Source organism: Nocardia sp. NPDC046763 (genome assembly GCF_040645495.1).
Lineage (GTDB): Bacteria > Actinomycetota > Actinomycetes > Mycobacteriales > Mycobacteriaceae > Nocardia.
In genome coordinates this window covers 173,015-228,870 of the sequence record NZ_JBEYYI010000011.1, presented here as the reverse complement: position 1 = coordinate 228,870, position 55,856 = coordinate 173,015, and the positions used below count along the sequence as shown (strand labels likewise).

Annotated in this window: 56 protein-coding genes (2 of these 56 running past the window's edge); 39 read left to right on the top strand and 17 right to left on the bottom strand. The window is 68.6% G+C overall.

Annotated elements, in window-relative coordinates; translation table 11 throughout:
- The 10 genes from clpS to ABZ909_RS20220 form a co-directional block, all read left to right on the top strand.
- Positions 1–212: the 3' portion of an ATP-dependent Clp protease adapter ClpS gene (clpS, locus tag ABZ909_RS20265; protein ID WP_357001788.1), read on the top strand. 82 nt of this gene lie to the left of the window's left edge; only the last 212 of its 294 coding nucleotides appear in the window; the start codon falls outside the window, past its left edge; the stop codon is at positions 210–212.
- 22 nt (positions 213–234) lie between these two features.
- Entirely contained in the window at positions 235–804 is a 570-nt protein-coding gene (locus ABZ909_RS20260) for a DUF2017 domain-containing protein (RefSeq protein ID WP_357001785.1), read from the top strand.
- Between the two features lie 33 nt (positions 805–837).
- Positions 838–1,905, top strand: coding sequence for a P1 family peptidase (locus ABZ909_RS20255; protein WP_357001710.1), 1,068 nt, complete (start codon positions 838–840; stop codon positions 1,903–1,905).
- 115 nt (positions 1,906–2,020) lie between these two features.
- Entirely contained in the window at positions 2,021–2,446 is a 426-nt protein-coding gene (locus ABZ909_RS20250; RefSeq protein ID WP_357001708.1) for a M67 family metallopeptidase, read from the top strand.
- 31 nt (positions 2,447–2,477) lie between these two features.
- Positions 2,478–2,756: a MoaD/ThiS family protein gene (locus tag ABZ909_RS20245; RefSeq protein WP_357001706.1), complete on the top strand. Its 279-nt coding sequence runs from the start codon at positions 2,478–2,480 to the stop codon at positions 2,754–2,756.
- A 2-nt stretch (positions 2,757–2,758) separates the two neighbouring features.
- Positions 2,759–3,721, top strand: coding sequence for a cysteine synthase (locus ABZ909_RS20240; protein ID WP_357001703.1), 963 nt, complete (start codon positions 2,759–2,761; stop codon positions 3,719–3,721).
- Positions 3,722–3,876: 155 nt separating this feature from the next.
- Positions 3,877–4,581 carry a rhomboid family intramembrane serine protease gene (locus tag ABZ909_RS20235; protein ID WP_357001701.1) on the top strand — a complete coding sequence of 235 codons (705 nt, stop codon included), beginning with the start codon at positions 3,877–3,879 and terminating at the stop codon, positions 4,579–4,581.
- A 68-nt stretch (positions 4,582–4,649) separates the two neighbouring features.
- Positions 4,650–5,414 (top strand): cyclic nucleotide-degrading phosphodiesterase, encoded by a 765-nt coding sequence (locus ABZ909_RS20230; RefSeq protein WP_357001783.1) that lies wholly within the window; start codon positions 4,650–4,652, stop codon positions 5,412–5,414.
- Between the two features lie 73 nt (positions 5,415–5,487).
- On the top strand, positions 5,488–6,258 hold the full coding sequence (gene rph, locus ABZ909_RS20225; protein WP_357001698.1) for a ribonuclease PH: 771 nt from the start codon (positions 5,488–5,490) through the stop codon (positions 6,256–6,258).
- On the top strand, positions 6,255–6,863 hold the full coding sequence (locus ABZ909_RS20220; protein ID WP_357001696.1) for a non-canonical purine NTP pyrophosphatase: 609 nt from the start codon (positions 6,255–6,257) through the stop codon (positions 6,861–6,863). The genes rph and ABZ909_RS20220 overlap by 4 nt, the downstream gene beginning before the upstream one ends.
- A gap of 189 nt (positions 6,864–7,052) precedes the next feature.
- Here ABZ909_RS20220 and ABZ909_RS20215 read toward each other — a convergent pair whose 3' ends face one another.
- The 3 genes from ABZ909_RS20215 to ABZ909_RS20205 form a co-directional block, all read right to left on the bottom strand.
- Positions 7,053–7,418: a DUF3817 domain-containing protein gene (locus ABZ909_RS20215; RefSeq protein WP_357001781.1), complete on the bottom strand. Its 366-nt coding sequence runs from the start codon at positions 7,416–7,418 to the stop codon at positions 7,053–7,055.
- Between the two features lie 47 nt (positions 7,419–7,465).
- Entirely contained in the window at positions 7,466–7,933 is a 468-nt protein-coding gene (locus tag ABZ909_RS20210; RefSeq protein WP_357001694.1) for a transcriptional regulator, read from the bottom strand.
- Positions 7,934–8,032: 99 nt separating this feature from the next.
- A complete protein-coding gene (locus ABZ909_RS20205) occupies positions 8,033–8,908 on the bottom strand; it encodes an oxidoreductase (protein ID WP_357001692.1) in 876 nt (291 codons plus the stop codon).
- A 120-nt stretch (positions 8,909–9,028) separates the two neighbouring features.
- On the opposite strand from ABZ909_RS20205, the gene ABZ909_RS20200 reads away from it, so the two are divergent.
- Positions 9,029–9,685, top strand: a complete 657-nt coding sequence (locus ABZ909_RS20200) for a TetR/AcrR family transcriptional regulator (protein WP_357001690.1) — start codon at positions 9,029–9,031, stop codon at positions 9,683–9,685.
- Positions 9,686–9,782: 97 nt separating this feature from the next.
- Positions 9,783–11,819 (top strand): MDR family MFS transporter, encoded by a 2,037-nt coding sequence (locus ABZ909_RS20195; RefSeq protein WP_357001688.1) that lies wholly within the window; start codon positions 9,783–9,785, stop codon positions 11,817–11,819.
- Positions 11,820–11,872: 53 nt separating this feature from the next.
- On the opposite strand, the gene ABZ909_RS20190 is transcribed toward ABZ909_RS20195, so the two are convergent.
- From ABZ909_RS20190 to ABZ909_RS20180, 3 genes are all read right to left on the bottom strand, one after another.
- On the bottom strand, positions 11,873–13,072 hold the full coding sequence (locus tag ABZ909_RS20190; protein WP_357001685.1) for an NAD(P)/FAD-dependent oxidoreductase: 1,200 nt from the start codon (positions 13,070–13,072) through the stop codon (positions 11,873–11,875).
- A gap of 189 nt (positions 13,073–13,261) precedes the next feature.
- On the bottom strand, positions 13,262–13,924 hold the full coding sequence (locus tag ABZ909_RS20185; protein WP_357001683.1) for a PadR family transcriptional regulator: 663 nt from the start codon (positions 13,922–13,924) through the stop codon (positions 13,262–13,264).
- 85 nt (positions 13,925–14,009) lie between these two features.
- Positions 14,010–14,807 carry a helix-turn-helix transcriptional regulator gene (locus tag ABZ909_RS20180; protein ID WP_357001681.1) on the bottom strand — a complete coding sequence of 266 codons (798 nt, stop codon included), beginning with the start codon at positions 14,805–14,807 and terminating at the stop codon, positions 14,010–14,012.
- A 132-nt stretch (positions 14,808–14,939) separates the two neighbouring features.
- On the opposite strand from ABZ909_RS20180, the gene ABZ909_RS20175 reads away from it, so the two are divergent.
- The 3 genes from ABZ909_RS20175 (at position 14,940) to ABZ909_RS20165 (ending at position 17,151) form a co-directional block, all read left to right on the top strand.
- Entirely contained in the window at positions 14,940–15,983 is a 1,044-nt protein-coding gene (locus ABZ909_RS20175; protein WP_357001679.1) for an NAD(P)-dependent alcohol dehydrogenase, read from the top strand.
- Between the two features lie 157 nt (positions 15,984–16,140).
- Positions 16,141–16,695, top strand: coding sequence for a hypothetical protein (locus tag ABZ909_RS20170; RefSeq protein WP_357001677.1), 555 nt, complete (start codon positions 16,141–16,143; stop codon positions 16,693–16,695).
- A gap of 33 nt (positions 16,696–16,728) precedes the next feature.
- A complete protein-coding gene (locus ABZ909_RS20165) occupies positions 16,729–17,151 on the top strand; it encodes a hypothetical protein (protein WP_357001675.1) in 423 nt (140 codons plus the stop codon).
- On the opposite strand, the gene ABZ909_RS20160 is transcribed toward ABZ909_RS20165, so the two are convergent.
- Entirely contained in the window at positions 17,148–17,888 is a 741-nt protein-coding gene (locus ABZ909_RS20160) for a VIT family protein (RefSeq protein ID WP_357001672.1), read from the bottom strand. The genes ABZ909_RS20165 and ABZ909_RS20160 overlap by 4 nt on opposite strands.
- Positions 17,889–17,993: 105 nt before the next feature.
- Between ABZ909_RS20160 and ABZ909_RS20155 the strand changes: the two genes are divergently transcribed.
- Positions 17,994–19,079: an ionic transporter y4hA gene (locus ABZ909_RS20155; RefSeq protein ID WP_357001669.1), complete on the top strand. Its 1,086-nt coding sequence runs from the start codon at positions 17,994–17,996 to the stop codon at positions 19,077–19,079.
- Here the strand turns inward: ABZ909_RS20155 and ABZ909_RS20150 are convergent, their stop codons facing one another.
- Positions 19,080–19,310: a nuclear transport factor 2 family protein gene (locus ABZ909_RS20150; RefSeq protein ID WP_357001666.1), complete on the bottom strand. Its 231-nt coding sequence runs from the start codon at positions 19,308–19,310 to the stop codon at positions 19,080–19,082.
- A gap of 383 nt (positions 19,311–19,693) precedes the next feature.
- On the opposite strand from ABZ909_RS20150, the gene ABZ909_RS20145 reads away from it, so the two are divergent.
- From ABZ909_RS20145 to ABZ909_RS20105, 9 genes are all read left to right on the top strand, one after another.
- On the top strand, positions 19,694–20,530 hold the full coding sequence (locus ABZ909_RS20145; protein ID WP_357001663.1) for an ABC transporter permease: 837 nt from the start codon (positions 19,694–19,696) through the stop codon (positions 20,528–20,530).
- Complete coding sequence (locus tag ABZ909_RS20140; protein ID WP_357001779.1) at positions 20,527–21,393, top strand: ABC transporter permease; 867 nt, start codon at positions 20,527–20,529, stop codon at positions 21,391–21,393. Before ABZ909_RS20145 ends, ABZ909_RS20140 begins: the two co-directional genes overlap by 4 nt.
- Positions 21,394–21,396: 3 nt before the next feature.
- The gene (locus ABZ909_RS20135) at positions 21,397–22,425 is read left to right on the top strand and encodes an MlaD family protein (protein WP_357001661.1); all 1,029 of its coding nucleotides are present in this window, start codon (positions 21,397–21,399) and stop codon (positions 22,423–22,425) included.
- Between the two features lie 56 nt (positions 22,426–22,481).
- Complete coding sequence (locus ABZ909_RS20130; RefSeq protein WP_357001659.1) at positions 22,482–23,474, top strand: MCE family protein; 993 nt, start codon at positions 22,482–22,484, stop codon at positions 23,472–23,474.
- A gap of 29 nt (positions 23,475–23,503) precedes the next feature.
- Positions 23,504–24,517 (top strand): MlaD family protein, encoded by a 1,014-nt coding sequence (locus ABZ909_RS20125; protein ID WP_357001656.1) that lies wholly within the window; start codon positions 23,504–23,506, stop codon positions 24,515–24,517.
- Entirely contained in the window at positions 24,517–25,599 is a 1,083-nt protein-coding gene (locus ABZ909_RS20120) for an MlaD family protein (protein WP_357001653.1), read from the top strand. Before ABZ909_RS20125 ends, ABZ909_RS20120 begins: the two co-directional genes overlap by 1 nt.
- A 125-nt stretch (positions 25,600–25,724) precedes the next feature.
- Positions 25,725–26,771 carry an MlaD family protein gene (locus tag ABZ909_RS20115; RefSeq protein WP_357001650.1) on the top strand — a complete coding sequence of 349 codons (1,047 nt, stop codon included), beginning with the start codon at positions 25,725–25,727 and terminating at the stop codon, positions 26,769–26,771.
- Positions 26,768–27,724, top strand: coding sequence for an MlaD family protein (locus ABZ909_RS20110; RefSeq protein ID WP_357001648.1), 957 nt, complete (start codon positions 26,768–26,770; stop codon positions 27,722–27,724). Before ABZ909_RS20115 ends, ABZ909_RS20110 begins: the two co-directional genes overlap by 4 nt.
- 23 nt (positions 27,725–27,747) lie before the next feature.
- Positions 27,748–28,335 carry a hypothetical protein gene (locus ABZ909_RS20105; protein WP_357001645.1) on the top strand — a complete coding sequence of 196 codons (588 nt, stop codon included), beginning with the start codon at positions 27,748–27,750 and terminating at the stop codon, positions 28,333–28,335.
- A 64-nt stretch (positions 28,336–28,399) separates the two neighbouring features.
- On the opposite strand, the gene ABZ909_RS20100 is transcribed toward ABZ909_RS20105, so the two are convergent.
- Both ABZ909_RS20100 and ABZ909_RS20095 read right to left on the bottom strand, forming a co-directional pair.
- Positions 28,400–29,995, bottom strand: a complete 1,596-nt coding sequence (locus ABZ909_RS20100) for a GMC family oxidoreductase (protein WP_357001642.1) — start codon at positions 29,993–29,995, stop codon at positions 28,400–28,402.
- Positions 29,996–30,100: 105 nt separating this feature from the next.
- Entirely contained in the window at positions 30,101–30,646 is a 546-nt protein-coding gene (locus ABZ909_RS20095) for a YdcF family protein (protein WP_357001640.1), read from the bottom strand.
- A gap of 124 nt (positions 30,647–30,770) precedes the next feature.
- Here ABZ909_RS20095 and ABZ909_RS20090 point away from each other — a divergent pair, with 124 nt between their 5' ends.
- Complete coding sequence (locus ABZ909_RS20090; protein WP_357001777.1) at positions 30,771–31,637, top strand: LLM class F420-dependent oxidoreductase; 867 nt, start codon at positions 30,771–30,773, stop codon at positions 31,635–31,637.
- A 57-nt stretch (positions 31,638–31,694) separates the two neighbouring features.
- Positions 31,695–32,501 (top strand): nuclear transport factor 2 family protein, encoded by an 807-nt coding sequence (locus tag ABZ909_RS20085; protein ID WP_357001637.1) that lies wholly within the window; start codon positions 31,695–31,697, stop codon positions 32,499–32,501.
- Here the strand turns inward: ABZ909_RS20085 and ABZ909_RS20080 are convergent.
- Entirely contained in the window at positions 32,498–32,725 is a 228-nt protein-coding gene (locus ABZ909_RS20080; RefSeq protein ID WP_357001634.1) for a hypothetical protein, read from the bottom strand. The genes ABZ909_RS20085 and ABZ909_RS20080 overlap by 4 nt on opposite strands.
- Positions 32,726–32,837: 112 nt before the next feature.
- Entirely contained in the window at positions 32,838–33,848 is a 1,011-nt protein-coding gene (locus ABZ909_RS20075) for an AraC family transcriptional regulator (protein ID WP_357001631.1), read from the bottom strand.
- A 70-nt stretch (positions 33,849–33,918) separates the two neighbouring features.
- Here ABZ909_RS20075 and ABZ909_RS20070 point away from each other — a divergent pair, with 70 nt between their 5' ends.
- The 4 genes from ABZ909_RS20070 to ABZ909_RS20055 all read left to right on the top strand — a co-directional run bounded on the left by ABZ909_RS20070 (position 33,919) and on the right by ABZ909_RS20055 (position 37,428).
- Complete coding sequence (locus ABZ909_RS20070) at positions 33,919–35,415, top strand: NAD(P)/FAD-dependent oxidoreductase (protein ID WP_357001628.1); 1,497 nt, start codon at positions 33,919–33,921, stop codon at positions 35,413–35,415.
- A 61-nt stretch (positions 35,416–35,476) separates the two neighbouring features.
- The gene (locus tag ABZ909_RS20065) at positions 35,477–36,175 is read left to right on the top strand and encodes a hypothetical protein (RefSeq protein WP_357001626.1); all 699 of its coding nucleotides are present in this window, start codon (positions 35,477–35,479) and stop codon (positions 36,173–36,175) included.
- Positions 36,176–36,540: 365 nt separating this feature from the next.
- Positions 36,541–36,945: an Rv3235 family protein gene (locus tag ABZ909_RS20060; RefSeq protein ID WP_357001623.1), complete on the top strand. Its 405-nt coding sequence runs from the start codon at positions 36,541–36,543 to the stop codon at positions 36,943–36,945.
- Positions 36,946–37,080: 135 nt separating this feature from the next.
- A complete protein-coding gene (locus tag ABZ909_RS20055; protein ID WP_357001620.1) occupies positions 37,081–37,428 on the top strand; it encodes an Lsr2 family protein in 348 nt (115 codons plus the stop codon).
- 120 nt (positions 37,429–37,548) lie between these two features.
- Here ABZ909_RS20055 and ABZ909_RS20050 read toward each other — a convergent pair whose 3' ends face one another.
- Positions 37,549–41,163 carry a BTAD domain-containing putative transcriptional regulator gene (locus ABZ909_RS20050; RefSeq protein ID WP_357001617.1) on the bottom strand — a complete coding sequence of 1,205 codons (3,615 nt, stop codon included), beginning with the start codon at positions 41,161–41,163 and terminating at the stop codon, positions 37,549–37,551.
- Between the two features lie 270 nt (positions 41,164–41,433).
- Here ABZ909_RS20050 and ABZ909_RS20045 point away from each other — a divergent pair, with 270 nt between their 5' ends.
- Entirely contained in the window at positions 41,434–41,661 is a 228-nt protein-coding gene (locus tag ABZ909_RS20045) for a hypothetical protein (protein WP_357001615.1), read from the top strand.
- A gap of 71 nt (positions 41,662–41,732) precedes the next feature.
- Here ABZ909_RS20045 and ABZ909_RS20040 read toward each other — a convergent pair whose 3' ends face one another.
- Complete coding sequence (locus ABZ909_RS20040; RefSeq protein WP_357001613.1) at positions 41,733–43,013, bottom strand: amidohydrolase; 1,281 nt, start codon at positions 43,011–43,013, stop codon at positions 41,733–41,735.
- Between the two features lie 196 nt (positions 43,014–43,209).
- Here ABZ909_RS20040 and ABZ909_RS20035 point away from each other — a divergent pair, with 196 nt between their 5' ends.
- Together ABZ909_RS20035 and ABZ909_RS20030 are read left to right on the top strand one after the other, a co-directional pair.
- Positions 43,210–45,819, top strand: coding sequence for an ATP-dependent Clp protease ATP-binding subunit (locus ABZ909_RS20035; protein WP_357001610.1), 2,610 nt, complete (start codon positions 43,210–43,212; stop codon positions 45,817–45,819).
- Positions 45,820–46,042: 223 nt separating this feature from the next.
- Positions 46,043–46,546, top strand: coding sequence for a PaaI family thioesterase (locus ABZ909_RS20030; protein WP_357001607.1), 504 nt, complete (start codon positions 46,043–46,045; stop codon positions 46,544–46,546).
- Positions 46,547–46,603: 57 nt separating this feature from the next.
- On the opposite strand, the gene glpD is transcribed toward ABZ909_RS20030, so the two are convergent.
- Entirely contained in the window at positions 46,604–48,280 is a 1,677-nt protein-coding gene (gene glpD / locus ABZ909_RS20025) for a glycerol-3-phosphate dehydrogenase (RefSeq protein WP_357001605.1), read from the bottom strand.
- A 54-nt stretch (positions 48,281–48,334) separates the two neighbouring features.
- Positions 48,335–49,861: a glycerol kinase GlpK gene (gene glpK / locus ABZ909_RS20020; protein ID WP_357001602.1), complete on the bottom strand. Its 1,527-nt coding sequence runs from the start codon at positions 49,859–49,861 to the stop codon at positions 48,335–48,337.
- Between the two features lie 172 nt (positions 49,862–50,033).
- Here glpK (ABZ909_RS20020) and ABZ909_RS20015 point away from each other — a divergent pair, with 172 nt between their 5' ends.
- The 5 genes from ABZ909_RS20015 (at position 50,034) to ABZ909_RS19995 (ending at position 55,693) form a co-directional block, all read left to right on the top strand.
- Positions 50,034–50,798 (top strand): IclR family transcriptional regulator, encoded by a 765-nt coding sequence (locus ABZ909_RS20015; protein WP_357001599.1) that lies wholly within the window; start codon positions 50,034–50,036, stop codon positions 50,796–50,798.
- Positions 50,799–50,823: 25 nt separating this feature from the next.
- The gene (gene glpK, locus ABZ909_RS20010) at positions 50,824–52,338 is read left to right on the top strand and encodes a glycerol kinase GlpK (protein WP_357001596.1); all 1,515 of its coding nucleotides are present in this window, start codon (positions 50,824–50,826) and stop codon (positions 52,336–52,338) included.
- A gap of 33 nt (positions 52,339–52,371) precedes the next feature.
- Positions 52,372–53,205 (top strand): DUF72 domain-containing protein, encoded by an 834-nt coding sequence (locus tag ABZ909_RS20005; protein ID WP_357001593.1) that lies wholly within the window; start codon positions 52,372–52,374, stop codon positions 53,203–53,205.
- Between the two features lie 56 nt (positions 53,206–53,261).
- The gene (locus ABZ909_RS20000) at positions 53,262–54,032 is read left to right on the top strand and encodes a winged helix-turn-helix domain-containing protein (RefSeq protein WP_357001590.1); all 771 of its coding nucleotides are present in this window, start codon (positions 53,262–53,264) and stop codon (positions 54,030–54,032) included.
- Between the two features lie 299 nt (positions 54,033–54,331).
- A complete protein-coding gene (locus tag ABZ909_RS19995; RefSeq protein ID WP_357001587.1) occupies positions 54,332–55,693 on the top strand; it encodes an MFS transporter in 1,362 nt (453 codons plus the stop codon).
- 118 nt (positions 55,694–55,811) lie between these two features.
- Here the strand turns inward: ABZ909_RS19995 and ABZ909_RS19990 are convergent, their stop codons facing one another.
- Positions 55,812–55,856, bottom strand: partial view of an acyl-ACP desaturase gene (locus ABZ909_RS19990; RefSeq protein WP_357001584.1) — the 3' portion only. The gene runs 954 nt beyond the window's last position; 45 of the gene's 999 nt are visible here — the last part of the coding sequence; its start codon lies off the right edge, out of view — the gene reads right to left on this strand; the stop codon is at positions 55,812–55,814.

Here is a 55,856-nt window from a genome sequence, read left to right as displayed (position 1 = left end):
TATGGGACGATCCGGTCAACCTCATGCACTACGTGACCTACATCTTCCAGAAGCTCTTCGGCTACAGCAAAGGTAAGGCAACCGAGCTGATGCTGAAGGTCCACAACGAGGGCAAGGCCGTGGTGTCCGCTGGCTCGCGCGACAAGATGGAGCACGACGTCCAACGGCTGCACGCGGCTGGGCTGTGGGCCACCATGCAACGTGACGAGTGAACAGGACGACTACGGTAACCCCGTGCGGAAGTGGAGCAGAAAGACCTCCCTGGGCGGGCTGAAACTGCGTTCGGAAATGGACGCCCACGAGGCGGAGGTATTGCGTTCGCTGGTCGGGGCTGTCACCGGATTGCTCACCGATCGCGCCCGTTCGGCACCCGAGGACGACCTCGCGGAGCTGACCGGGCTACAGACGGGCAACACCGAACCGCCCGATGATCCGCGGCTGGCCCGGTTGCTGCCGGACTTCCATCGCCCCGAGCCCGGTTCCCCCGACGCCGAGCGCGCCGGCCTCAACAGCGCCCTGCGCAGCCTGCACGAGCCGGAGATCATCGAGTCCAAGGTGGCCGCCGGGCTGGTCATCCTGGAAACGCTGCCGCCGCAGGGCGGCAAGATCATCATCAGCCAGGAACAGGCGCACGCCTGGCTCACCGCGCTCAACGACGTGCGGCTGGCCCTCGGCACGGCCCTGGACATAACCACCGACACGCCCGACCATCTTCCGGACGACGATCCGCGCGGGCCGAGCCTCGAGGTCTACCACTGGCTCACCTGGATGCAGGACTCCCTGATCCAGGCGCTCGCGCCCTAGGGCACCGAGCCTGGCCACCGAGGAGGAGCTGCCGTGAACAGTGTTGCGGGACCACGTAATTCGATCACCGACGTCGACGGAGTCCTGGTCGGCCAGCACCACGTGCTGGACGCGAACGCCACCCTCGGGTCGGGAGCTGCCACCGGCTGCACGGTGGTCCGGGTGCCGGACGGGGCCGTGGCCGCGGTGGACGTGCGGGGCGGCGGTCCGGGCACCCGCGAGACCGACCTGCTGGACCCGGGAAACACTGTGCGGCAGGTGAATGCGATCCTGCTCACCGGCGGCAGCGCCTACGGGCTAGCCGCGGCCGACGGCGTCATGCGCTGGCTGGAGGAGCACCGGGAGGGGATCCCGATGGATCCCGCCGACCCGTCCCGCGTGGTGCCGATCGTGCCCGCGGCGGTCATCTTCGATCTTCCGGTGGGAGCGTGGAACATTCGGCCCGACGCCGATTTCGGTTTCCTGGCGGCGGAGGCCGCGGACCCGAAGTTCGAGCGCGGGTCGGTCGGTGCGGGCGTGGGCGCGCGGGCGGGGTCGCTCAAGGGCGGAATCGGCACGGCCAGTGTGCGTTTCACCGACGGCCCGGCGGCGGGCATCACCGTGGGCGCGGTGATCGTGGCCAATCCGGTCGGCTCGGTCTTCGACCCGCGCACCGGACTCCCGTGGGGCGCGGGCACCGACGGCCCGGAGCATTTCGGATTGCGCCCGGCCACCGCCGAACAGCTGGCGACCGCGAATGCCCTCGCGGTGAAGGGAACCGTGCTCAACACCACCATCGGCGTGGTCGCCACCGATGCCGCGCTGGATCCCGCGGCCTGCAAGCGGCTGGCCGCGACCGCGCACGACGGGCTGGCCCGGGCCATCCGCCCCGCACATTCGCCGCTGGACGGCGACACCCTGTTCGCGCTGGCCACCGGCACTGCCGAGCAGCCGCCGGCGATTCCCATGCCCCCGGCCTTCCCCGCTGATCTGCTGATCCTGGACCAGCTGTGCACGGCCGCGGCGGTCTGCGTGGAGCGCGCGATCGTGGACGCGATCCTGTCGGCGACCTCGGTGGCGGGCATCCCCACCTACCGTGACCTGTTCGGACCGCTGCCGTGACGGGTGCGGGGCGCCGGGGTGTGACCGGGTTCATCGGGAATAGCCGCCTAGTCTCACCTGTTGACGACAGCGTTTCGGCCGTTCGGCCGTGGGCGTCGAGCGGAAGGATGCGACTGTGCTGGTGATCAGGGCCGACCTCGTGGAGGCGATGGTCGCGCACGCGCGCGCCGACCATCCCGACGAGGCGTGCGGTGTCATCGCCGGTCCCGAGGGTTCCGATCGGCCCGAGCGGTTCATCCCCATGATCAATGCCGCGCGCTCGCCCACCTTCTACGAGTTCGACTCGGGTGAGCAGCTGCGGCTGTGGCGGGAGATGGATGCCGCCGACGAGGAGCCGGTGGTCATCTACCACTCGCACACCGCCACCGAGGCGTACCCGAGCCGTACCGACATCTCGTTCGCGTCGGAGCCGAATGCCCACTACGTGCTGATCTCCACCCGCGATCCCGAGCGGCACGACCTGCGCAGCTATCGGATCCTCGAGGGCGAGGTCACCGAGGAGCCCGTCGAGATCGTCCCCGCCTACAGCCAATCCGCCTGAGCCTGAACGAATTACACAAGGAGTCCCCCTCATGCCGGTCACCGTGTCCATCCCGACCATCATGCGCCCGATCACCAAGGGCGAGAAGCGGGTTCAGGCCCAGGGCGCGACCCTGGCCGCCCTCATCGCCGACCTGGAGGCCAACTACCCGGGCCTGGAGGCGAAGCTGCTCAAGGACGGCAAGCTCAACCGCTACGTCAACATCTACGTCGACGACGAGGACGTGCGCTTCACCGGCGGGCTCGAGGCCGAGGTGCCCGAGGACGGCACCGTCACCATCCTCCCGGCGGTCGCCGGCGGCGCGCGCTAACCGTGGCACGCTACGAGTCGCTGATCGCGACACTGGGCAACACCCCGCTGGTCGGGTTGAAGAACCTGTCCCCGCAGTGGGACGGTGACGAGCACGTGCGGCTGTGGGCCAAGCTCGAGGACCGCAATCCGACCGGATCCATCAAGGACCGCCCGGCGCTGCGCATGATCGAGCAGGCCGAGGCCGACGGGCGGCTCACGCCCGGCTGCACGATTCTCGAACCCACCAGCGGCAATACCGGTATCTCGCTGGCCATGGCGGCCAAGCTGAAGGGCTATCGCCTGGTGTGCGTGATGCCGGAGAACACCTCGGTGGAGCGGCGGCAGTTGCTCACCATGTTCGGCGCCGAGATCATCGACTCCCCGGCCGAGGGCGGCTCCAATCAGGCTGTGGCGCTGGCCAAGCAGATCGCCGCGGAGAATCCGGACTGGGTGATGCTCTACCAGTACGGCAATCCGGCCAACTCGCTGGCGCACTACGAGACCACCGGCCCCGAGATCCTCGCCGACCTGCCCGAGATCACGCACTTCGTGGCGGGTCTGGGCACCACCGGGACGCTCATGGGGACCGGCCGCTTCCTGCGTGAGAAGGTCCCCGGAATCGATATCGTCGCCGCCGAGCCGCGCTACGGCGAACTGGTCTACGGCCTGCGCAATCTCGACGAGGGCTTCGTCCCCGAGCTCTACGACGAGTCCGTCCTGACCTCCCGCTTCTCGGTCGGGCCCTACGACGCTGTCCGCCGCACCCGCGAATTGGTCCTCGAAGAGGGCATTTTCGCGGGCATCTCCACCGGCGCCATCCTGCACGCCGCACTCGGCGTCGCCAAGAAGGCCCAGCAGGCCGGCCGGCGCGCCGATATCGCCTTCATCGTCGCCGACGGCGGCTGGAAATACCTCTCCACCGGCGCCTACGACGGCACCCTCGAAGAGGCCGAGGAGAAGCTCGACGGCCAGCTCTGGGCCTGACTCCGCGCACAGCCATCCCGCGCCCGCTGCGCATTCGCAGCGGGCGCGCGGCATAAGAGCAGGCTGATATGTGGTTCGCGGATCGGGGAATTCCCCGAGGCGGCCGGGCATATCGCGGCGGTAGGCTCGGGGCAGGGCGGCTAGGAGGTCTTGCTATGAGCGGCGGGAGCGGGATGGGCGCGTCGTTCGATCCGGATCGGATCGGGCGGTTGCGGGGGCAGCTGGCGAAGCCGGCGGGCGGGTCGGGCGGGAATGGTGCTCTGAAGTTGCTGTGGCAGCGCGCCATTGCGCTGACCCTGGGATTCACGGCGTTGCTATATACCGTGGAGGGGGTCAACAGCCTCACGAACAACGAGCTCGATCAGGCGGGGGTGAAGCCGCGTAGCGAGGACGGGCTGGCCGGCATTCTGTTCGCGCCTGTGCTGCATGCCAATTGGGGGCATCTGTTCGGGAACACCCTGCCGGTGATCGTGCTCGGGCTGCTCACCCTGCTGACCGGAATCGGGCGGGGGCTGACGGCGACGGCCATCATCTGGGTGATCGCCGGGGTTGGCCAGTGGTTCACGGCGCCGCCGCACAGCGTGTCGGTCGGCGCCTCGGTGCTGGTGTTCGGCTGGCTCACATATCTGATCTGCTGGGGCTGGTTCTCGCGAAATGTGTTGCAGATCGCTGTCGGAGTGGTGGTGGCGGTGTGTTACGGCTCGATCCTGTGGGGCGTCCTGCCCAGCAACCCGGAAATCTCTTGGCAAGGGCATCTTTTCGGGGCGATAGGTGGAGTGGTTGCCGGATGGGTACTCTCTGGGAATGAACGTCGTCATCGTCGCGGGACTGACGCCGGCCGTCTCGCGTCGCAGGGGTGACGCTGGACGCGGCCGGCGATTTGGGGGATCCCTCCTTGAGTGAGAATGCAGCGTGGCAGCATGGGGGAATGCGCCTCACCGTCCTCGGGTGCTCGGGCAGCGTGTCCGGCCCGGATTCCCCGGCGTCGGGTTACCTGCTGACCGGCCCGGATATGACACCGACCGTCATCGATTTCGGCCCCGGGGTACTCGGCGCCCTGCAGCGTCACCTGGATCCGGGTGAGGTCGACATCTTCCTGACCCACCTGCATGCCGACCACTGCCTGGATTTGCCGGGCCTGCTGGTGTGGCGTCGCTACCACCCCAATCCGCCCACGGGTAAGGCCGTCGTCTACGGCCCCACCGACACCGCGCTGCGAATCGGCAACGCCTCCGCGGAGATCGGCGGCGAGACCGACGACTGGTCCGACGTGATCGACATGCGGGTCTGGCAGGCGGGCGTCCCGGCGCCGTTCGGCCCCGGCCACACCGTCGAGGCTCGCCGCATGTGCCACCCGCCGGAGTCCTACGGCCTGCGCATCTCCACCGCCGCCGGCCGCACCCTCGTCTACACCGGCGACACCGCCCTGTGCGACGAGGTCTTCGAGTTGGCCAGCGGCGCAGACGTTCTGCTCGCCGAGGCCTCCTGGACCCACGACCCGGCCAACCGCCCGCCGGGTATCCACCTCTCCGGCCATGAGGCGGGCCTGATCGCCGCCCAGGCCGGTGTCGGCGAACTTCTCCTCACCCACATTCCCCCGTGGACCTCCCGCGAGGACGTCATCGCCGAAGCCAAGGCGGTTTTCAACGGTCCCGTGCACGCGGTCTCCCCTGGCGAGGTCTTCGACATCTGATCGCGCGCCCGCGCCCGACATCGTTCAGCGGGGCGCGAGCGGCGACGCATCACGGGCCGTTAGGCTGTGGGCCGTGTCGAAACGAGCCGATGGCAGGGCGGATGACGAACTCCGCGACGTACGGATCACCCGCGGCTTCACCACGCACCCAGCGGGGTCCGTGCTGGTGGAGTTCGGGCAGACGCGGGTGATGTGCACCGCGAGCGTCACCGACGGGGTGCCGCCGTGGCGGCGCGAGTCGGGATTGGGCTGGCTGACGGCCGAATACGCCATGCTGCCCGCCGCGACGCACACCCGCTCGGGACGAGAGTCGGTGAAGGGCAAGGTCGGTGGCCGCACCCAGGAGATCTCGCGGCTGATCGGCCGTTCGCTGCGCGCCTGCATCGACCTGTCGGCCATCGGCGAGAACACCATCGCGGTGGACTGTGATGTGCTGCAGGCCGATGGCGGCACCCGCACCGCCGCCATCACCGGCGCGTATGTCGCGCTCTCGGACGCCATCACCTATCTGGGCGCTGCCGGGAAACTGACCGACCCGCAACCGATCTCCTGCGCCATCGCCGCGGTGAGCGTCGGCGTGGTCGACGGCCGGGTGCGCCTCGACCTGCCGTACGAGGAGGATTCGCGCGCCGAGGTCGACATGAACGTGGTCGCCACCGACACCGGTACCCTGGTCGAGATCCAGGGCACGGGCGAGGGCGCCACCTTCCCGCGCTCCACCCTCGACAAACTGCTCGATTCCGCGCTGGCGGGCTGTGAGCAGCTGTTCGTGGTGCAGAAGGCAGCGCTCGCGCTGCCGTACCCGGGCGTGCTGCCGGAGCCCGGGGAGTCCAAGAAGCGATGACCCGCCGCGTCCTGGTCGCCAGCCGCAATGCCAAGAAGCTGAACGAGCTGCGCCGCATCCTGGATGAGGCCGGCATCGTGGGCATCGAGATCGTCGGGCTGAACGACGTGCCGCCCTACGATGAGGCCCCCGAGACCGCCGCCGCCTTCGAGGGCAATGCCGTCGCCAAGGCCCGCGACGGTTTCGCCGCCACCGGATTGCCCTGCGTCGCAGACGATTCCGGTCTCGAGGTGGATGCGCTCAACGGCATGCCCGGCGTGCTGTCGGCGCGCTGGTCCGGCATCCACGGCAATGACGGGGCCAACAACACCTTGCTGCTGGCCCAGCTCGGCGACGTCCCCGACGAGCGCCGGGGGGCCCGCTTCGTCTCCGCCTGCGCCCTGGTCGCCGACGGCGTCGAGGAGGTCGTGCGTGGCGAATGGCCGGGCGTGATCGGCCGGAAGCCGGTGGGCGACGGCGGTTTCGGCTACGACCCGCTGTTCTTCCCGGACGGCGGCGACGTCTCCGCCGCCCAGCTCACCCCGGCCGAGAAGGACGCCGCCTCGCACCGCGGCCGCGCCCTGCGTCAGCTCCTCCCGGCGCTGGCGGCCCTCGCCGGCAACTGAATTCCGGTAGACGCGAAAGGGGTTCGGGACTTGGTCCCGAACCCCTTTCGGTCGTTCGCGTACAGCTCGATCGAGAGGCCGGCAAGTGATCTCGTGCCGTTCGGGGTAATTACCCGGGCACGCCAAAGATAGTTTCGGCACCCGACCGCCGGCACGGGTGCGCGACAGTCAACGGCTCCCGAGCCCCCGCTAGAGTCCCGGAGAGGCGGTGAGAGCCCTCACCTCGCGGGTGCGGTAATGCTCGAAGACGAAGGACAGGAACGGGATCGTGCCCGCGAGGCAGGTCAGGGCCGTGGTGGCGGGCTTCCAACGGGCCTTGATGCCGAGGTCGATGGTGAAGACCAGGTAGATCATGTAGAAGATGCCGTGCACCTGGCCGATATAGAACAGCCAGTGCGGGGCGGTGCTGCTGTCGTCGAGGATGAGGTACTTGTAGACCATCTCACCGCACAGCACCAGCAGCCAGACACCGGTGATATAGGCCAGGGCCCGGTAGCGGGTCAGCGCGCCGCGGATCTTCGCAGGCGCGGCGGCGCCGAGCGGGCGGGGTGCCAGCGTGGTGTCACCGGCGACGGGGGATGGTGCGGAGTTGTCGCGGGTGCTCAACCGGCGCTCCTCTCGGTGTGGTGCAGACCGGCGTCACGGACCTTGTCGTCCATGTCGCGGGCGTGCAGATCGGCCAGGTACCTGTTGTATTCGGCGAGCTCGGGATCCTCGTCCCGGGCGGCTGTGGGGCGCTCCGGCAGCAAGCCCGCCGGGATTTCGCGCTGCGCCTCGGGTTTCGGCCGGCGCGGCCGGTCGGCGGGGGCGCTGGTCGGCGTGGACACGGTGGCCGGTTCGGACACCGGAGCGCCGTCCTGCTCGGTTTCCTGTTCCAGGCGCACGAATCGGACGTAGGCCCACACCACGAATCCCGCGAACAACGGCCATTGCAGCGCGTAACCGAGATTCTGATAGGTGCCGCCGCCGGACTCGAATCGGGTCCACTGCCAATAGCCCAGCCCCAGGCACGCCGCGAACGCCACGACCACGAACACGATCAGGGCCGGGCGGCGATGGGGAGCGGGCACGCACTCCACGGTACCTGGGGACTACGCACTGCGTAGTAGGAGGTGGGTAACAGCGGGGCCCGTCGCACCGGATGATGCGACGGGCCCCGGGCGCGAGACTCAGAACTTGTAGGTGACCCCGGTCAGACGTTCGGACTCGGTCCAGAGCCGGCGCAGCAGTTCCGGATCCTGCGAGATCTTGCTGGACGGCGAGGGCTCGACCGGGCCCTGGCTGCCGAACCAGCGGGTGGGACCCCAGTAGATGGTCGGGTCGGCGTCGGTCTTGGTCGCGGCGAACAGCGAGGAGTAGGCCGCGTGGTACGGGGACTGGCCGACGATCCGGATGAACGGCTTCGAGATTTTGTCGAGGGCGGTTTCGGTGTGGGCGAACAGGTCGGTCGCCGAGACGCCCGGGTGCACCGCGTAGGAGCGTTTGGCCGAACCGGCCTCGGTCAGCCGGCGCTGCAGTTCGCGGGCGAACATCAGGTTCGAGAGCTTGGCCTGCGCATAGGCGAGATTGCGCTGGTAGCGACGGTGCTCGTAGTTGAGGTCGTCGATCCACAGCTTGGGCGTCTGCTTGTGGGCGATGGAGGCCAGGGTGACCACCCGGTCGCCGATCCGGTCCAGCAGCAGCCCGGTCAGGGCGAAGTGGCCGAGATGGTTGACGCCCCACTGGGTTTCGAAGCCGTCCTTGGTGCGGGAGAACGGGATGTTCATCAGGCCGGCGTTATTGATGAGCACGTCGAATTCGCCCGTGCCCTCGGCGAATTGCCGCACCGAGTCGAGGCTGGCCAGGTCCAGGCTCGCCACCCGCACGTCACCCTCGATGCGGTCGGCCACCTCCTGGGCCTTGGCGGCATTGCGGCAGGCCATGATGACGGTGGCGCCCTTGCCCGCGAGCACCTTGGTGGTCTGTTCGCCGAGGCCGCCGTTGGCGCCGGTGATCACGAAGGTGCGTCCGGTCTGGTCCTGGATTTCGCTTGGCTTCCATGCCATGGCTGCTGACCTCACAATTCGAGTCGTTTGTTCGACCTTACTTCAGAGTAAGTTACGGCGATAGCCCTCGGGGCGAGGATGAACTTGTGACAGTCATAAAATAGTGATGATAATGATTCGATGGCATCCTCGTCCGCCGCCGCGCCGCTCGGGCTGCGCGAGCGCAAGAAGCTGCAGACCAGGCAGAACATCTCGAACACAGCCACCCGGCTGTTCCTGGACCGCGGCTACGACAATGTCACCATCGCCGAGATCGCCGAGGCGGCCGAGGTCGCCAAGATGACCGTGACCAACTACTTCCCGCGCAAGGAAGACCTGGTGCTGGATATTCACGAGGTCTTCGTCGCGGGCCCGGCGGTCACGGTGCGCGAGCGGCGGGCCGGCGAGTCGGCGCTGGCCGCGCTGCGGCGGGCATATCTGGCGGCGGTCGCGGACAAGGATGCCGTGCTCGCCGGATTCTCCGGGCCGGACTTCGCCGCCCTGATCACCGGCAGCCCCGCGCTGGTGGCGCGGTTGCGGGAGTTCCACGAGGATCGGGAGCGCCGGCTCGCCGAGGTGCTGGCGGGAGAAACCGGTTGTGCCGCAGATGATTTCACGGCCCGGATCGCGGCCGCGCTGCTGGGTGGCGTGCATCGCACCCTGTTCGAGGAGGTGCTGCGGCGCACGGTCGCGGGGGAGTCGAACGACGCCATCGCCGCGGTGCTGGGCGGGCAGGTGGCCGCGGCCTTCGGGACCCTCGAGCCCGCGCTCGGCGGGTACGCGGTGCGCGCGAACTGACCGGTGCCGCACACGAACTGATCGGTCGGTCTGTCGGAATGACCGGGGTGCCGTGTCGTTGCCACAGAGTGGCTGGTGAGCGGCACATACTGACCCGATGACCGGTGCCAGCGCCACCGCCGAGAAGCCTGCTCCGCCCCGTCCGCTGAGCCGGGCCCGCAGAAATGTCATCTTCGGAACCGTGGCGCTCGGCATGCTCATGGCCGCGTTGGATTCCACCATCGTCTCCACCGCCCTGCCGACCATCGTCGCGGACCTGGGCGGGGCCGGGCACATGGCCTGGGTGGTCACCTCCTATCTGGTGGCCGAGGCCATCGCGACCGCCCTGTCCGGCAAGTTCGGCGACCTGTTCGGCCGCAAGCTGGTGTTCCAGATCAGCGGCGCCGTCTTCATCATCGGCTCGATGGTCGCCGGGCTCGCGAACGGCATGACGCTGCTCATCGTGGCGCGCGCGGTGCAGGGGCTGGGCGCGGGTGGGCTCATGGTCACGTCGATGGCTCTCATCGCCGATGTCATCCCGCTGCGTGAACGCGGCAAGTACCAGGGCGCGCTGGGCGCGGTCTTCGGTATCACCACCGTCATCGGGCCGACGCTGGGCGGGCTGTTCACCGACCACCTGAGCTGGCGCTGGTGTTTCTACGTGAATGTCCCCCTCGCCATCGTCATGATCGCGCTGGCGGCCCGCACCATTCCGATGACCAGGGCGGTCGTCAAACCGATCGTGGACTATCTCGGCATCGCGCTGATCGCGGTCGGCGTCACCTGCCTGATCCTCGGATTGGAGTGGGGCGGGCAGGAATACGCGTGGGGCTCGCCCACCATCATCGGCTTGTTCGCGGCCGCGGTGGCGCTCATGGCGACCTTCGTGGCCGCGGAGTTCCGCGCGCCCGAACCCATGCTGCCCATGCACCTGTTCCGCAGCAATGTGTTCACGGTGTGCTCGATCCTGAGTTTCATCGTCGGCTTCGCGCTGCTGGGCGCCTTGACGTACCTGCCCGCGTATCTGCAATACGTGCAGGGTGTTTCGGCGACCGCGTCCGGGGTGCGCACGCTGCCGCTGGTGGTCGGGTTGTTCTTCACGTCGATCCTGTCCGGCAATATCGTCGGAAAGACGGGGCACTACAAGGCTTTCCCGATCATCGGCTGCGCGGTGATGGCGCTGGGTCTGTACCTGATGTCGACGATGGGGGCGAACACCAGCTTCTGGGTCATGTCGGTGTACATGCTGATCCTGGGCCTGGGTGTCGGTCTGGCCATGCAGGTGCTGACCATCGCCGTCCAGAGCAGCGTCCCGTACTCGGATCTGGGGACCGCCACCTCCGGCGTCACCTTCTTCCGCACCATCGGCAGCGCGTTCGGCACCACCGTGTTCGGCACCCTGTACTCGAACAGGCTGCGCCCGAATCTGGAGGCGGCGCTGATCGAGGCGCGGGTCCCGCCGCAGGTGGCGCAGAATCCGGCGGCGCTGCGGGATCTGCCGAAACGGCAGTCCGCGCCCATCATTCACGCCTACGCGGACTCCATCGACTTCGTCTTTCGCTGGGTGGTGCCGGTGGCGCTGCTCGGTTTCGTGGTGGCGTTCTTCCTGAAGCAGGTGACACTCCGCGACAGCGCGCGGGCCGAAGCCACCGATGTGGGGGAACAGTTCTCGGTGCCGGACTCCGCCGACCGATTGGTGCAGCTCGAGCGGTGCGTCGCGCGGGTGCTGAGCAAGCAGCGCGACAATGCCGTGCCGGACGCGGGAATCCTGGCGGCGGCGGGCAGTTCGCTGGGCCGCGACGAGGCCTGGGCGCTGGAGCAGGTGCGCATGTACAACCGCCTGCGCGGGACGGCGACGATCGACGACATCGCCCGAACCCATTGGATCCCAGCGGAATTGATCGGCCCGGTGTACGACAAGGCCGAACGCGAGGGTCTGCTGCGCCGTGACGGTGACGAGCTCGCACTGACCGACAAGGGCGTGCAGGAGGTGGACCGGGTGCGGGACGCGTGGAAGCGCTGGCTCGAAACCCAGCTCACCGGTTGGGATTCCACCGATGCCGCCGATCGGGTTCTGCTTGATCAGGCCATCGACAATATCGCCACCAAACTGCTCGACGAGGCCGACCGCCCGGATGTCCTGCCGGTGCACTGACGGTCACGACGCCCCGCCGCGGAATTCGCGGCGGGGCGTCGTGCTTTCGGGCGTCAGACGGATAAGGTGGCGGGCCGCACGGTGGCGTCCCAGTCGATCCGGAATCGCTGCTCGCCGCCCAGCATCTTCTCCGGATCCATCCGCTTGAACAGCAGCGGCATCATCAGCTGCATGGCCTTGCGTGCGATGGGCCCGGCGGCCTTGGTCTGGTTCATCCGGGCGACGCGGGCCGCGACGCCCTCCACCCGCGGCCGCCGCAGCGCCTCGTAGGTGGCGAAAGCCCGTGCCGGATCGTCGATATCGCGCAGGCACCGGGCCAGCTCGATCGCGCTCTCGATGGCCAGCGAGGCCCCCTGCCCGGAGGTGTTGCTGGGCGCGTGGATGGCGTCGCCGGTGATCACCAGCCGGCCCCGGTACCAGTGCGGTACCGGCGGCATGATGTGCAGCGCGCCGATCACGGCGAGCTGCGCCGGGGTGGTGCTGCGGGCCAGTTGTTCGCCCGGATCCTCCCCGGCGTAGGTCTCGCGCAGCGTGCGCAGCCACTGCTCGGCGGGGACGGTCCGGGCCTCGGTGAGCGAATAGTATTGCTCGCTGGGCAGATTCGCGCCCCACGAGACCCGCCCGTCGGGCATGGCCCAGTACAGGTAGTAGGCGCGCCGTCCGAAGGCGAAGGTCATCATGCCCGGCTCCAGGTCGATCGGGCAGTCGGTGTACGCGCCGAAGCTGAGCATGCGCAGGTACGTCGGTCCGGGGGCTTTCGGATCGACCAGGGTGCGCACGGTGGAGCGGATTCCGTCCGCGCCGATGAGGACATCCGCGGTCGCGCTGCTGCCGTCGGCGAAGATGGCGGTCACCCCGCCCGCGTGCTCCTCCACCTCGATGAGCCGCTTGTCGTACTCGAAGCGCACCCCGGCGGCGACGGCATTGTCGTGCAGTACCCGGTGCAGGTCGGCGCGGTCGATCACCCGCAGCGGCTCGATATCGGTCATGCCGGGCAGTTCGAATCGCTTGCCGTTGACCGACATCGAGGACCGGCTGATGGGTATCGCGAGGGCGCGCACCGCGTCGCCCGCCCCGACGATGTCCAGCGCGGCCACGCCATTGGGCGCGAGTGCCAGGTTGGAGCCGATGCCGTAGGCGGGACCCGGGTAGCCCTCGAAGACGGTGACGTCGATTCCGGACAGGTGGAGCGCGGCGGCGGTGACGGGGCCGGAGATGCCGCCACCGATGACGAGTGCGGAACGAATGGACATGGTTCTCTCCCGAGAAGTGTTCGCAGGGTATCGAAAACCCCGAACCGTCCCGCGCGTGGAGAACCCAGTTATCCTGTAGTTGCCAAACTCGGCGCCGGGTTCGCCTGCACGGACGCGGTTCGAGACGGTGTGTTCCCGGGCTTCGGCGGCGGTGTTGCAGCACCCTCGCCGGGGCCCGGTCCATATGGATCAGTCGTGCTGGGACTGCGGTGTGTCGGCTCCCCCTTCCGGCGGCTCGGCGATGTCGGCGGGCATGGCGCCGTAGCGATGCCAGGCCCGCCAGCCCTCCACGTCCGGGAAGCTGCCGTCGGCGAGCGAATCGCGCAGTGCGCGTGCCCATTCGGACTCCGCCGCCAGCATGGCCAGCTCGTAGTCGTCTTCGATCAGGAACAGCCGCGGCACGGTGCCGTCCAGGGCTGCCAATTGGGCGCGGGATTCGGCAATGGTGCCGTCCAGCTTGGTGATTCGCTGGGTGAGCAGGTCGACGACCTCGTCGGGCGGCAGCACCGAGGCAACGGACAGCCCGGCCATGAAGCGGCGTTTCTCGTGCTCGGGGTCGGCGATGAGTTCCCTGGTCCAGTCGGTGAGTTCGGCGCGCCCGGCATCGGTGATCCGGTAGATGGTCCGTTCCGGCCGGGCGCCGTCGCGTTCACTGCCGGCGATCTCGACGAAGCCGTGCTTGGTGAGGTTGTCCACGACCGTGTAGAGCGAGCCCCACTTGACGCTCATGTCGTTGTCCTTGCCCCATGCCCGCAACTGCGCGGCGATTTCGTATCGATGCATGGGTTTGACGACGACGGCGGACAGCACCGCCAGCCCCATCAGATTGGCGACCTTGCGCTTGCGAGCCATCCGGCACCTCCTTACTCGTCTACGAATATACGTCTACGAGTATTCGGCGACAAGTATTCGGCCGGAATCGTGCTCCGATCGGCATCTAAGCGCGGGCGAAGCGGGCGCGCAGGTGGTCGGAGGTGGCCTCGTCGGCGGGCAGGAACGCCTCGAGGTGCAGCTCGGACAGGGTGATATCGGTGGCCGTCGCGAACGAGGTGACAGTGGTGATGAGCCGCAGCTCGCCCGCCTCGGACCGCAGCCGCAGCGGCACCGCGAAACCCAGATGCCCCGGGCCCGGCTCCACCGGCGGCAGATAGCCGTCGAGTTCGGCGATGAGCGCGTCCAGACAGGGATCCGGGCTGCGGCCCGCGCGATTGCGGAGGCTGTCGGTGACATGCCGCCCCCACTCCGGCAGGTTCTCCACCCGCCGGGCCAGCCCGTCCGGATGCAGGGCCAGCCGCAGCACATTGATCGGGGGCTCCAGCAGCTCCGGCGCGCAGCCCTCGGTCAGCAGCTCGAATCCGGGATTGGCCGCCACCAGTACGCCGAACGGCCGGGTCACCACGGCCGGATACGGCAGATGTCCCTGCAGGATGGTGTCGAGCGCATGCCGGACCGCGTCGAGTTCCGGTGCGTCCAGCGAGGATTCGGGAAAGATCGGCGCATAGCCAGCCGCCAGCAGCATTGCGTTGCGCTCCCGCAGCGACAGCCCCAGCACCTCGGCCAGGCGGACCACCATGATCCGCCCCGGCTGCGAGCGTCCCTGCTCCAGGAAGCTCAGATACCGCTGGCTGGTCTCGGCGGCGATGGCCAGATCGAGCTGACTCAACCGCCGCCGTGTCCGCCAGCCGCGGAGCTGCTGTGCGAACGGTGTGGTCGTCGCCGGGGCCATGGTCGTCATACCTCCACTGTGTTCGGGGTGGTGTCGTATCGCGATTCCCTCCAGGGAATCGTCACACGGCCGGGGAACCGGGCCTCGATCATTCCCTGTAGGGAATCGCGGTGACAGCCGGCGCGGCACAGACTCGGGGCCATGAGTGATGGATACGAGCAGAACACGAATGGTGTTGCGTACCACCTGGATCCGCTGCGCGGCACGGCCGGATTGAGTACCGCGGTGCAGGCGGCGCCGATCCCCGGACCGCACCAGGTGGTGGTGCGGGTGCGTGCCGCCTCCCTGAACCGGCGCGACATCATGCTGATGGAGGGCACCTACCCGGTGCCGGCCCGGCCGGGCGTGGTGCCGCTGGTCGACGGCGTCGGTGAGGTGATCGGCCTGGGTGCGGGCGTGACCCGCGCGGCGCTGGGGGACCGGGTGATGAGCACCTACTTCGTCGCCTGGAACGACGGCCCGCAGACCCGGGCGCTGAGCAATGAGCAGTACGGCGCGACCCATGACGGCTGGCTCGCGACCTATGTGCTGCTGGAAGAGGACTCGGTGGTGCAGGTGCCGCCGTATCTGACCGACTCGGAAGCTGCCGCCCTCACCTGCGCGGGTCTGGTGGCCTGGGCCGCGGTGACCAAGCCGGTGCCCGTCGGGCCCTCCGACACCGTGCTGACCGTCGGGTCCGGTCCGGTCGGGCTGTTCGCGGTGCAGCACGCGAAAATGTTGGGCGCGCAGGTCATCTCCCTCACCTCGTCGCGGGAGAAGGGCGAGCGCCTGCGCAAGCTGGGCGCGGACGAGGTGGTGGACCGGACCGCGACCCCGGACTGGGAGCGGGTGGTGCTGGAGCTCACCGACGGCCTGGGCGTGCAGCTCGTGGTGGAGGCGGTGGGCAAGCGGACGCTGGCGAAATCCCTTGCGGCCACGGCCTACAACGGCCAGGTCGCGCTGATCGGGGCCTTTCCGGCCGAACCGGGGCAGCTGCCCGCCGATCCGCTGGGCGGCAAGTATGTCGGCCTGCGCCGCATCGCGGTGGGCAGCCGGGCGGATCTGGAGTTCATGAACCGCACCATGGCCGAGCACGGCATGCGGCCGGTGATCGATCGGGTGTATCCGTTCGAGCGGGCGGTCGAGGCGTTCGAATACTTCGAGACCGGTGACCCGTTCGGCAAGGTGGTGCTCACCCTGGATTAACAGCAACTTACTGGCAATCAGTTCGGATAGATATCCACCTGGAACTATTTCCTTACCGTGTAGCCGGTTCAGATAGTCAGCAAATCTGTGTACCGTGCCTTGAAGGAGAGGCATTTCGGATCTACGGGCGTGTGCTTCGAGCCGAAGGAGTTCCCCGGTGGCGGTGGGCGCGGTACGCGAGAGACCCGATACGGCGGGGGAGGAGCCCGCCGCATCGAATGACGGGACCCCAGGTCTGACCGCGGCGGGGGCGATGCCCTTCTGGGTGCTCGCCGGCCTACTGGTCCTTTCGATCAGCGTGATCTTCGCCTTCATCGGCGGCACCCTGTGGGCCGCCCTCGACAGACCCGGTGGCGCCGAAACACCGGACACCCCACCGGCTTCCACGTCCACCGCCCCGGAGTCCGTCAAGGCGCAGCCCCAGGCGCCCTCGCCCGCCACCTCGACGGCCCCGGCACCACCATCGCCCGCCCCGGCGGCAGCGCCGAATCCCGCGCCCGCCCCGGCGCCCTCCACCGTCCCGCAAACTCAGCAAACCGCCCCGCAAACTCAGCAATACGTCCCTCCGCCCGCGCCGGTCGAGGTGGCTCCCGAGCCGCCCGCACCCGCTCCCGCGCCGGCGGCCCCGCCACCCGCCCCCGCACTGCCGGACATTCTGGCCCCGATCCTCCCGTTCCTGGTGCCACCCCCGCCCCCGCCGCCCGCTCCCTAGTTGTCGCGGCCCGGAATCCGAAGGAGGACAGCCATGCTCGGCACGGCAGACGAGATCCGGCGCGACCAAGGTGATATCGACCCCCGGCGGCTGGGCCGTGTGGTCCTGGCCGCCGTCCTCCTGGCGATGGCTGTCGGGGCGGGCATATGGCTCACCTCGTCCGGTGATCGCCCGATCGCCGACACCTCGATCGTGAATGTCCCCCGCCCGCGTCACGACCGTTTCGCGCCCGCTCCGCACCCGCCCAATGTCGCGCCCGCTCCGCATCCGCCCAATGTCGCTCCTGCCGAACAGGTTCCGTCCGTTCCGGGACCGGCCCCGGATCCGGCTCCACCGGTGGTGATTCCGGCGCCCGTCGCGCCGCATCCGGTGGATATCCCGGCGCTGGTGGGCCCGGGTGGCGGGCCGGTGAATCCGCCCGCGCCGCCGGAGGATTCGGGCCAACCCTCCGACTAGAGTCCGGAAACCCCTGCCAGCTGGCCGATTCCGTAGGTGACGGCCATGGCCAGCGCACCGCCGATGACCACCCGGAGCACGGCTCGGCGCGGATTGCTGCCACCGAACCGGGCGCTCACCGACCCGGTCAGGGCCAGCGCCACCAGCACGGCGGCGAAACAGACGGGGATGCGCCACTGGGTCGGGGGCAGCAGGATGGCCAGGACCGGCAGGATGGCGCCGATGGTGAAGGAGACGGCCGACGACAGCGCGGCATGCCACGGATTGGTGAGAGCGTGTGGGTCCAAACCCAATTCGGCCTCGGCGTGGGCGGCGAAGGCGTCGTGCGCGGTGAGTTCCTGGGCCACCTGGCGGGCGGTCTCGGCGGACAGGCCCTTGGCCCGGTAGATCTGGGTCAGTTCGGCCAGTTCGTATTCCGGCTCCTCGGCCAGCTCCCGCTTCTCCTTGGACAGCAGGGCGCGCTCGGAGTCGCGCTGGGTGCTGACCGAGACGTATTCGCCGACCGCCATGGAGAGGGCGCCGGCGGCCAGGCCCGCGACGCCGGCGGTGAGGATGGCGCTGGAGTCGGTGGAGGCGGCGGCCACACCGACCACCAGACCGGCGGTGGAGACGATGCCGTCATTGGCGCCCAGCACGCCGGCCCGCAACCAGTTGAGGCGGGAGGCGAGGCTCTCGTCGTGCGGCTCGTGCGGGTGCGGTAGCGCGGCGTCCGCGGCTCCGGCTCCGGTGTTGTCCACGTGGGCAGCCTAATTCACCGGGACCCACTCATGCGGTAACGCGTTCGGGGGAGGCATCGCTCCCATTTGCGTGGTGTGCGGACGGTTTGCTGCAACGATGGGGTCATGGTGGGTTTCGGCAAGCGGTACTGGTCGGCCATCCTCCCGGCGCTGGGCGCCGCGGTGCTGGCGGTGGCCTGGGGCCGGGAGCTGAGCCCGGTCCCGGCGGTGCTGGTGGGAGCCGTGCTGATCGGCGCGGTGCTGGCCGCGGTACACCATGCGGAGACGGTCGCGCACCGGGTGGGTGAGCCGTTCGGATCGCTGATCCTGGCGGTGGCGGTGACCATCATCGAGGTCGGGCTGATCGTCACGCTCATGGTGTCCAGTCCGGAGAAGTCCGCCTCGCTGGCCCGCGACACCGTCTTCGCCGCCGTAATGATCACGTGCAACGGCATTTTCGGCCTCTCGCTGCTGGTGGGCGCGCTGCGGCGGCGGGTGGCGGTCTTCAATGCCGAGGGCACCGGCGCGGCGCTGGCCACGGTCGCGACGCTCGCGACGCTGAGTCTCGTGCTGCCGACCTTCACCACCAGCGAACCCGGCCCGGTGTTCTCGGCCTCGCAGCTGGCCTTCGCCGCCGTGGCGTCGCTGGTCCTCTACGGCGTCTTCGTCATGGTGCAGACGGTCCGGCATCCCGACGACTTCCTGCCCGTCGAGGGGGTCGCTGCCGTAGACGATGAACACGAGGAGCCGCCCACCCGCGGGCAGGCGCTGCTGAGTCTGGGTTTGCTGCTGGTTGCCTTGATCTGCGTGGTCGGGATGGCGAAGGTGGATACGCCGAATATCGAATCCGGTATCGCCGCGGCCGGGCTGCCGCAGTCCGCGGTCGGCGTGGTGATCGCGATGCTGGTGCTGCTGCCCGAAACCATTGCGGCCGTGCGTACTGCGCGCCGCGACCGGGTGCAGATCTCGCTGAATCTCGCGCTGGGTTCGGCCATGGCCAGTATCGGCCTGACCATTCCGGCCATCGCGCTCGCCTCGGTGTGGATCGAGGGCCCGCTCGAGCTCGGCCTGGGCGCGACCCAGATGGTGCTGCTGGCGCTGACCGTGGTGGTCGGCGCGCTCACCGTGGTGCCCGGACGCGCGACGCTGCTCCAGGGCTGTGTGCACCTGGTGTTGTTCTCGGCCTTCGTTTTTCTGGCGGTCAGCCCGTAATCAGGAATTCCAGCGATAGATCTGGCCGTCGCGCAGCTCATAGGTCGTCGCGGGATTGGTGGCATCGTGCCGGGACAGCAGCGCCATGACGCGGGTTCGTCCGCGGGTGGTGACGCCGTCCTCGGTCCAATGCACATAGGGGTGCACCAGTTTCGCGAATTCCGCCCAGTCGCCGGCTTCGATCGTGTGCAGGACCGCCGACACCGTGTTGTCCACAGCGACAGTGAACACGCACTGTCCGGGTTACGCGTGGGTTCGATGTGAAATCGGGGGTTGCTGCAAGATCACTCAATTCGGCTTCAGGTATGGCCGAGGGCCTCGGAACTGCCTCGCCGAGGGTTCGCCCGAGGCGCGCTCAGCCCCGGGGTCATAGCCGATCCGCTCTGATAACACGTTCTAGAACTGCAGGTCACATGGCTATTCGTCCCGCTGACCGGGACCGACAGCGGATGTACCGGTAGGTAACTTAGAGGTTCCGATCACATCTCAACCGATTTGTTGTAACTCTGCGTAACCATTAGCTTTGATGGCAGGCAGTGTTGCCGATCACGGAGAAGAAATTTGAAGCTCGCCACCACACGTCGGTTCCGGCGTCTCGAAGAAGCAGTCCTGCGATGACCCGGGCCGTCCAGAGTCGGTCCGCCGTGCGCATCGTGCGTGACAACTTCTCCAGCACCTCGGTGGCGTCGCTGCGCACCTTCGGTCGCGCGGTCGGAATTGCCGAGGAAGCTGTGTTCGGCACCGTCACCGATATCGCGCGCCGCCAATTCCAATGGAAAGAAGCCATTCTCCAGGCCTGGCGGCTCATTACCGTGACCGCGATTCCGGCCGTGCTCATCGCGATTCCGTTCGGTGTCATCGTTTCGGTCCAGGTGGGCAATCTGATTCACACCCTGGGCGCGGATTCGCTGCTGGGCGCGACCGGCGGCCTGGGTGTCATCAAACAGGGCGCGCCGCTGGCCACCGGCTTCCTGCTGGGCGGTGCGGGCGCCGCGGCACTGGCGGCGGATCTGGGCGCGCGCACTATTCGTGAGGAGATCGACGCGCTGAACACCATGGGCATCAGCCCGATTCATCGGCTGGTGATCCCGCGCCTGGTGGCCATGGTCTTCGTCGCGCCGCTGCTGAACGTGCTCATCATCTTCGTGGGCGTGCTCGCCGGCTACGGCGTCGCCATCGGCGGGCAGGGCGTGACGCCGGGCTCGTACTGGTCCACCTTCGGATCCTTCACCACCACCGCCGATGTGTGGGTGTCGCTGTTGAAGGCCGTGATCTTCGGCTTCCTCGTGGTGATCATCGCCTGCCAGCGCGGGCTCGAGGCGAAGGGCGGCCCGCGGGGTGTCGCCGACGCCGTGAACGCCGCGGTGGTGCTGTCAGTGGTATCGATCGTGACCGTCAACCTGGTCGCCACCCAGATCACCGATCTCTTCCTGCCCACGAGGCTGGCCTGATGTCGGCAACCTACGTGCCCAAGGGGCTGGGCTGGGCCGCGCGCGCCTATCGCCGCCGTGGCCTGATCCTGCGCCGGGTGGAGAACCTGGGCTTCACGCTGGCCTTCGTCTGGCAGGTGCTGTCGTCGATTCCGTTGACTCTCGGGCGGTATCGCAGCGAGACCATGCGGGCCATCTCGGATATGACCTGGGGCCGCGGCTCGGTCATCGTGGGTGGCGGGACCGTGCCGATGATGATCGTGCTCGGCCTGGTCATGGGCGCGTCGGTGGCGGTGGAGTCGTTCACCACGCTGGACATGCTGGGCATGGGCCCGGTGTCGGGCCTGGTGTCGGCCTACGCCACCACCCGTGAGCTGGCGCCGATCGTGGCGGCCATCGGGTTCGCCGCGCAGGCGGGCTGCCGCATGACCGCCGAGATCGGGTCGATGCGCATCTCCGAGGAGATCGACGCCATCGAATCCCTCGGTCTGCGTTCGGTTCCCTTCGTGGTGACCACCCGTGTGCTCGCGGGCGCGGTCGCCATCGTGCCGACCTTCCTCATCGCGCTGATCCTGTCCTACGCGGCCTGCCGTGGGCTGATCACGCTGGTGCACGGGGCCTCGGCCGGTGTGTACGACCATTACTTCTTCCAGTTTGTGTCCGGGTTCGACGTGATCGCCGCGGTGGTCAAGGTGGCCGTGTTCGCGGTGGTGGTCATCCTGATCCACTGCTACTTCGGCTTTTTCGCGACCGGCGGGCCGGAGGGTGTGGGCATCGCCTCGGGTAAGGCGGTGCGCGCGAGTTCGGTGGCCATCGTGGCCATGGACATGGTGCTGTCGCTGTCCCTGTGGGGCTTCAACTCGGCGATTACGTTCACGGGGTAGGGGATGCCGAATTACGGAATGCCGGGTGTGGCCGTCGATCGCAAGCGGGCGATGACGGTCGGCACCGTCGCGCTGGCGCTGGTGGTGGCCGTGGTGGCGGGCTGGGCACTGTACCGGTCACAGAAAACCGAGGCCGGACTGCCGATTTCACTGCGCACCGAGCAGATCGGTGACGGCGTGCTGGTCGGCACCGATGTGCGGGCCAATGGCGTGGTGATCGGCAAGGTCACCGAGATCGCGCCGGATCAGCACGGGACACAGCAGATTTCGCTGCAGCTCGACGATGCCAAGCTGTTCGGGCTGGACGACAGCCTGCAGGTGGATTACGCGCCCGCCAACCTCTTCGGCATCAGCGAAATCGAATTGCGCAAGGGCGCAGGCGGTTCCCCGCTGCGCTCGGGCACGGTGCTGGACTTCACCGGCAACCGGGCCGCCGCGGTCTACGACGCCACCATGGGCTCGATTCTGCGCAGCGCCTCGCAGGTGGGCGGTTCGGTGCTCACGCCTCAGATGGCGTCGGTGATCGCCCAGGCCGCGGCCGACACGCAGGCGCTCATGCCGCTGGCGCAGGCGCTCGTCACCGCGCAGCGCACCGTTACCAATAACCAGAAGATGCCGATGTCGGAGCTGGTCGGCAGCCTCGGCCCGGCCTTCGACGGCGGCGGCCGGTTCGCGGGCGCGACCGTGCAGGTGGTGGATCTGATCCGCAGTATGCAGCGGCTCCAGACCGACCGCGCCGCCTACGACAAGGGTGTCGCGACGGTCACCGGCCAGCTGCTGCCGGCGCTGGCGACCACCTTCACCCAGGCCGGGAATCAGCTTTCCGGTACCACCGACATGCTGGTGCCGGTGCTGACCGCGCTGGCCCAGATGGTGCCGCAGCCGCAGCAGTCCGCGGCCGAATTGCGCCTGCTGCTGGAGCGTTTGCGCGCGGCCATGCCGGATACCGGGCAGGGGCCGGTGCTGAATGTGGAGGTCGACCTGAAGGGCGTGCCGGCCATCGCGGTGCCGCTGCTGGGAGGGGCCAAATGAGGCGTGCATCGCGCAGCGATTCCATCCGGGGCGGTGGTGGAGCGACGGGTGGACATGTGAAAGCCGCAGCCTGGCGGCTGGCCCTGTTCGGGGGCGTCATCGTGGTGGTGCTCATGTTGGTGCTCACCGCGATTCAGCGCCCGGTGTCGGGGAAGACCGAGACCCACGATGCCATCTTCACCGATGCCAACGGCCTGAAGGTCGGCGACGACGTGCGCATGTTCGGCGTGCAGGTCGGCAAGGTGAAGCAGATCAGCCTCGAGGACGCGAAGGCCCGGATCCAGTTGTCGGTCAAGACCGATGCACCCGTCTACGACAACTCGAAGCTGGCCATCCGCTACCAGAATCTGACCGGGCAGCGGTATATCGATCTACAGCAGCAGCCGCAGCCGGGCATCCGGATTCCGGCGGGGGCCCGCATCGGCGAGGACCACACCGTCCCGTCCTTCGACGTGACTCAGCTGTTCAACGGCCTGAAGCCGGTGCTGCAGACCATTTCCCCGGAGGCCATCAACCAGTTCAGCGCCAGCATGGTGGCCCTGATCGAGGGTGACGGCAGCGGGATCGGCCCGGCCATGGACGCGATCGGCAAACTGGCATCGTACGTGGACAACCGGCAACAGGTGATCTCGACGCTGATCCACAACATGTCGGATCTGTCGGACCGGCTGGGCGGGCGCGTGCACCACCTGGTGCCGCTGCTGAAGCAGCTCTCCGACATCTTCGAGGCGCTGCGGCAGAACATCGGCGGCCTGGCGCAATTCGCGGTCACGGCGCCCTCGGTGCTGCGGCCCATCGACAATCTGCTGCGCTCGCTGGGGATCGACAGCGGCTCCGATGTGGACGCGCTGATCCGCAAGATCTTCCCCGACGCCAAGGAGGCGGTGGACGCCTTCGGCCGCCTGCCCGCGGTGCTGGGCGCGGCCGACGCGGCCCTGCCGGCCAGCCCAGGCGGCTGGAAGCCGGTGTGCAGCAAGGGAACCGCCGATGTACCGGCGGTGGTCAGGGTGCTCGTGTCGGGACAGCAGGTGGCGATATGCAACGGATGACATTGCCCCGCTTCTCGAGCGGGTTCAGCATGAAACGTGATGATCGGGTGGTCGACGACGCCACCAAGCAGAAGCGGCACCTGCGCAAGGGCGTCATCGGCGCGGTGCTGGTGGTGCTGGGCCTGGCGGCCGCCGGTGCGCTGTACGTGATCCCGTTCGGCAAGCACACCTACACCGCGGAACTGTCCGAGGCGCAGTCGGTGAAGGCGGGCGACGACGTGCGCATCGCCGGCGTCTCGGTCGGCGAGGTGAAGTCGCTGGAGTTGAAGCCGGACAAGGTCGTCATGCGCTTCACGGTGAAATCCGATGTGTTCCTGGGTGATCAGACCTCCCTCGACATTCGCATGCTGACCATTGTCGGCGGCCACTATGTGGCGGTGTTCCCGGCCGGGAGCAAGCCGCTGGGGTCGGCGGCCATTCCGGCGGACCGGGTTCGCCTGCCCTACAGCCTGATCGAGACCTTCCAGGACGCGGCCACCCCGCTCGCCAAGATCGACGGCTCGACACTGAACAAGAACCTTGCGGCACTGGGCAATTCGATCGACGGCTCGCCCGACACCCTGCGCACCACGCTGGCCACGGTCGACACCTATGTGGACGGGCTGGACAAGCAGCGCAGCCAGGTGTCGAACGCGGTGGCCGTGGCCGATGAGTACGTGCGCATGTACGACGGCGCGAAGTCCGATCTGGGCCGGCTCATGGACAATGCCAACCTGCTGGTCACCGTGCTCGACGACAAGCATGCTGAGATGGCCGAGGCCATCCGGCTGCTCAGTGATGTGCTCGGCCGGCTCGGCGGCGTGGAACCCACCTGGTCGGATCTGAAGCCCAAGCTGACCGACGCGATCACCCGGCTCGAACAACTCGGCCAGAAATTCACCCCGACCCTGACCGCCGCGCAGGACCTGCAGAAGAAGCTGTCGGACCTGGTGATTCCGGACGGCGGCGGGCAGATCGACCAGTCACAGCAGACCGTCACGCTGTCGCGGCAGCCCGTGGCACAGCCGCAGGTGTGCATTCCGGTGCCGGGGAAGGACTGCTGATGTTCAAGCGGATGCTCGGATCCCAGGCGTTCATGTCGGTCGCCGGCGCGGTGCTGGTCGTGCTGCTGGCGGTGGTCGGGTACCTCCTGTGGTTCAACCCGATGAAGAAGACCGTGTCCTACTGCGCCGTGATGCCCGATGCCGTCGGTCTGTACGCGGGCAACAAGGTGACCATGCGCGGAATCCCGGTCGGCACCGTCGATTCCATCGATTCCGACGGCACCAAGGTCAAGGTGACGTTCTCGGTCGACGCGAAGTATCCCGTGTACGCGGACGCCGCCGCCACCACCGTCTCGGATTCCATTGTGGCCGACCGTAATCTGGCAGTACTCAACAGCGGTAAGGATCTGGCGCACTGGGATTCGTCGCAATGCGTCACCAAAACCCTGACGCCCAAGAGCATTACCGAGACCCTGACGGCGCTGGCCGATCTGTCCTCGCAGCTGCAGCAGGCGCAGGCCCCGGATGCGCTGGCGCACGGCCTGTCCACGCTGGACTCGGCCACCCAGGGCGCGGGCCCGCAGATCAACGAGATCGTCAAGAAGCTGGGTTCGGCGCTGGCCCAGCCGGATGCCGACATCGGGCACCTGGCGGGCATCTTCGATGCCTTCGCCGCGGTCGGTGTGAAGGTCGAGCAGCACTGGGGCGACCTGCGCTCCATGCTGCTGCGGCTGGCTCCCGCCCTCGAGAATGCCAGTACCGAATTGCTCGGTCCCGGCGCGCAACTCATCGACCGGCTCGGTGAGGTGCTGCCCATGCTCAATGATCTGGTCACCATCGCGGGCGACCCCATCATGCGGGGCCTCGACGACACCCTCCCGCTGGTCCGCCTGCTGCGCGCCAATGTCGGCTCGCTCTCCGAGGTCATGCTGAAGCTGCCGGTGCTGACCAATGCGGCCCAGAACATCATGGGCAACGGCATCACCTACGGCTCTCCGCGCGCGGCCCTGCCGGCCCCGCAGGCCGAAGAGGTCTGCGCCGCCGGCAATGCCGTCACCCCGGGTAGCTGCACCGACGCCGCCAACGGCATGGTGAACGTCCCGCTGGTCCCGTTGGTGCTCGGAATGGCAGGTGCGCGATGAGGTTCGGACGCTGGGAGATCGTCGTCGCCACCCGGCCTGGTTCCGGTGCGCGAGAGGGCAGCTCGGCATGGTCGAAGCCTGCGCAGGGGGCAGGCTCCGACACGCGTCCGCGGGGACGTGCGGCCATGGCCAGGCGTGCCGGAGCCGCCGTGCTGGCCGCCGGGTTGTCAGCCGGGGCGGGGGGCTGCGCCTTCGATCCGTCCTCGGTGCCGGTACCGGGGACCACGATTTCGGGCCCGACCTATCGGATCCACATCGAGTTCGGCAATGTGCTGAATCTGCCCGCCAAGGCCAAGGTCATCGCCAATGGCGCGCAGGTCGGTTCGGTCAGCGGTGTGCGCGTGGTGGATTCGGCGCACGCGGGCGGGCGCGGCGGCTATGTCGTGGTGGACGCGGACATCTCGTCCAAGGTGCAGCTGCCGGCCACCGCGGTGGCCGAGCTGCGGCAGAACACGGTGCTGGGTGATATCCATCTGGCGCTGACCACGCCGCCGGACGGTTTCGGGTCGTTGCTGAAGGACGGCGGCACCATCACCCGGGACCACACCCGCCCGCCGGTGCAGCTCGAGGACACCATGGCCGCGCTGGCCGCCTTCACCCAGGGCGGCGCGGTGAATCAGTTGCAGGACATCATCAACCATTTCAATGCGGTGCTGCCCCGCGATCCCGAGGAGACCAAGCGGATCGCGCAGAACGCGGCCGGGAACGCGGTGGATCTGGCGGCCAATCTGGACCAGGTCGACAAGCTGCTCGACGGTCTGGGTGTGAACGCCCAGGTGCTGCACGATCGCGCGGACTTCCTGGACCACGAGCTCAGCCAGGAGTCGGTGGACGCCATGACCGGGATCACCGGCTCGATCGAGGGCGTCACCCAGATCTTCGCCGTGCTCGGCCAGCTCGGGCAGTCGCTGGTGTGGCTGGCTCCGCTGGCCACCGCGCTGGATCCGGTGACGCAATCCTTTGCACCGCTGGCACTTTCGGGGCAGCCGCTGGACCTGTCGGTGCCGTCGAATCTGTCGCTGCTGACCTCGCTGCTGCGGGACAAGCTGATTCCGTTCGTCGAGAACGGGCCCAAGGTGAACATCACCGGCGTCCAGGCGGATTCGGTGTCCCGCGACGATCAGGTCACCAACATACTGGCCGGGCTGCGCATGATCGGAGCGGTGCGATGAAGTGGGGTTCGCTGGCGTCGCTGGGCGGCATCGCGGCCGTCACCGTGGTGGGCGCGAGCTATCTGACCTTCGGCGTGGTGCGGGCGGATCCATTCGCGCATTACACCGGCGGGTCCATGGTGATGGCGAATTCCGGTGGGCTGAGCGTGGGCTCGCCCATCCTGCTCACCGGCATGCGGGTCGGCAAGATCACGTCGGTGGACTCCACCGCGCGCGGCGTCGAGGTGGGATTCCGCATCGATGGGGACCGCAGGCTGCCCACCGACAGTGACGTCACCATCGAGCAGCTGTCCGCGCTGGGCGAGCCGTTCGTGGAATTCCGGCCCCGCACCGCGGGCGGGCCGTATCTGAAGGACGGCCAGCGCCTGGACGCCGCCGCGGTGAAGTCGCCGCTGTCCATTCCCGAGGTGTCGCGACTGCTCAACAAGGTCATGAACCAGCTCGACCCGAAGGTGGCGGCCTCGCTGGCGAGCACGCTGGGAGCGGCCTTCCACGACACGGATTCGGCCATGCCGAACCTGACCCGCGCCGGTGATCTGCTGGCCGCGGCGATTATGAGCCGCGAACCCAAGATTGCTCAGCTACTCAACAGCTTCCAGGCGGCGGCCTCGAATATCGATGGTATGGGCGAGGCTACAGCGGCCGCGGCGCCCGCATTCGTGCAGTTCGAGCAGTCGCTCGCGGAGCTCATCAATGCCGTCGGTAGACTGGTCGACCGTGCCCCCGGGCCGCAGGAATATGTCTCCGGCAACGGATTGGCGCCCTTCCTGGCCAAGCTGACCGAATGGCTGCAGCAGGCCGGACCCGAATTGAAGACCCTCGCGCCCCAATTGCAGCCGCTCGCCGACGCGGCACGCACCGCCGGGCCTCAGCTCAATATCAGCAGCTTGATCTCGCAGGCACTCGCGTCCACCGGTGACGGTGCCGTGCGCGTGCAGGTCGGCGTGAAGTAGCAGTACCAGCAAGGAGGAGACCCATGTCTCAGGACACCGAATCGAAGCAGCCGGCCGACCTGGATCCGGCGCCGGACCCGGCCCCGGGCAGGACGGTGCAGCTGAAGGTCTCGACCCTGGTGACCGCGGTCGCCGCGGTGCTGCTCATCGGCGCGCTGGTGACGGTCACCGTGCTGTGGCAGTCCGCGCGCGGCGACCTGAAGGACCGCGATACCCAGGCCGCGAACGACAAGCACGCCGAGCAGGTGGCCTCCGACTACGCCATGGGCGCGGCCAACCTCAACTTCTCCGACTTCAACGCCTGGACCGCTCGCCTCGAGTCCAACACCACCCCGGCGCTGGCGAGCAAGTTCGGCGCCACCTCCTCGAAGCTGCAGGAGATCCTGGTTCCGCTGAAGTGGACCTCGAGCCCCACCCTGCTCAGCTCGCAGGTCACCAATCGCGACAACGGCGCCTACAAGGTGAACGTCTATCTGAACGTCAACTCCACCAATGCGCAGAACCCGGACGGCGTCCTCACCACCATCTATTACACGGTGAGCGTCGATCCCAAGAGCGACTGGAAGGTCACCGACGTCGGCGGCATCGACCTCCCGCTGCCCAAGCAGTAACCGCGTCCCGGAAAACCCTGGCCCGCCGCAGCTTTCGAGCTCGGCGGGCCTTCCGGTGCACCCGTCAGGAGGCGGTGCCGCGCAGCTTGTCGGCCAGCCGCACGGCCAGCGCGACGATGGTCAGGGTGGGATTGGCGTGGCCGTTGGTGGGGAAAACCGAGCTGCCGGCGATATAGAGGTTGCTCACACCGTGCACGCGGCAGTCGCTGTCCACGACGCCGGTGCGCGGGTCCGCCGACATGCGGGTCGCGCCGGTGGGGTGCGCCCAGTCGGTCAGCCGGGCCGGGAGATCACTGGTCTCGCGGACCCATTCGTCCAGGGCGGGCGGGGGATAGCCGAGGCGGGCGAACTCGCCGGCGACCAGAGCGGCCGCGCGGCGGACGGTGGCGTCCTCCTGGGCGCTGACCTGCCAGTCGATGCGCGGATGCGGCATGCCGAGGCGATCCACGGTGTCGCTCAACTGGATCCGGCTGCGCGGGTTCGGGGTCTGCTCCACCATGCAGCGCAGTTCCACGTGTTCGAGCTTGCGCGGCAGGCCGGTGTGGTCGATGAGGCGGCGTTTGGCTCCGGAGAGCAGCAGGCCGGGATGGCTGGCGACGGTGCGGGCGTCGTGCAGGTTCATGTGCCCGCGCAGCAGGTTCTTCACCGACTCCCAGGGGTCGTCCTCGGAGGGCACCTCTTGAATCCACAGGGCGCAGTTGAGGAGTCCCTCGTCGGCCTGGATTTCCGGCGACAGTGCCAGCCCGTGCAGGAAGGTGTGCTTACCGCCGCGGGTTCTCACGACGTATTTGCCGAATCGCTCGCGCGCGGCGGCGGAGGTGCGCGGGTCCAGCGCGCCCACCACACCGCAGCGATGATCCAGCAGATACCGGCCCACCACGTCGTGACGATTACCGATACCTTCCGGCACAATGCGATTCGACGCGAGCAGCAAGCGCGCGTTTTCGATTCCCCCGGCGGCCAGCACAATTCGCGCCGCACGGATGACACGGGTATTTCCGTCGGAATCCACCACCCGCAATGCCTCGACTCGGCTGCCGTCCGGATCGGTATCGATATGGGAAACGGTGGCATTCAGCAGAATTCGAACATTGGCTGCGGAGATTTCCCCGGCATGGACGCCGAATCGCTTGGAGTCGAACGGATCCGCCGGGTCCTTGCTGATCTGCCAGAAGTAGGGCCGCAGCCAGCGCCGGTCCACCTCCGGATGGGCTGGATTCCGGTCGGCCAGCTCCCAGAACCGGTCGCCGGTGAACCCGGCCCCGTACCCCAGTCCCAGATGTCCCGCCGCCCGATCCAGATACGGCTCGACCTCGGTGAATCCGATCGGCCAGCCGGAGAACGGGACCCAGGCGCGGGTCGCGAAATCCAGGTCGTCCAGGGGCGCGCAGCGTCCGCTCCAGGTGTGCGAACTGCCGCCCAGAATGCGATTGCGGGCATTGCGATACGGCTGGGCCCGCGCGGCGCCGACATTCTCGATGTCGTTGAGCGCATCGGTGCCGGGGGAGAGTTCGCGCCCGCCGCTCTCCAGCACCAGCACTCGTAGCGAACTTTCCGCGAGTTCGGCAGCCAGGGTCAGGCCTGCCGGTCCGGACCCGATAATGCACAGGTCGGCCGTCAGCTCGCTGTCCCGCGCGGCACGAAGGTCGTCGATACGCACCGGAAATCCTCCCGCACCCGCATCCACCCCCGCGACGGACGCGCTTTCCTTTGCCCGGACCTCATCGTAACCGTTCAATTGCCCGGCCGTGGGGCATCTTTCGGCTCAACATCCGCGCTGCAGAAACGCGCGCACATAACCCGCCGACTGCCGCACATACATCCAGGACCAGAACAACAGCCCCGAATCGCTGGGGCTGGCGACCATGGTGATCTGGCCGGAAAAACACTTCTCCACGATGTATCGCGCGCGAGAGACGTGCGGTGTATAGGTCACCACGATGATGTGCTGCCAGTGTCCGGCCCGGGCCCGGCGGCGGATCTCTTCGGCCTCGCCCTGGGTGGTCCACGGATTCGGCACGAAGCAGGAGACCGTGAAGGCGAACCCGCCGTCGCAGTAGCGGTCCATCACCGGGTCGTTCTGGCCGGTGGATCGCGAGATCAGCAGCTCGGGCGCATAGCCCTCCTGGGCGAGCCGCAGCCCGACGTCGTAGCGTGCGTAGGCCGTCCCGCCGAGCACCACGATGGCGTCGGCCCGGCGCAGCGGATCCACCTGCGGGTGCACGAACACCGGCAGCCCCGCGAACGCGAGAGCGACGATCAGTGCCGTCACGGTGACGACCCCTGCGATGACCCTCCGGAGTGCAGGCACGCCTCCGACGGTACCGATCCCGGCGCCGACCTTCCCGGCGTGATCGTGGGGCAGACTGTATTGCGCACGAACGCACGGCATCACGCACGAACAAGGCATGTCGTCCCCAACGGAGGAGTCCGCCATGGAGCTGGGCCTGCACTACTGGAACTACTCGCACCCCGCCGCGACCGATCGGATCGCGTCGACGCTGGCGCATACCGCCCGCATTGCCGAACAGGCCGGATTCGCGCAGTTCACGGTCATGGACCACTACTTCCAGATGGAGCTTCGCGGCACCGCCGAGGAACCCATGCTGGAGGGCTATACCACCCTCGGCTACCTGGCGGCCCTGACCGAGCGTATGCGGCTGGGACTGTTGGTGACCGGGGTGATGTACCGCTATCCCGGCCTGCTCGCCAAGATCGTCACCACCCTCGACGTGCTCTCGGGCGGCCGGGCCGAACTGGGCATCGGAGCGTCCTGGTACGAGCGGGAACAGCGCGGCCTCGGCGTACCGGTCGTCCCGATGGCCGAGCGGTTCGAACGGCTCGAGGAGACGCTGCAGATCTGCCTGCAGATGTGGGGTCCCGACAACGGGCCGTACAAGGGCGAGCACTACCAGCTGGCCGAGACCCTGTGCGTGCCTGCGCCTTTGAGTCGCCCGCGCCCGCCCATCCGGATCGGCGGTGGCGGTGAGCGCAAGACGCTGCTGCTGGTGGCCCGCTACGCGGACGCCTGCAATCTCTTCGCGAGCAGCCCCGAGGAGGTCGCCGCCAAGCTGGCCGTGCTGCGCGCGCACTGCGAGGCCGAGGGCCGCGACTACGACGCCATCCGCAAGACCGCGGTCTACGTGTCCGATGCCCTCGGCGACCCGGACCGGGTGCTGCGGGATGCCGAGCAGCTTGCCGCCCTGGGCATCACCGAGCTGGACTTCATGCCCGATGGCGATCCCGTCGTCTTCGCCACCGAATTCGCCGAACGCCTGCTCCCGCGCTTGGCGGCCATCTAGTCCGGGGCCGGGGCGTTCGGTATCATCGCGCGCGCTTGCCAACATCTGGAGGACACTGTGCCCGCGAATCCCACTGCCGCCGAACTATTGGCGACCGTCGAAGCGTCACCGCGGGCGGTCGGCGCGCACGACAAGGCCGCCTGGGTGGGCCTTTTCGCCGACAACGGCAGTGTCGAGGACCCGGTCGGCTCGCGCCCGCACATCGGGCGCGCGGCCATCGAGCGCTTCTACGACACCTTCATCGCGCCCAACGGGATCGTCTTCGATGTGACCGGCGACGTGGTGTGTGGCATGACGGTCTTCCGCGATCTCACCATCGCCACCACCATGTCCACCGGGGTCACCCTGCATGTGCCCATGCATCTGCGCTATGACCTGGACGAGGTGGACGGCGCGCTGAAAATCCGTGCCCTGCGCGCACATTGGGAGCTGGCGGGCATGATCGGCCAGCTGCTGGGATCGGGCATGCAGGGCCTGCTGGCGGGCGCCAAGCTGGGCCCGCAGCTGCTCGGCAATCAGGGCGTCGGCGGGGCGATGGGCTTCATGTCGGGCCTGCGCGGTGTCGGCGCGGCGGGCAAGCAGGCCGCCGGGCAGCTGCTGGATGCCGTGGCCGCCGGTAATTCGTCCAGTGCCCGTGCGGTTCTGGCTCCGGTCCCGCGCCTGGAGTGGGGTGTGGACGGCGCGATGTCGCTGGAGGACTTCACCACCCGGGTGAAGGGCCTGCGCTGGAGCAAGGCCCTTGCCGCCGGGCACTCGGTGACGGTGTCGGTGGAGACCCGCGAGGGCCGCGGCATCGCCGAACTCGACTTCGCCGACCGCGGGCTGCGCATCGAGTCGGCGCGAATCTTCGTGCCGGCGAGCTAATCCCGGATCCCGGCGATCTCCGCCAGGGGATTGTTCCCGCTGAACGTGGTGCCCCCGGCCGCGCCGACCACCTTCCCGTGCACGCTGATCAGCCACTGGCCGCACACGCAGCGCAGGTACTGCACCCCGCGGTGGGAGGAGACAGCCGTGGGAGAGGGCCAAGCGCAGGAAGGGCATTCGGCGATCATCAGGACATCCTGGGCGCGGGAGCGTCGATTGACCATGATCGACACGCGGTGACCCGCAAATCGCGGGCGTGTCATGAACGACTCGCCGTGCGTGATTTGCCAATGGGCCCATCAGAACTCGGCGGCACCCCGTTGACATCCAGTGTGGTCAGCCCGCTTTGCCCTTGCGCACCGCCGTCGGTGTTGCACCCCACCAGCGCTGGCAACAACGTGTGAATACCGACTGTTCCGACAATCCGATGAGCGAGGCGACCTGGCTCATCGGCATATCCGTCGTGGTCAGGTAGCGCCGCGCCTCGGTGCGCCGGACCTCGTCGAGAATCGCCGCGAAGGTGGTGTCCTCGGCGGCCAGCCGTCGCTGCAGGGTGCGCGGATGGATGGTGAGCAGCCGTGCCACGGCATCGATTTCGGGGGCGGTGGTGCCCAGCAGCTTCTGCAGGGTGGTCCGCACGCGCGGCGTGATGGCCGTGGCCGCGCCGCCGGACTGCTCGGCCAGGAACGCCATGGCCAGCCGGTGCAGGTTCTCGTCGCCGCCGGAGAGTCGCCGATTGCCGAGGGCGGCCGGTATCCGCAGCAGGGCGGCCGGGCGCTCGATTCGCACTGGCGCGCCGAAGAATTCCTCGTACGCCTGGATCGGGGCGGCGGGCCGGTAGGGGAGCTCCACCGAACGCAGCCCGTAGCGGTCCTCGGTGAGCCGCTGAATCGTCCTGTGCACGAAGGCCAAACCGAGATCGGTGCCCTGCACAGGGGTGGGCAGGCCGGGCGCGGTGACGCCGTAGCGCAGCGCGATCACGCCGCGATCGCCGTACGGGTCGGGTTCCATCGTCAGGCTCAGTGAGCGCGCGTGCACGAACAGGTAGCGCGAGGTGCACTCCAGCACCCCGGCCAGGGTGGTGGCATTCCGGATGGCCAGGGCCAGGGGGCCGAGCATGTCCAGGTCCTGCCGCCACGCGATCCGCAGGCCCAGATCCGGGCAGTCGAGCCGGTGCGCGGCCAGCTCCAGGACCGCCCCGACGGCGTGATCGGGGACCAGCAGGTCGTCGGTGTCCAGTGCGGCGACCGGCAGGCCGCAGGCCGTGATCAGCTCCTCGGCATCCCCGCCGAGTTCGGCCACGGTGGCGCGGAAGCCCCGCAGCCCGGCGGATCTGATCACGGACATGTCATCCAGAATCAAATAGTTGTCGTGCAGAGTCAAGGAATCGGGGAGCGGGCACAACAGACTGGAGGTCATGAACGCCGCGCAACCTCTCGCCGAACACCTCGACGTCGTCATCGTCGGAGCCGGGCTCTCCGGCATCGGCGCGGCGTATCGACTGCAGACCGAGCAGCCCGGCCGCAGCTACGCCATCCTCGAGGCGCGCGACGCGCTCGGCGGCACCTGGGACCTGTTCCGCTACCCGGGCATCCGCTCCGACAGCGACATGTTCACCCTCGGCTACCCGTTCAAGCCCTGGCGTGACGCCAAGTCCATCGCCGACGGGCCGGCCATCCTGCGCTACATCACCGAGACGGCCACCGAGAACGGCATTGACAAGCACATCCGTTACGGCACCAAAGTCGTTGGCGCCGAATGGGACAGCGACGAGTCGCGGTGGACCCTCACGGTCGAGCGGCGCGGTGTCGACGGTGTCGAGCGCAGCACGCTCACCTGCGGCTTCCTCTACTCCTGCTCCGGCTACTACAACTACGACCACGGCCACGAGCCCGAGTTCCCCGGCATCGCCGACTTCGCCGGCACCGTCGTGCACCCCCAGTTCTGGCCCGAGGACTTCGACTACACCGGCAAGCGCGTGGTGGTCATCGGCAGCGGTGCGACCGCGGTCACCCTGGTCCCGGCCATGGCCGAGCAGGCCGAACTGGTGACCATGCTGCAGCGCAGCCCCACCTGGATCTCCGCGGTCCCCGGCCGCGACAAGGTGGCCGACCGGATGCGCGAACTGCTGCCGCCGAACCTGGCGCACCGGCTCATCCGCACCAAGAACATCCTGTTCAACATCGGCTTCTACCAGTACTGCCGGCGTCGGCCCGAGGCCGCCCGCAAGCTGCTCACCGGGCTCACCACGCGAATCCTGAAGGACGAGAAGCTGGTCGCCGAGCATTTCACGCCCGAATACAACCCGTGGGATCAGCGCCTGTGCGCGGTGCCCAACGCCGACTTCTTCAAGGCCATGCGTAAGGGCAAGGCCGAGGTGGTCACCGATCACATCGAAACCTTTGTGCCCGAGGGCATCCGGCTGAAGTCCGGCAAGGTGCTCGAGGCCGATGTGGTGGTCACCGCCACCGGCCTGCAGCTGCTCGCCTTCGGCGGCGTCGACCTGGTGGTCGACGGCGCGCCGGTGGAGCTGTCCGAGCAGTTCGTCTGGCAGGGCACCATGCTGACCGGCGTGCCCAACTTCGCGGTGTGCATCGGTTACACCAATGCCTCCTGGACGCTGCGCGCCGACCTCACCTCGCGACTGGTCTGCAAGGTGCTGGGGTACATGGACCGCAACGGCTACCGGGCGGTGGTCCCGCAGCCGCGGCACACCCTGCAGGAGCGGCCACTGCTGGATCTGGCCTCCGGGTACGTCCAGCGCTCGATCGGCGACTTCCCGCGCCAGGGCGATCGGCGCCCGTGGCAGGTACGGCAGAACTACCTGCTGGACACCGCGACGGTCATGCGCACCGACCTCGGCAAGACGCTGCGGCCGGTCGCGGCCGCAAAGGTGCTCGAACCGGTCCACTGAAATTCGCTTGCGCCGCAGCGCCTGCGGTTCGGTCACAAGCCTGCTGGCCAGCATGGCCGCCATGACATCCACGCGGTTCAGCGGTCCGATGTGGTCGGTGCGGGTGGCGGTGACGGCGGTCTCCGCGGCCCTGCTCGCGGCGGCCGGCGGCCTCGGCACCCAGGCGGCCGCCGCGCCGTCCCCGGCCGAGCCGTCGGCGAGCGAGCAAGCGCCGCAGGACCTCTGGACGATCCCCACCGCGCCCGCCGACTCGGCCACGCTGATCGTGGCCTACAGCTTCGGCAATCGCATTCCGGCAGGCGCGGATTCGGCGCGCACCATCGGCGATCCGGGACCGGTCAACGAGGCCCTCGCCGCGGCCGTGGTCGCCACGCGCGGCGATCGGGACCTCCCGGTGTACGCGCAGACCGAAATCGCCCAGGTGCTCTCCTCGCGGTACGGCATGACCGATGTGGTGTGCATAGATCCGGTGCGCAATGCCGACGGGACCCTGGTCTATCTGTCCACCGACGGGGTGGCCGCGCAGGTCGCCGCCCTCCGGGGCGCGGCGATCGCGGACGACGCGGCGGCGGTGGTGGCCTTCGCGGACCACCAGTGGCGGGCCATCAGAACGACCGCCCGACACGGTTTCCGGGCCTTCGCCCCGGCCGGTGTCGCCATACCCGATCAGTACGACCCGCAGTCCGGGCAGTTGTGGACCACCAGCCGGTTGCTCTACCTGCCCACCGACCTGCTGGGGCGGCTCGCGCTGCTGAAGTAGCCCGAGGGGTGCGAACCCTGATTTCGGGCCGTCCGCGCTCGGCTGGGCTGCCATGCTTTCGCGCCATGGGACGAGTCGAGACGAGAGCGGTGGTCGAGCCGCGGGCAGCGGCCGACTCGAGGACGGCGGTGGATTCGAGAACGGCGGCGGACTCGAGGACGGCGGCGGGCGGATTCCTGCTGCCCGCACCACGATTCGAGCCGCCGTTGGAGCAGTGTCGTCGTAAGCCGGGGCCGGTCCGCCACGCTCCGGAGGCGGGCCGCCGGGCACCGGGGGTGGGCGGCCCGGTTCCGCGGCCCGATCAGTGGCCGGCCGCCGCCGCGAGCCGATCGCCGGGATGCCGGAATCGAGTGGATCGCCGATCGGTGTCTGCTGTGCCCGGATCGGTCGGCCTGCAACGGTTTCTGCGTTCTTCGCATCCTGTGAAAACCCGGGGTGGTGATGAATGCAACACTGCGGCAAGGCAATTCGCGGGGACGGCACTGCGGCTGGCGCTCGAGGTGCTGGACGGCCGCCGTCCGGTGAGGCAGCTGGGCCCACTCGCCGAGCCGGCGGTGGTGGCCGCGGTGCGCACCCTGGCGGGGGCGGGCCGGCTACCCGGGCGGGAGCTCGGCACCGCCACCCTCACCAGGGTGGATGTGATCATGGCCGGACCGGGGCAGGCGGAAGTTTGCGCGGGTTACGACCGCGGCGGGCGGCGTTTCGCGCTCGCCGCCCGTATTGTCCACGGTCGTTCCGGGTGGCGCTTGGCCGCATTCCGGGTGTGCTGAAGACCGGACGGTCTCTGCGGTAATAGCAGAATAGTCTGGTTGCCCCTAATTCGATTCGCGCCTGGTTTGAATCCTGCATCGCGCGGCATTAACATTTCGGCGAATAGCGGCACCTCACACGTGGAAGGGCAGTCCATGGCGAAGAAAGTCACCGTAACTCTGGTTGACGACTACGACGGCGAATCGAAGGCCGACGAGACCGTCTTTTTCTCGATCGACGGCAACGACTTCGAGATCGACCTGTCGAACAAGAACGCCGGCAAGCTGCGGGAGGCCCTGGAACCGTGGACCGATAAGGCCCGCAAGGTCGGTCGTTCCAAGCGGACCGGCAAGGTGGCCGCGGGCGGCCGCACCCGTCCGGCGGTGGACCGCGAGGAGAGCACCGCGATCCGCGAATGGGCGCGCGCTCAGGGGCACCAGGTTTCCTCGCGCGGCCGTATCCCGGCCGAGATCGTTGACTCTTACCAGCGCGCCAAGAATTAGCCAGCGTAAATCAAGGCGCTGGAAATTCGCTGGGAGTCGAGAGCCTGCGGGCATCGGCTCCAAGCGCGGGGAGGCGGAGCGACATTTCAGGCCAATGACTCGATCCGGATTTCTCGTGCGTCAGGCCGCGCGTAGTAGTGCGGCGGCGCAGTCGGGAAGTTCGGCTCGAATCCTTTCCAGCAGGCGTTCGGCGCGGTCGCGATGCGCCGCGGCCGCCTCGGCGTCGCCTTGGGCGGCGGCCAGCGCCGCCAGGATCGAGTCCATCGGGCCGAACTCGGTCATCCCGGTTTCGAGGCCGATCAGGGTGCCGCTGTGCGGTGCCAGGTATTCGTAGAGCCGCTGAATTGCTGGAGTGTCGCCGAGTTCGATGGCGGCGACCGCCCGCAATGCCGACATGAGGACCGGATAGAAGCCCGCCGCAATCGGATCCGAGTCCTCGTACACGCCGCGTGCGCGCTCGCGTTGTCCGCTCTGCAGCAGCGCGAGCGTGTAGGCCGGGGCGGCGGCCGCGGGCAGGGCCGCATAGGCGTTCGCGAGCCGATCCGTCAGGCCGCCCAGTTCGCCCCGCGCCCAGTCGATCGAGAGCGCGCAGAACAACTCCGCCTCCGCGTGATTGGCCACGCCGGAAAGCCGGGTGCGGGCCGTGAACCGCTGGTACAGCTCATCGGCCGCGTCGATGTTCCCGCGCAGCAGTTCCACGGTCGCGGCGAAACAGCTGACCATATCCAGCAGCGGCTGCAACTGGCCCTCGTCGGCGAACTCCACCGCGGCCGTCGCCCGCCGCCCCGCCTCCCGCAGATCCGCCCGGGCCACCGCGGCCCGATATCCCAGATAATGGGCCAGCGCCCGGTACTCGGCCAGGCCGGCGGCGGTGGCCAGCCGCTCCAGTTCGTCGACCAGTGCCGAGAACTCCGCGTCGTACTCGAATGCGAGATAGGTCACCGCATTGATGGCGGCACACAGCAATTCGGCATCGCCGGTGCGCCGCGCCGCCGCGAGGGCCAGCCGGGCCAGCCGCCGCCCGGCGGCCGACTCCACCAGTCCCGTCTCGAAGGTCGCCGCGACCAGCAGGCGCACCAGATCGGCATCTGCCACATCGTTCGAATCATCCTGCACCGCAACGGTATTCTGGTCATCATCGGCCGGTACCGAGGGGTCGGGGACCTCGCTCACCAGCAGGGCCAGGGTGGACGCGCCGATGCCGTGCCGGGCCAGGGCGCGCGCCAGCGCCCGCCGCATGTGCTGATCGGGCCTGCGCCAGTTGCGAATCGCCCAGATGATCGGGGCGCGCCAGCAGGTCAGCGCCCGGACCACCAGGTCCGGATCGCCCAGCTGCTCGGCGAGGGTGAGGGCCCGGTCGCGTTCGACGCGGGCCTCCCGATGCCGATTGTCGTAGGCCAGCGCCGTGACCAGCGCGCAGCGGGTGCGCAGCAGTGCGATGCGGTCGCCGGCGGGCGCGTGGTCGGCGTCGTGGCGGGCCAGCCGGTGCAGGTCCACCGCCGAGCGCAGCAGCCGCACACCGGCACTGCGCATCCCGCGGCTGGTGCGCCGCTCGGCCGCCCGCTCCACGTATTCGATGGCGCGCGAGGCGGTTTCGGCGGTCGCGCCCGCGAGGGCGTGCCGGGCCAGCACATCCGGGTCCCGCGCCACCGCCGGATAGGCGTCGGCACGCTGTTCCAGCAGCTCCAGTGCCGCCCAGTGCATCCGGCCCCGCCGCAGCGGTGGTATACCCAGATACACGGCATCGCGAATCAGCCCGTGCTCGAACCGGATACTCCCGCCGCTCCCGGAGCCCACCAGTCCGGCCGCCTCGGCCGCCGCGACCAGATCGATCACGGTGTCCTCGGTCAGCCCCGCCGCCGCACTGAGGATCGCCAGATCGACGCTCTCACCCCAGATGGACAGCTGCCGCAGCACCTCGGCGACCCCGTCGGGCAGCTGTGCCACCCGATCCTCGATCAGCTCCCGGATCGAGTCCGGCACCTCGTCCAAACTCCCCTGTGCGGCAGTCGCTTTCGCCACCTCCCGGACGAACAGCGGATTCCCGCCCGTCCGCCGCTGCAGCTGCTCCAGCGCCTCGGCCTCGATCCCCGTCAACCCGGCGGCCGCCGCGGCTCGCCGCGTCCCCTCCGCGTCCAGTCCATTGAGCTCCAGCCAGGCCCCCGTATGCTGTGCCAGCGCCGCGACCGTGTTGTGGGCCCCCTGCCCCGCCTCCGATCGCCGCATGGTGACCAGCACGAATACCGGCTCGTCCCGCAGCCAGCTCACCACCTGCCGCAATACCTGCAAGGTCCCCGGATCGGCCCGCTGCACATCCTCCAGCAGCAGTGCCACCGGTGCGGAACCGGCCGCGCGCCTGCATTTTTCCGCGATGACCCGCGCCAGCGTGAATGTGTCTTCGGCGGGCGTCCCCGCGTCGATCGCGTTCGGCTGCTGCGCGACCGGTGAAATCGGCTGGGAGGAGCCGGTATCCGGCCTTGCCGCGGCGGGAGTGCCCGGTGCGCCGACCGCGCCCTCCGAAAGCTGCGCGGCCGCAGCCCGGCTCGGCTCGGTCACGTCGAGGGCGGTGCTGATCTCGGTCCAGGCCCAGGCCGCGGGTGCGCCGTCGATCTCGGGGCAGGTTCCGGTCGCGGCGGTCCAGCCCGCGGTGGACAGCGTGGCGAGGGTCGCCTCCGCCAGCACGGACTTGCCGATTCCCGCCTCCCCGGCGACCCAGGCGACCCGCAACTGCCCGGCCCGCGCCGCCTCGGCGGCGTTCAGCAGCTCCGACAACTCGGTGAGATAGCCGGTAGCGCAATGGAACCCGTCGGCGGCCTCGGGGGCGGTGCTGGTTCTCGCCGTCTCGATGCTCGGGCTGGAGACCGGCGCTGGAGCGGCCGTACTCCTGGTGGTGGCCGGGGGTGCGGCAGGGCCGGTGGGGTGACGGTCGTGCGCCGGCAAGGGCGGGGTTTGGGCGAGGCCGGCGGAGTGATTGAGAATCGCTATTTCGAGTTGGCGCAGCGCGGGGGAGGGATCGACACCGAACAGGCCGCCGAGGAATTCGCGCGAGCGCCGGATGGTCGTGAGCGCCTCGAGTTGCTGGCCCAGCTGGTATTGCGCCAGGGCGAGCAGGCGGACGATTTCCTCGCGGCCGGGGTTGTCCTCGAAGAGCTGGCGCAGTTCGCGGACCACTTCGCCGGAGCGGCCCAGTTCCAATTCGGTGCGGGCATTGAGTTCGACGGCGGTGAGGTAGAGGTCGGTGAGCCGGTCGGCCTCGGCGACGGCCCAGTCGGCCTCGGCAAAGGCCTCCAGGGCGGGACCGTGCCAGAGTGAGAGGGCGGCCTCCAGCAGGGCATTGCGCTCGGTGGGGTCGGTGTGGATCTCGGGGTTGCTGACAAGTTCCTGATAGGTCCGCAACTGCTGCTCGAAATGCCATGCGTCCACGGCGTTCTCGGGGATTTTCAGTGCATACCCGGGCGACTCGGACACGATGAAGCGGCAGGGCGCACGCCGTGGGCGCTGCGGTTCGAACAGTCGCCGCAGATTGTGGATGTGCACCTGCAGTACCGCGGTGGCCTTGGGTGGCGGATGCCCGGACCACAGGTCGTCGATCAGCCGTTCGGTGCTCACGACCTGGCCGTGCGCGACGATGAGGCGGCCCAGGACGGCGCGCTGCATGGGGGTGCCCAGGGGGATGTCACGACCGTCGACGGACAGCTGCAGGGGGCCGAGCACTCTCAGCTCCGCGCCTGCCATCGGTGTCCTCCTGCGACTGGAAGCGAACTGGTCATTCGCCGCAAGAAGTGCACTATCCCTCAAAAAACTGAAGATGCCAAAAGGTAGCCGAATGGTTGTCGGATAGTTATGGCCGATCGCCGCCATAAAGAAGACCGTATGGTACGGAATTTTGTTTCCAATGCTAACAGTGCGAATGCGTCACACAACCCCGCCGGAAGTGGATCGCAAGAGTGGGCGGGGAGAATACTTCTGACTGGAAGTAACCTGGAAGTTGAAGAGGTGGTTGGTGTGACGAAGCCAGTGGATTTCCCCAGGAGTCTGGGAGAGACCGGCATCGAGCCCGAGAGCACCGGCATGTACGTGGACCGTGACGGCGATATCTGGGAGAAGCAGGACGACGGCTGGCGGCTGATCCTGCAGCGCGGCGTGTCCGTGGACCCGAAGTCCCTCTGGGATTGGACCGAGGGCCACGTCCGGGACTACGCACCGTTCATGCCGGTCGTCGCCGGGCGCTGACGGTTTTCGCCGCGAGGGTGATCGCGGCGCACCCCACTCGCGCCCCGCAGCTGAATTGACTGCGGCACAAGCTATTCGGGTGCCAGCGCGCCGCTCAGATGGTCGTAGGCCACCTGTGCGTGCAGTCGCACGCCGGTGACGAGGGTGTCGTCGTCGGCGTAGAAGTGCGGGTTGTGGTTCATGAAGAGCCCGCGCCCGCCGGGCATGGGCGTCGGCAGACCCGCCGCGTCGAGCTGCGCGTCCTGCACTCCCAGCGTCACGTACAGCCCGCCATACCTGTTGACGAACTCCGAGACGTCGTCGTATCCGAGCGTGGCGCCCGTCGGCACCACCCGGTCGGCCCCGGCCACCCGGCGGAAGGTGGACAGCCCGGCATCCATCCACGCCTGCTCGTTGTGCACCGCGGGCACGTCCTGCAGGAAATCCACTGCGGCCGAACAGTTGTAGGCGGCCGCGGTGTTGGTGGCGAGTGTCCGCAGCCGCGTCTGCACCGCACCCATATCGTGTTCGACCGCGCAGCGGATGGTGCCCCACAGCGTCACGGTCTGGCCGATGATATTGAACCGCCCGACGTCCTCGACGTGTCCGATGCTCACGGTGACCGGGTCGAACGCGCTGACCTGCCGGTAGAGCTGCCCGATCCCGGTCAGGATCGCCCCGGCCGCCGGCATCGGGTCGATGCCCATCCACGGCATGGACCCGTGCACCTGCTGGCCGGTGAGGGTGATCCTGGTCAGGCAGGACGCCCCGAACTGGTTCCCGACCCGATATCCGATGTACCCCTTGGGATATGGCGTGACGTGGAATCCGAACACCATGGTCGGCGCGGGATCGTCGAGCGCGCCCTCGGCGAGCATCTCACGCGCACCGCCCTTTTCGTTCACCGGCGGGCCCTCCTCGGCGGGCTGGAACACGAAAAGCGTGGTGCCCGGCAGTTGTTCGCGGACACCGGCCAGGACGGTGGCCGCGCCCATGAGCATGGCGGTGTGGCAGTCGTGCCCGCAGGCGTGTGACGCCGGGAACGGCCCGCCGGGGTACTGCTGATCGACCACGTGCGAGGCGAACGGTACCCCGCACAGGTCCGGCACCGGCAGCGCGTCGATATCTCCGCGCAGCGCCACCACCCGGTCGCCTGCCTGCCCGCCGCGCAGCACGCCAACCACGCCGTGTCCGGCGATGCCGGTGCGAACCTCGTCCAGGCCCAATGCTTTCAGGTGATCGCTGATCAGCGCCGCGGTGTTCACCTCGCGATTGGAGAGCTCCGGATGCTCGTGCAGATACCGCCGCCAGTGCACCACCTGTCCGGCCACCGCAGCCGCGCGGGCGTCGAGTTCGTCGTGGATCGCACGCATCAGGACTCCGTTCGGTCGGTACTCCGACGACGGGGCAAGGGCCGAACCGATCCAAAACAAAGTCGTTACGGCCATTTGCCGTCCGCGCCGAGGCTACTACTGTGGACCCCGAGTTCGCCATCCGTTAGCTGACGCGGCGCCAGGCTCGTTGCGAACCCGAGTCCTTCCGAGTGTCAGCCGAAGCCACGAGGTGACCATGACCCAGGGTTGGCCCAGTTCGATGGGTTCCTTCGACTCCTTCGACGACATCTTCAACCGATTCTTCGGATCCGGAATGTCCCGCCAGCCGCCGGTGCAGCGCATCGACCTGAGTCGTTTGCTGAGCGAGAGCGCCAAGCAGGTCGTGGACTCCGCCCGGCAGGCCGCCCACGACTGGGGCAGCGCCGAGATCACCCCCGAGCACCTGCTCTACGCGGCCGCCGCCATCGAGCCTTCCCAGAGCATCATCGCCGAAATCGGCAGGGACCCCGGACAACTGCGCAAGCAGATGCGCACCGCCGCGGGCAGCGGCGTCGGCGCGCACGGTCGCGAGCACGCCCTGGTCCTGAGCCCGGGCGCCAAGCTGGCCCTGCGCAATTCGCAGCGCAGTGCCGCGGAGGCGGGCAGCAGCTACATCGGGCCGGAGCACATTCTGCTCGGCATCGCGGGCGTGCACGACAGCCCGGCCGCCCAGGCCCTCGCGGGTGCGAAGATGCCCGCCGCCCAGACCGCCAAGGAGCCATCCGACACCCCGACCCTCGACGAGTACGGCCGCGACCTCACCGCGGAGGCCCGGGCCGGCAAGGTCGATCCGGTGGTCGGCCGCGCCGAGGAGATCGAGCAGACCGTGGAGATCCTGTCGCGGCGGCGCAAGAACAATCCGGTGCTCATCGGTGATCCGGGCGTCGGCAAGACCGCCATCGTGGAGGGTCTGGCCCAGCGCATCGTCAATGGCGACGTACCCGCCACCCTGACCGACCGCCGCGTCATCGCGCTGGACGTGAGCTCGATGGTGGCGGGCAGCAAGTATCGCGGCGAATTCGAGGAGCGGCTCACCAAGGTGCTCGACGAGGTGCGCGCGCACTCCGACGAACTGGTGGTCTTCATCGACGAGTTGCACACCATCGTGGGCGCGGGCGGCGGTGGCGAGGGCTCCATGGACGCGGGCAATATGCTCAAGCCCGCCCTGGCCCGTGGCGAACTGCATGCCATCGGCGCCACCACCATCGACGAGTACCGCAAGTACATCGAGAAGGACGCGGCCCTGGAGCGCCGCTTCCAGCCGGTCATGGTGTCCGAGCCGTCGGTGGCCGACACCATCGAGATCCTGCGCGGGCTCTCCGACGTGTACGAGGAGCATCACCAGGTGCGCTACCTGGACGAGGCGCTGATCGCGGCGGCCGAGCTGTCCGACCGCTACATCACCGACCGCTTCATGCCCGACAAGGCCATCGACCTGGTGGACCAGGCGGGCGCGCGCGTTCGATTGCGTACGCGCACACCGGATCCCAAGGTGCGTGAGCTGGAAGAGAAACTGGCGCACCTGAATCGGGAGAAGGACGCGGCGGTCGCCGGCGAGGACTACGAGCGGGCCAACAAGATCAAGGCCGAGATCTCGAAGCTGGAGCGGAAGACCGCCGACGAGGTGGACCGCACCGAGATCCCGACGGTCGAGATCACCGATATCGCCGAGGTGGTGTCGCGGCAGACCGGCATCCCGGTCGCCGACCTCACCACCGAGGAGCGGGCGAAACTGCTGAAGCTGGAACAGGATCTGCACCGGCGGGTCGTCGGCCAGGACGAGGCCATCGTCGCGGTGGCCGAGGCGGTGCGCCGCGCCCGCGCCGGGCTCAAGGATCCCAACCGGCCCATCGGCTCGTTCCTGTTCCTGGGCCCCACCGGCGTCGGCAAGACCGAACTCGCGAAAGCCCTGGCGGAGGCCGTCTTCGGCGACGAGGACCGGCTCATCCGCTTCGATATGAGCGAGTTCCAGGAGAAGCACACGGTCTCGCGGCTGGTGGGCGCACCGCCCGGATACGTGGGCTACGACGACGCCGCCCAGCTCACCGACAAGGTGCGCCGGCAGCCGTACTCGGTGATCCTGTTCGACGAGGTCGAGAAGGCGCATCCGGATGTGTTCAATGTGCTGCTGCAGCTGCTCGACGACGGCCGGGTCACCGACGCCAAGGGCCGCACGGTGGATTTCAAGAACACCATCGTGATTCTGACCAGCAATATCGGCTCCGATCTGATCCTGTCCGCGAAGGACGGCGACCTGGACTCGATCACGCCGCAGCTGGAGGAGCGGCTGCGCAGGCAGTTCCGGCCCGAGTTCCTCAACCGGCTCGACGAGCAGATCGTCTTCCACCGGCTCGACAAGTCGCAGCTGCGCAATATCGTCGGCCTGGTGCTCGACGGCACCAAGCGGCGGCTGCACGCCCAGGACATCGATCTGGATGTCTCGGACCGGGCCATGGACTGGCTGGCGGAGAACGGATATCAGCCCGAGTTCGGCGCCCGTCCGCTGCGCCGGACCGTGCAGAAGCAGCTGGACAACGCGCTGTCGAAGAAGCTGCTCGAGGGCGCGCTGGCGCCCGGTGACACGGTGCGCATCGATGCCGACGGCAGCGGTCTGCAGATCGAGGCTATTCACCACACCGGCGGGAAGAAGACCGACGCCAAGATCACCGAGGAATCGGTCATGACCGTCAGCAAGGGCGGCAAGGTCAAGTCCGACAAGCCCGATGCCAAGCACGCCAGCGGAAATGGCCACGGCAAGCACGGCACGAAGGCATCGGGCGGCAAGGCTTCCTCGGCCGAGGACTGAGCACGTCGCACACGAAAAGCGCTGCGCCGGAGCCGATTCCGGCGCGCCGCTGCCGTCCGGGCTACGGTGCGGTTCCGGTTGCTTGCTGGGCGATGACGGTCATGCGGCCAGGGCTGATGGCGTGGCGATCGAGCGGGAAGGCCGCCGGCGCCGGCGGGGTAGTGCGGCATGTCGACTTCGGGGTGGTTGCGAGTCGGTTCTGAATGTGCGTTAACTTCTGAGCATGGACCACAATCGCGACGCCGCGCCGCTACCGCTGGGCGACCTCGTCGCCGACGGGCCCTTCCCGCCGCATCACCCCGGCTGCTTCGGCTGCGGCCCCGCCAATCCGGCCTCCCCGCAGATCGCCTTCGGACGACTGGGCGATACTGTGCGCGGCACCTTCACCTTGGACGAACGGCACCAGGGCGCGCCCGGCGTTGCCCACGGCGGTATCGTGGCCGCGGCCCTGGACGACGCCTGCGGTGCGATCCTGGTCCCCCTGCGTCAGCCCGCCGTCACCGTCAAACTCGACGTCACCTACTGTGCCCCGGCCCGCCTGCACCGCGAATTCGTGGTCACCGCGGTGCTCGCCGCCCGGGAGGGCCGCAAACTCTACATCGACACCACGCTGACCGATGGCGACACCGTGATCGCCACCGGCCGTGCGATTTTCGTCGAGGTCGCCGCCGAGCACTTCCTGAGTCTCGGAGCGACCCTCGGGGAGATGCCCAGCATCGGATTGTGACCTGGCGCGGCCGGGCGAGGGCTGGGCCCTCGAACCCCTCCCGATTCAGGTGAGAGGTCAGCCGACGGCGACCATGCGGGCCGCGTTGGCGGCCTCGTCGTCCTTCTCCGCGTTGGCCGCCAATTCGGCGTGCACGCGGTCGAAGTAGCGGTTGATCTCGGCATTGGTGCGCTCATCGTCCCAGCCCAGATGCGGGGCGATGAGGCGGGCGATCTCCGGGGCCGCCCGCAGGCCGCGGTCGGGCACCTCGATGGAGATGCGGGTACGGCGGGTGAGCAGGTCGTCCAGGTGCAGCGCGCCCTCGTGGGTGGCGGCGTAGACGGCCTCGGCGGCAAGATAGTCTTCGGCGCCCGGAATCGGTTGGCCCAGTTCGGGAACCGCGGCGATGAGGTCGAAGATCTCCGCGGTCAGCGATCCGTAGCGGCCCAGCAGATGCGCCACGGTCTCGACCGGCAGCCCGGCCCGCGCCGCCACCTCGGCGATCGTGTCGAGCATGTCCTGGTAGCCGACCGCACCCAGGATGGGCAGGTTCGCGGTCACCGACGGCGCGACATCGCTGCCGAGGCGCTCGGCGGCGGCGTCCACCACGTCGGCGGCCATCACCCGGTAGGTGGTGTACTTGCCGCCCGCGATGACGAACAGGCCCGGGGCCGGTTCGGCCACCGCGTGCTCGCGCGACAGCTTGGAGGTCTCCTTCGACGCGCCGGTCATGAGCGGCCGCAGGCCCGCGTAGGTGCCGACGATGTCGGCGCGGGTGAGCGGTTCGCGCAGTAGCGAATTGACATGGTCGAGGATGTACTGCACATCGGCGGCGGTGGCGGTCGGGTGGTTCTTGTCCAGCGACCAGTCGGTGTCGGTGGTGCCGATGATCCAGTGCTCGGCCCACGGGATGACGAACAGGACGGACTTCTCGGTCTTCATGGCGATGCCGGTGTTCAGGTCGAGCTTCTCGCGCGGGACCATGATGTGCACGCCCTTGGACATGCGCACGTGGAACGGGAAGTCCACGCCGGTCATCTTGATCATGTCGTCGGTCCACACGCCGGTCGCCGAGATCACGGTCTTGGCCCGGATGCTGTGCTCCAGACCGGTTTCCAGATCCATGACCTTCGCGCCCACGACCTTCTCGCCGTCGCGCAGCAGCCCGGTGACCCGGGTGCGGGTCAGCACGGTCGCGCCGTGCTGGACCGCGGTGCGGGCGATCATCATGGTGTGCCGGGCGTCGTCGACCTGGGCGTCGTAGTAGCGGATGGCGCCGGTCATGGCGTCTTCCCTGAGCGCAGGGGCCAATTCCAGTGCGCCGGAACGGCTCAGGTGCCTGTGCATGGGCACCGAGCGCGCGCCGCCCATGGTGTCGTAGAGGGCGATGCCGGCGCCGATATAGAAGCGCTCGTAGTGCTTCTGCAGCGGGAACAGGAACGAGACCGGGTGCACCAGGTGCGGGGCCAGCTTGTTCAGCAGCAGGCCGCGCTCCTTCAAAGCCTCACGGACCAGGGCGAAGTCGTACTGTTCCAGGTAGCGCAGGCCGCCGTGGATGAGCTTGGAGGACCGGCTGGAAGTACCGGCGGCGAAGTCGCGCGCCTCGACCAGGGTGACGGACAGTCCACGAGAGGCGGCGTCGAGGGCGGCGCCCGCTCCGGTCACTCCGCCACCGATCACGAGAACGTCGATTTCGGTGTCGCCGAGCGAATCAATCGCCCGGGCGCGGTAGGCGGGATCCAGTTGTGCGGACACGAAATACTCCTTGTTATCGGTGTTTTCAGGCTGGTGGGGCGCAGCGGTCACCGGTCAGTCCTCGTCATCGAGATCAACCCAGTCGAGGGTGCGCGAGACGGCTTTCTGCCAGCGCGCATAACCGCGCCGTCGCTGCTCGTCGGTCATGGTGGGCTGCCAGTTCTTGTCCTCGCGCCAGTTGGAGACGAGTTCGTCTGTGCCGCGCCAGAATCCGACTGCAAGACCGGCGGCGTAGGCCGCGCCGAGGGCGGTGGTCTCGGAGACCACCGGCCGGGAGACCGGCACGCCGAGGAAGTCGGCCTGGATCTGCATGGCGAGCTCGTTGGTGGTGACGCCGCCGTCGACGCGCAGGGTGTCTAGCTTCACCCCGGAGTCCTGCTGCATGGCCTCGACCACGTCGCGAGTCTGGTAGCAGATGGATTCCAGTGTGGCCCTGGCGATGTGGCCATTGTTGCTGAAGCGGGACAGGCCGACGATCACCCCGCGGGCATCCGCGCGCCAGTAGGGCGCGAACAGCCCCGAGAAGGCGGGCACGAAGTAGACGCCGCCATTGTCGGAGACCTGACGGGCCAGGGCCTCGACCCTTGCCGCGCCCGAGATTATGCCCAGCTGGTCGCGCAGCCACTGCACGGCAGAGCCGGTGACGGCGATCGAGCCCTCCAGCGCGTACACCGGCTTGTCGTCGCCGAACTGGTAGGCGACGGTGGTCAGCAGGCCGTGCTTGGAGTGCACGATCTCGGTGCCGGTGTTCAGCATCAGGAAATTCCCTGTGCCGTAGGTGTTCTTGGCCTCGCCCGGCCGGAAGCAGACCTGGCCGACGGTGGCGGCCTGCTGGTCGCCGAGCACGCCCGCGATCCGCACCGAGCCCTTGAACGGGCCGTCGGGGTAGGTGGTGCCGAAGCCCTCGGGATTCGACGAGGGCGCGATGCGCGGCAGCATGGCGCGCGGCACCCCGAACACGGCGAGCAATTCGTCGTCCCAGTCCAGGGTTTCGAGGTCCATGAGCATGGTGCGCGACGCATTGGTCGGGTCGGTGACGTGCACACCGCCGTGGACGCCGCCGGTGAGGTTCCAGATGATCCAGCTGTCGGGGGTGCCGAAGAGGGCGTCGCCGTTCTCCGCGTCCGCCCGCACGCCGGGGACATTGTCGAGGATCCACTTCAGCTTGCCGCCGGAGAAGTACGGCGCGGGCGGCAGTCCGGCGCGTTCGCGAATGAGATCGCCGTGACCGGCCTTCTCCACCTCGGCGACGATGCGGTCGGTGCGGGTGTCCTGCCAGACGATGGCGTTGTAGTAGGGGCGTCCGGTGTGGCGATTCCACACGATGGTGGTCTCGCGCTGGTTGGTGACGCCGACGGCGGCCAGGTCGCTCGCGGTGAGTCCGGCTCCGGCCAGGGCGCTCTTGATGACGGTGCGGGCGCGCTCCCAGATCTCGTCCGGGTTGTGTTCCACCCACCCGGCCTGCGGGAGAATCTGCTCGTGTTCGAGTTGATGGCGGGCAACCACATTGCCGCCGTGGTCGAACACCATGAATCGCGTGGAGGTCGTGCCTTGATCGATGGCTCCGACGTACTGCGTCATCACGGTCCTTCCGGGAAGCTCGTCATCGAGTCCGTTTGCCTGGGTCCCCAGACAGGTGGCGGGAGGTGGGACCGGTACCGGCCCGGACCGAGCTCCACGCTACGAAGTGGAACGTGCGTATGGCAGAGGATGCGTTCGACAATGCCGAACGGTTAGCTGGTAGGTTACGGGCATGCCGGGTCCGATTCAGTCCATCGAGCGCGCCGCGGCCATTCTGCGGCTACTCGCGCGCGGGTCCGGGCGGATGGGAGTGGGGGAGATCGCCGCGGCGCTGGGGCTGGCCAAGCCCACCGCGCACGGCATTCTGCGGACGCTGCAAGGGGTGGGATTCGTCGATCAGGATCCCGTGACGGGCAAGTATCTGCTGAGTCCGGCACTGCAGGATCTCGGGTCCGGGCACCTGGACGCGAATGAACTGCGTTCCCGTGCCATCAATCGCGCCGACGCGCTGGCCGCGCGCAGCGGGGAATCGGTGCGGATCGCCGCGCCCGTGAACGGGGGAGTGGTGGTGATCCACCACGTCTTCCGGCCCGACAATACCGAGCAGGAACTGGCGGTGGGTGAGGAATTGCCCCCGCACGCAACAGCTCTGGGCAAGGTGCTGCTGGCCTACGACGGGGAGCTCGCCGACGCGGCGCGCGACGGCCGGCTGCCCGCGATCACGCACCGCACCCTCACCGATCCGGCGGAGCTGCGGCGGGCCATCTCCGAGGTACGGCGCACCGGCTGGGCCGGGGAAATCGGCGAATACCGTTCCGGTGAGGCCGGCGTCGCCGCGCCGATTCGCTCTCGGGGTGGTTTGGTGGTCGGTGCCATCGGCATCACCGGGCCGGTCGACCGGCTCTGCGACGGGCAGCTGCGGTTCCGGTCCGCGCCCATCGCCCAGGTGCGCGACGCCGCCGCCGCGGTGTCGCGGGATCTCGGTGGTGCGCAATGACTTTCCTGGACAGGAGCAGGCTCGGATGACGCAACGCTACGTGCTCGCCATCGACCAGGGCACCACCTCCACCCGGGCCATCCTCTTCGATCAGCGCGCGCGGCTGACCGGCGTGGCGCAGCGCGAGCACCGGCAGCACTATCCGCGGCCGGGGTGGATGGAGCAGGACGCGCTCGAGATCTGGCGCAATGTGGAGCGCATCGTGCCCGCGGCACTGCGGGATTCGGGGATCACCCTGGAGCAGGTGGCCGCGGTGGGGATCGCCAATCAGCGCGAGACCACGGTGGTGTGGGACCGGCGCACCGGGACGCCGATCGGGCGGGCCATCGTATGGCAGGACGTGCGCACCGAGGAGCTCGTCGAGCGACTGCGGGAATCGCCCGGGGCGGAACGGATTCGGGAGCTGTGCGGCCTGCCGCTGGCTACCTACTTCGCCGCGCCGCGGCTGCGCTGGCTGCTGGATCGCACGCCGGGACTGCGGGAGCGAGCCGAACGCGGTGACGTGCTGTTCGGGACCATGGAGACCTGGCTCATCTGGAATCTCACCGGAGGAGCCGATCACGGGGTGCACGTCACCGATGTCTCCAATGCCGGCCGGACGCTGCTGATGAACCTGTCCACCCTGGAATGGGACCGAGAACTGTTGCGGTTCTTCGATATTCCCAAGGCCATGCTGCCCGAGATCCAGCCCTCGACCGGTGAGTTCGGCACGGCGCGGCGAGTGCTGCCGGGAGTGCGGATCGCGGCGGCGCTGGGCGATCAGCACGCCGCGCTGTTCGGGCAGACCTGTTTCGCGCCCGGCGAGACCGAATGTACCTACGGCACAGGCGGATTCCTGCTCATGAACACCGGGCGGGAGCTGGTGCGGTCCGAGCACGGACTGCTCACCACGATCGGGTATCAGGTGGGGCCGGAACCGGTGTACGCGCTGGAGGGGCCGATCGCGGTGACCGGCTCGCTGGTGCAGTGGCTGCGGGACAATATCGGGCTCATCGCCAGTGCGCCGGAGATCGAAACCCTCGCGGGCACAGTCGAGGACAATGGCGGCTGCTATCTGGTGCCCGCCTTCTCAGGGCTGTACGCACCGCACTGGCGCAGCGATGCGCGCGGGCTGCTCATCGGGCTCACCTCGTATATCACCAAGGGGCACATCGCCCGTGCGGTGCTCGAGGCGACGGCCTGGCAGACGCGCGATGTGGTGGAGGCCATGAACGCCGATTCAGGACTGCAGGCCGGGGCGCTGCGGGTGGCGGGCGGGATGACCTCGGACAATCTGCTCATGCAGATCATCGCCGATGTACTCGACATACCGGTCATGCGTCCGATCGTGGCGGAGACGGTGTCGCTGGGCGCGGCCTACGCGGCGGGCCTGGCGGTCGGCTACTGGCCGGATCTCGAGGGCCTGCGCCACAATTGGCGCGTCGCGGCGCAGTGGCTGCCGCGCATGGACGCGGACCTGCGCGCCGAGGAGTACGACAACTGGAAGCGGGCCGTGGAGCTTACCTTCGGTTGGCTGCGGCCCAACAAGCCCGTGTCCTGACGACGCTGAAGTCGTTGACCTAACGTGGCAGGTATGCGGCTCTACGTCGGTTGCGCAATGTGGACACACCCGGACTGGCAGGAGAAGCCGCTACCCCCGGCCGAACGCCTGCGCACCTACTCCTCCTGGTGCAATGCGGTCGAGGGCAACACCACCTTCTACGCGGTCCCGCAGCGGCGCACCGTCCAATCCTGGGCCCGCCAAACCGATCCCGACTTCCGCTTCGTGATCAAACTGCCCCGCACCATCACCCACGACCGCCGCCTCACCGGCATCGACGACGAGATGACGGCGTTCCTGGACGCCATCGAGCCGCTGGGTCGCCGCCTGCACTCGCTGTGGGTGCAGCTGCCCGCCTCCTTCACCAATCTGCCCGCTCTCGCCGAGCTGCTCGACGGCCTGCCGTCGCACTACCGCTGCGCCGTCGAGGTGCGCCATCCCGCCTTCTTCGAAAACCCCCGCGCCACCGCCCAACTCGAACAGGTGCTGACGGCAGCGGGTGCGGAGTGGATCACGTTCGACACCACAGTCCTGTTCGACGGCCCGCCCGCCAGCCCGGCCGAGTACGAGGCCCGCTCCAAGAAACCCAACAACCCGCGCCGCACCCGCGCCCTCACCGCATACCCCATCGTGCGATATCACGGCCGCGACGACATCGCCACCACCGTCGCCGGCTGGCAGCCCTGGATCGACACCACCGTCGCCTGGCTGCGCGAAGGCCGCTCCCCGACCGTGTTCATCCACACGCCCGACAATGCCTCGGCCCGTACCCTCGCGCGCCGATTCCACGCCGACGTCCGCGCCCGCCTCCCCGACCTGGAACCCCTGCCGGACCCCATCCCCACCGACCCCATGACCCTGTTCTGATCGAACCCGCGGACCGTTCGGCGCGGGCCGAAGGATGGTGGCGGGACACTGGACCCATGGAACCGATCAGAGACGGCGATGTGGACATCTCCGGGGCCGCCCGCCTCCTGGCGGACCCGGCCCGGGCCCGCATGCTCACCGTCCTGGCCGACGGCCGCGCCCAGCCGGCCGGTGAACTGGCCCGGGCGGCGGGCGTCACGGCCGCGACCGCCAGCGAGCACCTGGGCAAGCTGGTCGATCAGGGCTGGCTGGCCGTCGAGAAGGCGGGCCGCCATCGCTACTACCGCCTCGCTCTCCCCGAGGTGGTCCAGGTCCTGGAGGCCATGGCCCTGATCTCGCCGGTCCAACCGGTCCGTTCGCTACGCGGCGCCCGCGCCAACCGCGACCTGAAGCTCGCCCGCACCTGCTACGACCACCTCGCCGGAGCCGTCGGGGTAGCGATCTTCGACGCCCTGCACGACGCCGCCCTGCTGAACGTGATCGGCGGCCACTGGGCCGCCGCCGACCACTCCCACCCCCTCCTAGACGAATTGGCCATAACCCCAACCGATCTCCGCCATTTCGGCCGCCGCCCACCGGTCAAGGTCTGCCTCGACTGGTCCGAACGCCGCTACCACCTGGCCGGCGGCCTCGGCGCACTGATGCTGCGCCGCATGCTCGACAACCACTGGTGTGTCCCCGGAACCACCCCCCGCGCAATGGCATTCACCCCCGCCGGTTGGGCGGCACTCAGCCGCACAGCCGGTATCGACAAGACCGCCATCAGCTCCGAGATCCCCGGAACCGCCTCCCGAGCCCCCGCAGCGGCCGCTCCCCGCGGCGCATGAAGAAACGAGCCCCGCGCGCCTGAAACGGAGTGCTGCCGGGATGCGCCCGCCGGTCAGCCCGAACGCCGCGTCCGTGCTGGAGCGGTTGATCGTGACTCATTGGGGCCGAGGCGATTTCGCTGCGGATCGGAAGGCCTCGGCGGCAATCCGGCAGCGAGCGGAGAGCAACGGCTTTTCTCGGGCAGGAAGCTCGAGAACAGCGTCCGGGCTGCGCGGCGGACGATCAACGCAGCGGCGGTCGATCGACGCCGGGGATGGTTCGGTCCGGGCCGAAGTTGTTGCGGGCCAGGGTGGAGGGCATGACTCGAACCCTGGAAGTGGCACGGACCGGGAGCGGTGGGCTGGCGCTGGCGGCGATTTCCGCCGGATATTTCGTTGTCATTCTGGATGCCACGATCGTGAACATCGCGCTGGATCGGATGGCGGTCGGACTGCATACGACGGTGACGGGACTCGAGTGGGTGGTCGACGGGTATACCGTCACCGTCGCAGCGCTGCTCATGCTCGGTGGCGGGCTGGCGGATCGGTTCGGGGCTCGGCGCTCGTTCCAGGCGGGGCTGGGGTTCTTCGCGGTGGCCTCGGTGGGGTGTGCGGTGGCGCCGGAGGTCGGGGTGCTGGTGGCGGCCCGGGTGGTGCAGGGAATCGGTGCGGCGCTACTGATCCCGGCTTCGCTGGCATTGATCCGGTTCACGTATCCGGATGCGGCGGCGCGGGCGAGGGCTACCGGGATCTGGGGTGCGATCGGGTCGACGGCGGCCAGTTGCGGGCCGGTGCTGGGCGGCGTGCTCTCCGAAAGCCTGGGCTGGCCAGCGATTTTCGTCATCAACGTGCCGGTGTGCGCGGTGACGGCGGTGCTGATCCATCGGGCCGCGCCATCTGTACCCGGAGTGGCGCAGCCGATTCCGGTGTCCGGGCACGTCGCGGCCGTCGTCGCCATGGCAGGAGTCACCGCCTTCGTGATTCTCGCCGGCGCCCGTCCCGTACGCCCGGAGCTGCTCACGGTCACCGTGGTGGTGGCATCGGCGGGTCTGCTGCTGGGATCTGTGGCGGCACGCGCGGGTAAAGGTTTGCTGCCCAAGGGACTTCGTCGCGAACGTGTTTTCACCGGCGGAGCGATGATCGGCCTGGCGCAGAACTTCGGCTTCTACGGCGAGCTCTTCGCGGTCAGCCTGTACCTGCAACGGCACCTGGGTTATTCACCCGCGCTGGCCGGTGCGGCACTGCTGCCCGAAATGGCCGTCGGCATTCTGGCCTCCGCCCTGGGCGGCCGGCACGCCGCGCGCCGCGGTCCCCGCGCGGTCATCGTCACCGGCCTGACGGTCGGCGCGGCCGGCCTGATCGGCCTGGCCTGCATCAGCGTCCGCACGCCGTATCCGATGGTCGCGATACCCTTGCTGCTCATCGGTTTCGGCATGGCCTACACCATGCCCGCGGCGACCAATGTCACCGTTTCGGCCGCGGGCCCGGCGAACGCGGGGCTGGCTGCTGCCGCGTTCAATGCCGCCCGGCAGTTGGGTTCGGCGCTCGGTGTCGCGGTCCTGGGCGCGCTGATTCCACTCGCCCCCGATTCGCTCGCCATCCCGCTGGCGATCGCCGCCGCGGTCTACCTCGCCGCCGCCGCCCTGGCCAGGTCGTTCCTCCCGTCGCAGGGTCGTCCCTGAATGCGGCACGGTGGTCCCGGAACGTGCGGGGACGGCCCTGAATGCGGCAGGGCCGGCCCGAACGGCACACGGTGGAATGCGGGGCCTGGCCCGGCTCCACCGTGCGCCACGGGTCGAGTCAGCCCACGAGGACCGGCGGTTTGCCGGCGCGCTGAGCTTCGCG

Bases quoted from the DNA above. Each gene is read 5' to 3' on its own strand.
- ABZ909_RS20165 (WP_357001675.1), top strand. From the start codon at position 16,729: ATGCTCGGCACGGCAGACGAGATCCGGCGCGACCAAGGTGATATCGAC.
- ABZ909_RS20190 (WP_357001685.1), bottom strand. From the start codon at position 13,072: ATGTCCATTCGTTCCGCACTCGTCATCGGTGGCGGCATCTCCGGCCCC.
- ABZ909_RS20180 (WP_357001681.1), bottom strand. From the start codon at position 14,807: ATGACGACCATGGCCCCGGCGACGACCACACCGTTCGCACAGCAGCTC.
- ABZ909_RS20050 (WP_357001617.1), bottom strand. From the start codon at position 41,163: ATGGCAGGCGCGGAGCTGAGAGTGCTCGGCCCCCTGCAGCTGTCCGTC.
- ABZ909_RS20080 (WP_357001634.1), bottom strand. From the start codon at position 32,725: ATGGTCAATCGACGCTCCCGCGCCCAGGATGTCCTGATGATCGCCGAA.
- ABZ909_RS20195 (WP_357001688.1), top strand. From the start codon at position 9,783: ATGACCGGTGCCAGCGCCACCGCCGAGAAGCCTGCTCCGCCCCGTCCG.
- ABZ909_RS20030 (WP_357001607.1), top strand. From the start codon at position 46,043: ATGGACCACAATCGCGACGCCGCGCCGCTACCGCTGGGCGACCTCGTC.
- glpK (WP_357001596.1), top strand. From the start codon at position 50,824: ATGACGCAACGCTACGTGCTCGCCATCGACCAGGGCACCACCTCCACC.
- ABZ909_RS20110 (WP_357001648.1), top strand. From the start codon at position 26,768: ATGAAGTGGGGTTCGCTGGCGTCGCTGGGCGGCATCGCGGCCGTCACC.
- ABZ909_RS20105 (WP_357001645.1), top strand. From the start codon at position 27,748: ATGTCTCAGGACACCGAATCGAAGCAGCCGGCCGACCTGGATCCGGCG.
- ABZ909_RS20230 (WP_357001783.1), top strand. From the start codon at position 4,650: ATGCGCCTCACCGTCCTCGGGTGCTCGGGCAGCGTGTCCGGCCCGGAT.
- ABZ909_RS20200 (WP_357001690.1), top strand. From the start codon at position 9,029: ATGGCATCCTCGTCCGCCGCCGCGCCGCTCGGGCTGCGCGAGCGCAAG.
- ABZ909_RS20070 (WP_357001628.1), top strand. From the start codon at position 33,919: ATGAACGCCGCGCAACCTCTCGCCGAACACCTCGACGTCGTCATCGTC.
- ABZ909_RS20245 (WP_357001706.1), top strand. From the start codon at position 2,478: ATGCCGGTCACCGTGTCCATCCCGACCATCATGCGCCCGATCACCAAG.
- ABZ909_RS20205 (WP_357001692.1), bottom strand. From the start codon at position 8,908: ATGGCATGGAAGCCAAGCGAAATCCAGGACCAGACCGGACGCACCTTC.
- ABZ909_RS20090 (WP_357001777.1), top strand. From the start codon at position 30,771: ATGGAGCTGGGCCTGCACTACTGGAACTACTCGCACCCCGCCGCGACC.
- ABZ909_RS20125 (WP_357001656.1), top strand. From the start codon at position 23,504: ATGAAACGTGATGATCGGGTGGTCGACGACGCCACCAAGCAGAAGCGG.
- ABZ909_RS19995 (WP_357001587.1), top strand. From the start codon at position 54,332: ATGACTCGAACCCTGGAAGTGGCACGGACCGGGAGCGGTGGGCTGGCG.
- ABZ909_RS20055 (WP_357001620.1), top strand. From the start codon at position 37,081: ATGGCGAAGAAAGTCACCGTAACTCTGGTTGACGACTACGACGGCGAA.
- ABZ909_RS20005 (WP_357001593.1), top strand. From the start codon at position 52,372: ATGCGGCTCTACGTCGGTTGCGCAATGTGGACACACCCGGACTGGCAG.
- ABZ909_RS20175 (WP_357001679.1), top strand. From the start codon at position 14,940: ATGAGTGATGGATACGAGCAGAACACGAATGGTGTTGCGTACCACCTG.
- ABZ909_RS20065 (WP_357001626.1), top strand. From the start codon at position 35,477: ATGACATCCACGCGGTTCAGCGGTCCGATGTGGTCGGTGCGGGTGGCG.
- ABZ909_RS20145 (WP_357001663.1), top strand. From the start codon at position 19,694: ATGACCCGGGCCGTCCAGAGTCGGTCCGCCGTGCGCATCGTGCGTGAC.
- ABZ909_RS20075 (WP_357001631.1), bottom strand. From the start codon at position 33,848: ATGTCCGTGATCAGATCCGCCGGGCTGCGGGGCTTCCGCGCCACCGTG.
- ABZ909_RS20015 (WP_357001599.1), top strand. From the start codon at position 50,034: ATGCCGGGTCCGATTCAGTCCATCGAGCGCGCCGCGGCCATTCTGCGG.
- ABZ909_RS20120 (WP_357001653.1), top strand. From the start codon at position 24,517: ATGTTCAAGCGGATGCTCGGATCCCAGGCGTTCATGTCGGTCGCCGGC.
- ABZ909_RS20135 (WP_357001661.1), top strand. From the start codon at position 21,397: ATGCCGAATTACGGAATGCCGGGTGTGGCCGTCGATCGCAAGCGGGCG.
- ABZ909_RS20220 (WP_357001696.1), top strand. From the start codon at position 6,255: ATGACCCGCCGCGTCCTGGTCGCCAGCCGCAATGCCAAGAAGCTGAAC.
- ABZ909_RS20235 (WP_357001701.1), top strand. From the start codon at position 3,877: ATGAGCGGCGGGAGCGGGATGGGCGCGTCGTTCGATCCGGATCGGATC.
- ABZ909_RS20000 (WP_357001590.1), top strand. From the start codon at position 53,262: ATGGAACCGATCAGAGACGGCGATGTGGACATCTCCGGGGCCGCCCGC.
- ABZ909_RS20115 (WP_357001650.1), top strand. From the start codon at position 25,725: ATGGCCAGGCGTGCCGGAGCCGCCGTGCTGGCCGCCGGGTTGTCAGCC.
- ABZ909_RS20035 (WP_357001610.1), top strand. From the start codon at position 43,210: ATGACCCAGGGTTGGCCCAGTTCGATGGGTTCCTTCGACTCCTTCGAC.
- glpK (WP_357001602.1), bottom strand. From the start codon at position 49,861: ATGACGCAGTACGTCGGAGCCATCGATCAAGGCACGACCTCCACGCGA.
- ABZ909_RS20040 (WP_357001613.1), bottom strand. From the start codon at position 43,013: ATGCGTGCGATCCACGACGAACTCGACGCCCGCGCGGCTGCGGTGGCC.
- ABZ909_RS20155 (WP_357001669.1), top strand. From the start codon at position 17,994: ATGGTGGGTTTCGGCAAGCGGTACTGGTCGGCCATCCTCCCGGCGCTG.
- ABZ909_RS20185 (WP_357001683.1), bottom strand. From the start codon at position 13,924: ATGGCTCGCAAGCGCAAGGTCGCCAATCTGATGGGGCTGGCGGTGCTG.